A 57,671-nucleotide genomic window follows, 5' to 3' on the forward strand; every position below is an offset into this window, starting at 1 on the left:
ATCGTGGAAGCTGCCATCGCCTCGCTGAATGTAGCCGAGATTTTCGAATTGACCGCCACATCAGTGGTGTCTGCTGCCGGAAAAACATTGACTACCATGGGTTCGCTGGTGTCCTGGGCCGGATCAGCCGCCTTGAGTGAACCTGCCAGTTCGTTGTAGGTGGCACCGTTTACTTTGAGGTTTAGGTCGAAAATCAGGCGGTAATTGTACGATGAGCCGTTGGCGATCATGCCGTTGACCGTACTGAACAGTGTCCTGGCCATCGGAGCTGTCATGTTCAGATTTACTGTGTTGCCTGAGGCTGTAAAGATCCCTTTTTCCGAATTGTTGTAAGTGGCGGAAACTGTTGCGCCGTTTTTTCTGTAATTGACTGAAACCTTGGCTTCTTCAGGGATTGTGAAGGAGCTGTCATTCAGAACGTAGGAAAGGTCGGAAAGCTCGATTGTAGCGCTGCTGCCTGCATCGTAGAACACGACTCTCAGCGGAGTGGTGAAATTCTTGCTGAGGGCCGTAAAAGTGGCGCAGAATACCGGGGTGGCGACTGTTTCGCTCTGCGGGATCCTGAAAGTCGGAGATCCTGTCAGAGTTACCACTCCGTTGTTGTTGGCTCCCATTGTCACCACTGTATCGTTGATGGCGGAAATCGTGAATGTCGGATAGAGTTCTGAATCTGCAACAACGGAATTGTTGTTGGTCAGACTGGTAAAAGTGTCTTTGGTGGTATCAATCGTCGCATTGCCGGTGATAGTAGCTACATTGTAGGTTGTGGTAGGAACCGCGATCTTGGCCACTTCATCCATCAGGGTTTCATTTGTCAGGCTGTGGAGAGCGCAGATGTCTGCGAGACCCGTAGCAGTGTTGGCTGCTGTAGCGCTGTCAAGGTCGGAAGTGGTAAAGCCGAGGCGGTCTGCCACTGTGGCCTGGGCCTGGGAGACTGCGGGGATATTGATCGTGGCCTGGTTGAAGTTGGAGCCTTCCAGTTTGTCAGCGATAATGGAAACCATCCCGTGGATCGTGGTCGCCTTGGACAGGTCTGAGCCGGTAATGCCTGCACCTGTATTGAGCAGGGACATGCTTGCAATTGTAGTGGGCAGAGTAAAGGATACTATTTCGCCGTCCACTATCCTGCTCTTCACGTTCAGGAGCATTTTATCGACGGAATTCAGCCTGTACTCCAGAACATAGACGCGCGGCAGATCGTCGAAATCAGCGGAAGTCAGGAGGTGAGCCGTGAAGCGGCCTGAGCTGTCGTCCAGGAATACTGGCAGGCCATAGGCGATATTCTGCTTCTTGCCGTTCTTGTCCTGGATGTAGCAGCAAAATCCGGTGACATCGCTGGCCTTGAGAAATGTATTGTTGGCAATGCCTGTGATGATCTTGCTGGCCAGGCTGCCATTGCCTGTACCATGGGTTCCGAAGCAGCCTGTGGCTGCCAGAAAAACTGCAATAAAGCTGCCGATCAGGACTATGCTCAGCAATGTCCTTCTCATGTTTTTCCCGGATAGATTTTTCGGCATCTGAAGTTCTCCTTATTGTTAATTTGTTTTTTGAATCTGTGTTCAATAATTTACAAAAAAACCGGTGATGTTTCAATTTTTTAGGCTGATAAAGTTCATTTTAATTGGACACAATACCATTGGTTAAGCGAGATAAATCAGCAAAGTTCTCAAAATCAGCAAATTAAGAACCTGTCCGAAATACTCCCAGTCTGCTTAAAAATCCTACTGTTTCTGCCTGCCTGGGATTTTTCCGAGTTCGAGTAAATAGCTTAATATTATATTGCGTCATAATGCCATTCATCACATTGGCATCCCCTTTGCTTGTTTAATGCTGTCCGGTCAAAAACTTGCAGATGCAAGGCGCACGATTCCGAGGAGCGAGACGTACTTAACAGTACGTTGCAGCGACGAGGATGAGTGCAACGAAGCAGATGCATGTTTTTCACCGGACAGGAAAGAAGGTGAATATCATGCTGGGCATTAACAACTACTCCATGTACCTGATTGCCAGAGCCCTGCTTATCGGTTATCTGAAAAAGCTCCGTGTCACTTAAGCCAGTACACTACATTAGGGGCGGGAGATTTCCGCCCCTTCTTTCAACAGATCTAATCTAATATTTTTCCCACTGATTCCGAAAACAACTGTATGAGAAGGACTTTTTTCCTTTTTCTGTTGTTTTTTTTCGTTAATTCCGCCTGGGCAGCTTCCTCAATGTCCCTTATCACCACCAAGACTCAGGTCTCCCTCAACGAAGTTTTCTACATTGACATCAACCTCTCCAGTGTCGAAGCATTTCAGAAGCTTGCCTTTACCCTGGAATTCGACAAAACTCATTTCGAGGGCCAGGACAATTGCCCGGATATTCCCAACTCAGGCAGCGACGGTCAGATGGCACTGGGGACAGTCTTCGGCAATGAGTATAACCTGGTTGCCAATACGATCAAGAATACTGACGGAAAAATCACCTTCTCCATCGAAGACAGCGGAGTCGGCAAGATCAGCATGGGTGTGCAGATCGCCAGAGCCAAATTCAAGTGCATTTCCTCGGATGTGGGTCATTTTACTTTCACATTGAGCGGAATCACAGTAAATACAGGGACAACCATCGCGAATGTCACTAAAGACATCTGGATCGGCAGCCAGTCGATCACCAGCATAGGCTTGGCAGGCGGCACAGCTACAGGACCAGGCGGTCTCACTCTCACTTTCCCTGTCGGAGCTGTTCTCTCCAACACGTCAATCTCGATCGTGAAAGTAACTCCGGCGTCCATCCCGAATGCGCCTGCCTTCCCGAGCGACTCTAATTACGCCAGCACTGCCATGGCCTGGCAGATGACCCCGGAGATGTATTTCAAGAGACCTGTGACTCTAACCATCAACTACTCCACCAATGAACTGGGTACGGCAGACGAAAAGTATCTGAAACTCTACTGGCTTAATCCTGCCCTCAATTCCTGGGTGCGGATCGGTGGAGAATCGAATTCAACCACCAAAATCGTCAAATGGGAGATCATGCACTTCTCCTATTTTCTTCTGGTATCGGACAAGTTCAAGGCCGAACACATCAGGATTACTGATGACAAGGCAATTCCAAACCCGTTTTCACCAAACGGCAATTCCAAAAGCGACTGGAGCACGATTTCATTTCATATCTCCAAGGACGCCAAGGAATCCACAGTCAAAATATATGACATCAACGGCAGGTTGATCAGGCTGTTTTTCGAAAAAAAAGCCCTGCTGAAAGGTGAAATCCATGTCGAATGGGACGGGAAAAACGATTATACCGAGATCGTACCAACAGGAATCTATATTTATTACATTGGAGTCAGGGACTATGATGACAGACTGGACGAAAAAAAGAGAACCATAGTGGTTTCCAAAAAAATGGAATGAAATGAAATTACTGCTGCTTTTTTTGATATTGTTCGGATCCGCAGCCATGGCCGAATATGAGGACAAGGACATTTCAGCCAGGGTCGAAGCAATGGGCGGCGCTTACATCGCGCTGGCAGACGATCCGGCTGCAATGCACTATAACCCGGCAGGCGTGGCCTTGAATTTCAGGCGGGAAATGCTGACTTCTTATTCCAAACTTTACAACATCAGCGAACTGATCGACCGGTATATCGGAATCACCACGCCAGTATTGCCTTTCTGCAACATGGGATTCGCCAACGAGGAATTCGGTACAGGCAAATACAAGGAGCATAAGTATACTGTCTCAGTAGCCAGGGAAGTACTTAAGGGACATCGGATCGGCTTCAGTTTCAATCAGTTCATGACTGCAATTGAGAATACAGAGCACCATAAAGATACAGGCATCGATTTCGGCCTGATTTCAGACCTGACCAGCAAAGCCAAAATCGCCTTTTCAGGCAGGAACGCCAATCATCCAAATGTCGATGAGCAGCTCAGGGCATATTACAGGCTGGGGTTTCTGTTTTTACCCAACGAGAAAATAAAGCTGCTGGCTGATTTCGAGAAGCCGCAGACTGTGCTGCGTGAAGATAAAACTGCTGTTCACGTTGGAGAGGAGATGGAACTCGGGGATGGTGTTTTTTTCAGGGTCGGATACAGGACTCAACCTCAGAGACTCTCATTCGGAATGGGGTTTGAGCACAGAGACATCAACATCGATTATTCTTTCACATCTCATGTTGATTTGTCCTTAACTCACAGGGTATCGCTGGGGATCAAGTTCTGATGAGAATAGCGCTGACGCTTTTTATTCTGCTTTCCTTCCAGGTTCTGGAAGCCAGGATCGACGACCGCATCGATCTGAATCTGGCACAGCAGGAACAATTGATGACTCTATATGGGATCTCCGAGCAGGATGCGGATAACATCATGAAATACAGGCTGGATAAGGGGGAATTCAAGCGGATCGAGGAAGTGATCCCGATCATCGGGGATGATAAATTCGAACTGATTAAATATGATCTTAAAGTCACACCGCTGGAAACCAGATTCAGGGACGCGCTTTCCGGATATGTATTCATGGAGCAGTATAATCTGGTGGATGGACTGGCTTCAGCCCAGGACTTCGGCAAGATGAAGGTCAATGTCTACGATGCTGTTGAAGTAAACCTGAGTAAAAAGAAAACATTCAAGAACAACAACGAACTCTTCAACAAAGATAAGTGGGAATACTTCAGGAGCGTAACTCTCAACCACTATAAAAGGGTGGACATTACCAAGGCGCATGAAATCAAGAACGAGCCTGATCTGGAACTTTTCAAGACCGTGGATCTGAAAAAGGAGCGCGAGGAGAAAGCCGGTGACGCGATCACCTTCCTGGACGATTATTTCAATGGAAAACCCAAGATTCAGAAGAAGAAACAGGAAGTAGTCGGTGGCCAGTATCTGCTGTCAGATTATGATGAGAACAAGTATTTCACTACCGAAGATTCCAAAAGAGCATTGTACGAAACGAACAAGGCAAATATCCGTTATGTACGTCGGGATCAGGACGGCCCCACTCTTCCGCCTAAGGAGCTGCCTGCTGAACAGGAAGAAAAAATGAAAGACATTGACGGACCGCATTTCAGGAAAGAACTGAAAGACAAGCTGCTGATCGGAAATTTCTATCTCCCGCCTGTGCGATCTCCTCTGGTCGCCAAAAGCAGCAGCGAACACATCAGCGGACTGCGCCTCTATCACTTTGAAAACAACTGGGACAATTCCCTGTTTCTGGCCGACATGCCTCTAAGAGATGGAAGCGTCTTTGGCGGGGAATTCAATTTCAATGTAGGCAAAGACTCCAAGTTTTCCATGGTCGGGTATAATATGCACGAACACAGGTTTGGCAATAATTTTCCCTGCCTTTCATTGAACGGCAGCAAACAGCTGACCAATGACACTTCAGCATTCATAGAGTTCGACAGTGTGGCCAACAAAGCCTATTCTACATATGGCAAAATCTTCACCACCATGGGGAACTACTCGCTGACCTGTTCCTTGAACTCGGTCACGCCAACGTACCGCATTATAAGCCTCCTGCAGCCGTATTTCGAAGCAGGTGGCGGCAACTATACGTTCCAGGGCCTGCTGGAAGGATATTTCAAAATGAGCTACAAGTTCCTGGAAAGTTCAACTTTCTCATTAGATTTCACGAACACCAAGAAAAAGGGTAATTATTTCACGGAAAACGTAAGGGATCTGCATGACTACAGTATTTATCTGGATTACGAGCCTGCAGCCAAATGGAGTTTCAATGTGACGAATTCCTACAAGGATAATAATTATGACGAGACAAAGTATAAAAACAACATGGCGTTTTCCACGCAATATCAGGCCGACGAAACAACTACCTGGAAGCTCAATTTCAAGAACACTGCTTTCAAGGACTCCAATGCTGCTTATCACAAGCTGGAGTGCGTGAAAAAATACCATAAGTTAAGCATCGGCCCTGCTTTCAATGTTTACCGCAATGATCCGGATGATGGATCAGGCGATGAAGCAGTCTGCGAACTGAATTATGAATTCAATAAAAACACTTATCTGGCGACTAATTATGATGTCGGTTACTCAAAAAACAAAGCCGGCCATTTTGATGATGAGCGCACCTGGCATGTTTCGTTTAATTCGAAATTTTAGGAGAATATGCGAGCCTTTATCCAGCGGGTCAGCTATGCAAAAGTTACTGTTGATGGAAAAATCACAGGAGAGATCGGTGCAGGACTGCTTGTACTGCTTGGCCTGGGACACGCAGATAACGAATCCGAAGCTGCAGCGTTGGCTCGAAAACTTGTCAATCTACGGGTTTTCAACGATAACCTGGGCAAGATGAATCTCTCGCTCCTGGATGTCCTGGGTGAAATGCTCGCGATCTCGCAGTTCACCCTGCACGCTGATACAAGAAAGGGCAACCGTCCTTCATTTACTGAGGCGATGGAACCAGAACAAGCCAGCTCACTTTATGATTATTTCTGTACTGAAGTGGAAAAACTCGGATTAACAGTCAGACGCGGCATTTTTGGTGCTCACATGAAAGTGACTCTGGAAAATGACGGGCCTGTCAGCATCATGGTTTACAGTAAAAATGAGTATCAATCGAAGTGATCTGATTATTTTTCAGGACAGCGCCCGGCTCCTGGCAGGATTCACTAAAATCCCGCTCTCTCTAAATACACTGTTTTCCGAAGTAAGCATGCAGCAGAGATTTCTCGATCTACCGGTTGTACCGGTGCGCCTGAAGCAGATTCACAGTACTCTCATCTTCAAAGGTGATTCGGTTGCGCCACTGATTGATGGGGACGGGCTTTACACTTCTGAAAAAAATGTGCTGCTGATTACCTCACACGCAGATTGCGTTCCCCTGTATCTTTATTCCGACAATCTGATTCTTCTCTCCCATTGCGGCCGGGCGGGAACATTCAACGGGATGGTGGAAAAATCCCTGGAGATCATGCTGTCCGGGTCAGAACCGGGAGGGATCAAAGCTTTAATCGGTCCCGGGATCTGCGGAAAATGCTATGAAGTGGGAGAAGCTGTTTACCGGGAGTTTTCCACCAGATACCGTCCTGATTCCCCGGAATTCAGGGTGGATCTGCCCCGGGTGATCAAGACAATTCTGATCAATTCAGGAATCCCGGCAGATAATATCACATCAAGCGGTCTCTGCACCTGTCATGATCCAAGCTTTTTCTCCTTCCGCCGCGATGGCACGAAAATGAGAAACGCCGCATTTTTCATGCTGAAATCATGATCCGTTCTAATCTGTAAAATCAGTAGGTCATCACCACTGGAGTCGTACCAACGTGAGATTTGCCATATTCAATGTACATGAAACCCTTTACACCCCACTGGGCACCACCCGAATTCTTTAAAATCCAGCAGCCATTTCCCATCCGGTCAAACCATCCCACCAGAATCACGCCGTGGTTGACGGGTCCCTGGGCATCATGATTATATACTCCACCGCTGTATAATCCGAAATTGTTGTCAATTGTGACTGCGCAGGCCACTGGTCCGCTACTCATGATAGCCTGTTTGATCTCCTCCACTGAAGGCGTCTGGCCCAGAAAGCTCCAGCTGGTGATTTTATATGGCCTGGATAAGGCGTTGTTGCAGGCCGTGTCCTGCCCTACGTATGGGCAGTCCTTGCTCAGGGCTGCACCAATGTCCTGGAAATACTTGCCGGCATCCAGTTTGCCGCCCTGGCAGCTGTAACCATACTGGTTGCAGTTGACCAGGTCCTGTTCCGAGAGAATCACCTGGGTATGAGTCTTCATCATGATCACTGATTCGAATACTCCTGTCAGGGCAAAAGCCCAGCAGGTCATGCTGCCTCCCTGATTTTTCACCTGGCTCACCGCATTTTTATCACGCCAGTCGAACTTTTCCGGAAGATCCCGGGCAGAGTTTGACACATTGATTCTCCCAGCATCCGGAAGATTTTCCAAGGAGGACAACCCGCACCAGTCCTCATAATTCACACCTTCGGGCATCGCATCCAGCGAAAGAGTGTATGTCGCTCCTTCGGAAGCGGCTATTCTGCAAGCCTGGCTGAAGCGCAGCATACGATTTTCACTGATGCCTTCAAGGCTTGCTGCAAGCAAAAAATTGGAGTAAAAAATGATGGAAATTAAAACCAGGACCTTCTTCATACTTCCCTCCCGATACTCAGGTCTTATCATAATTATGACATGCAAAAACAATTTTGTAAACTCGAATTTGGACGCTGCCATTAAAATATCAACCGGTCGATACTTCTGTGTGGCTTCAAGTGATCAAATGGTGTTATAATATTCATGATTAGAACTGTTTGGAGAAGTTAGTTTCAATAAAACCCGGCAAAGAGGTCAGCCATGAAAATCAAAGAAGTTATCCATTCCGAGGGCCGTACTGAACCGTTCGACATCCATAAAACCGAGAAAGTCCTCTGGGAAGTGATCAAGCAGATCAGGGGTTTCAACCGGGAAAAATTCGTGGCTGATGTGATGCCCTTTATTCAGAAGAGATACGATGCATTCCCGTATTCCAATATCACTACCCGCCAGATCAATGAAACCATCATCGACGCCCTGGAAGAGGGCGCACACGATGCCACGCTTGAAGCATACCTTGTTTTCACAGCTCAGAAATCCCTGGTGAAGAGCAAGCGGCTCCCTGCCTGGATCAACCTGGGTGTGCCATATCAGGTGATTTTTGACACTGCGGTGATCAGCGGCCTCAACAAATGCCTGACCCTCAAGCAGCTTGTCAAAATCGGCCAGGACAAAAAAAAAGTCGTCAAACTGATGCAGACCTACGAAAAATATTACAAGATGCAACTTTCCATGGCAGCTCTCAAGGTCAAGGAAAAGATCAACGAGGGTGCACGGGTGATCATTGTGGCAGGTCCGTCTTCCTCCAATAAGACTTCAACCACACTCTGGATCACAAGGCTTTTAAAAGAAGAGCACAACCTGGACCTGAATCTGTATCCATTGCATGTGGACGATTACTTCAAGAACAAGAATGAATTTCCGATCGACAAATACGGCGACCCTGACTATGAATCACCGGAAGCCCTGAAAATATCCCTGATCGACCAGCACATCAGGCAGCTGATCGATGGCGAGGAGATCGATAAACCGATTTATGACTTTAAGACATCCACTCAGACCGGTTCGGAAAAAGTCAGCATCAGCAGCGATTCAATTGTACTGATCGACTGTCTGCATGGACTGACCCCGGAAATCACAGCTTCCACTCCTGAAGAGAAAAAAATCAAAGTCTATATCGAATGCATGCCAATCCTGCTCTATGACGACAAATACAAAAATCCACGGGAATTCCGCAATCTTTTCACCCGCTGGACTGACTGGCGCATCATGCGCCGCTCAGTGCGCGACGACCAATCCAGAGGCACAAACCCGTATCAGACTTTTGGTCACTGGCATTATGTCCGGAAATGGGAGCTGCGTTCACTGATCCCGTACCTGATCGATGTCGACATCACGATCAACAGTTATAATCCGGCTGAAATCTATTTTTTCAGGGCATACCTGTTCGACAAAATGGAATCCATCATCAGCGGGCTGAAAAAAGAAAATCGCATGGACGGTTACCAGCGCGCAGTTCGGGTGAGACGGATGCTTGAAGATATCCCACCCTGTGCCGACCGCTCTCTCATCCCGCTCGACAGTCCGATGCTGGAATTCATTGATCCAAATTCACAGAAAATCATTTAAACGGAGGCTATCCTGAAAAAGAAAAAGGTGCTGATAATCGGCGCCGGAGAAGCTGGACGGATGGTGGCCGATGAGATCTTGAAGCTCCTCCGCAGTTATGAAATTCTCGGTTTCATCGATGATGATGAGAAAAAGCTCGGCACATCCTATAAAAACGTCAAGGTACTCGGCACCCGTTTTCAGATATCAGAGCTCGCCAACCGGCTTGAAATAGACGAAATCCTGATCGCGATCCCGTCTGCCACAGCCACCACCATTCAAAGCCTGATCGATAAATGCGAAGCCTCCCGGGTCAGTTTCAAGATCGTGCCTGGTATCTCTGAAATCATTCAGGGAAAAGTCAGCCTCAAGCAGATCAGGGAGATACAGCCCGAAGACCTGCTGGGCCGGGAAAAAGTGTTGATCAAAGCCACTTCCTTACGCAAAAAATTCAAGGACAGCACCATCCTGATCACTGGAGCAGGCGGTTCGATCGGTTCTGAAATCACCAGGCAGCTTTCCCGCTGCAAGCCTGGAAATCTGGTACTGGTGGATCAGAGCGAATACAATCTTTACCACCTGGACCTGGACCTGAAAAGTCAGATTGCGGGAAAATATCAGCTGCATCTCACCAATATCCTTGATCTTCCCAAACTGCAGAAGATTTTTCGGAGCAGCAAACCTGATTTTGTGTTCCATGCCGCAGCTTACAAACATGTTCCTCTGCTTGAACAGCAGGTGGATGAAGCCGTAAAAACCAACATCTTCGGCACCAGGAACCTGGTCAATCTCTCCAGGGAACATGGTGCAAAAAGCTTTGTCTTCATTTCCACGGATAAAGCGGTACGGCCAAAAAGCGTGATGGGCATGACAAAGAAAGTGGCGGAAGCCCTGTGCCTTTCTGCCAGCGACGACCATACCTCCTTCAGAGCAGTGCGCTTCGGCAATGTGCTCCTGAGCCAGGGAAGCGTGGTGCCGCTCTTCAAAGAGCAGATCAGCCGGGGCGGTCCTGTGACTGTAACACATCCGGACATCATCCGTTATTTCATGACTACCAGCGAAGCAGCCCAGCTGGTGATCCAGGCTTCCTGCATTGGACAAGGCGGGGATCTGTTCATTCTGGACATGGGCGAACCGGTCAGAATCATGGATCTGGCAAGACAGATGATCATCATGTCAGGCTACATTCCGGACAAAGAGATAAAAATCAAGATCACAGGCCTCAGACCGGGTGAAAAGCTGATGGAAGAGCTTCTGACCAAGGAAGAGAATCTGACCACCACTAAAAACCAGAAAATTTTCATTTCAAATCCTAAAATATTTAAAAGTATTGAACTGACGTCCCTTCTCCAGAGCCTGGAAAAAGAAATCGACTGTCAGGACGGGCGGCTCAAGGATAAGCTGGAGGAATTCTGTGAAAAAGAAGGGACCTGTGAGCTGAAATGAACCGTCGCGAGATCCTGGTTTCCCTGCTTTTTGACATTCTGCTGACGCAGGTTGCCGTACTCTATAGTTTCTATCTTAGATTCGGCTACGAAATCCCGCCGCATGAATTTGCGAATTATCTGGATATTTTGCCATTCTTCATCCTGGTGACGCCTTTGATTTTTTACTTTTTCGGGATTTATCAGATAAATTACCGCTACGCAGGAATTTCAAATTTTCTGACCATCCCGCTCGCTAATTTCATTGCATTGCTGGTTCTGACTTCCGTAGTTTTTTTCAGCCGCTCGCTGGGTTTTTCAAGAATCATCCTGGTCTTTTTTTACCTGCTGGGTTCCTTTTTTTTCATGTGCTGGAGAATGATTCTTTTGACTCTCGCCATGATCAACTGGCAGAACAAGGTCCTGCTGAGAAGAGTGATGCTGATCTCCTATTCCGCTGAAAACAGAAATCTGATGGATTTTCTGCAGAAACACCCTGAATATGGATACCTGCCTGTTCTGAAATGGCCGGACTGCAACCATTCCGTCCGTCTGATCGGCGAGGAAGTGCTTACCCTGATCAACACTTATCAGATCGACGAAGTCTTTCTTGATACTGAGGGTTTGAGCGAAGATGAAATCCTCAAAAACACATCGAATCTGACGGAACTGGGAATCACTCTGAAACTGCTGCCCGGATTGTTCGATTTTTACAAAGCTAATTTCGAAATCACAGAAGTCGGCGGATACCTGCTCCTGACCACCAGGAAAAATCCCGGGACCTGGCATCTGGTATTCAAAGACTTGCTCGATTATCTGGTCGCCATCCTGGTACTGATTTTCTGCTCCCCGATCCTGGCTGTGATCGCTGCCTTGATCAAATTCAGTTCACCTGAAGGGAACATCCTGTACCTTCAGCGCAGAACCGGTAAAGGCGGCAAGATTTTCAGCATGTACAAGTTCCGCACCATGCGTCCTGAGGCAGACAAAACCGGACCACTGCTCACGGCTAAAAACGATTCCAGGATTTATCCATTCGGACGTTTTCTCAGAAAATGGTCCCTGGACGAGCTGCCCCAGCTGATCAATGTCATCAAGGGTGACATGAGCCTGGTCGGACCAAGGCCGGAAGTCCCTGAAATCACTGCAGATTATCTGCCCTGGCAGAAGCGGGTGTTCCAGACCAAGCCCGGGATCACAGGATTATCCCAGATCAGCGGCAGGGCGGACCTCTCAATTATCGAGAAATTGAAACTGGACCTCTTCTATATCGAGAATTATAACCTGATGCTGGACCTGAAAATCATTTTGAAAACCATCCTGGTAGTGCTGCGGCGCGAAGGTGCATATTAGTTGCTGTTAAAAACCCGAACCTACTTGGTGAGGATTTTGCTACAGCAACTTATCCAGCACAGCTGGATTAGAGCTGTTAATTCCGAACCACTTGGTGAGGGTTTTGCTACAGCAACTTATCCCCGAAGCAGCGACGAGCTTAGCGAGGAGATGCGGAGTGGGATTAGAAGTTTGTCTCCGTTTCTGTTTGACAAATCTGCTTTTCAGCATAACATTAAAGTAGGACTAGAGTATGGAATTTATTAGGAGGGCTTAAGATGCCTAAAATTTCCATGCTTTTTCTGCTTTGCGCCTTCTTGACCGCCACTTTTGCCAGAGACATTGATGTTTATTTCCATTTCAAGGCACCACAAGCCAAGACAATTTGCATAGCCATGGAATGCATGGACTGGGAACAGGACGCCAACCCTATGCAAAAAGGACCTGACGGAGTTTTCACGCTGAAAATGGAAATCAATCCTGGCGAATATCCCTACATGTATGTAGTGGATGGTAAATACTGGGTCCAGGACCCTGAAGCACAGTCAATCAGGATTGAAAATACCCCGGCCTCGCTTCTGATCGTCGGCACAGAAGCTGAACGTGCCGCTGAGCGCGCTGTCCAGGCCGGGAACGCGGACCAGGCTCTCCAGGCTGCCCAGGATCTTAGGGGTTATGATGAGCTTTCCCAATTCCAGGCTCCGGCCAATTTCTGCTTCGGTATACTGGGAGACTGCCGCGACGGGGAAGGTATTTACAAGGCGCTGCTTTCCAAAATCAAGGAATTCAAGGGTGTGATGGTAGCCAATAATGGAGACATGGTGAGTGGCCCGACAGTCTACAATGAATGGCTCACCTTCATCCAGGACACCAAGAATGCCGACATTCCCTTTGTGGCAGCGCTAGGCAATCACGACACCAAGAAAGCCGCAGACACAGTGTGGGATTCCAAGCTGTTCAAGATTCCTCAGAAGGATTTTTATTATTCCCTGAACTTTGGTAACTGCGCTTTTTTCTTTCTCAACACAGAATACACGAAAGGCTCTTTCCCGATCAGTGGAGCCCAGATGGACTGGCTGAAATCCGAACTTTCCAGCAGTACAGCCAAGAATAAATTCGTATTCGTGCACAGACCGCTGTATCCATTGAAAAGCCAGGGCCAGCATTACAACGACTCGCTCAACATCTATCCTGCTGACCGCGACGCACTGCTCCAGTTGTTCAAGGACAATGGAGTCAAATACATCTTCTGCGGACACGAGCATTTCTACAACAGGCAGACTGTCGAAGGCGTGGAGAACGTGATTGTCGGCGGAGCAGGCGCTCCGTTGTATACCTCTGCCGCTAAAGGCGGATATTATCACTTCGTGCTGGTGACTGTGAAAAACGGCACAGTGAAGTGTGAAGTCTATAAATATGACTCTACCGCCGGAACTTACCAGATCTCGGATACATTTTAAGATTAGGGCGACGCAGAAGATTTAAATCCTGCTACACTGGTCCAACCCGGATTCAGCATGAGTTTTTAAACAGAATTCCATAAGGCTGTTCAAAAGCGGTTGAATGCAAGAAGCGCGAAGCCTGAGGAACGGAGTGTACTTAGAGGTACATGAAGTGACGAAGGCTGAGTGCGACGCAGCAGACGCCGCTTTTCAACAGCCTTAGAATAATACTTCGAAGCCCATGAAGTGCTGGCTCACATCAGTATCATAATCACCCATGAATGCATATTCAAGGTTGAAATTCTCCGTGATTCTCATTCCCATGCCGAGGTTCAGGTTTCCGTTCTTGCTGCCAAACCGCAAAGTCAGATCCCTGTCCAGAAAAGTTTTTTCAACTCCGATCCTGAATTCCGTATTGTCCTGGCTGACATTGTCCAGAGATTTGGCATCGATCAGGTTGTACCCGTCAGCTGCGACAATGGTGGTGGGATCGACGTGGAAGGCGAATCCGAGGCTTGCGATCGTCGGTACATCGAATGAACTGTCGCGGAACAGGTTGTCCAGAGTCATGCCGATGGAGAGAAAATCGCTGTAGCAGTAAATGCCGCCAGCGCTGAGAGCGCCTTCATTGAAGGTACTGACCTGATTGTTTTGCATGTAATTATCGTAAGTTGACCAGCGGACCTTGATCCCGCCGGCAAGTTTGGAATTCTTGCGCCAGAAAACAGAGTCAAAAGCCTTGGCTGCAGCGAACACCAGGTTGGTATTTTTATAGGCATCCACTCCGTTTTCAGAAATAATGCCGAAACCATAGTTGTAATTGACCCTGCGATCACTCTTGGGTGGCTGCAGCCTGTTTTCCAGATAGTCGCCGATCGTGAAAGTGACATCCTCGTCATCTTCATAACTCTGTCCAGTGAACGCCATTGAGTCATAACTCAGTTCATTGCGCAGATTGGCCTTCAGCATCACTTCACCATAACGGCGGCCGCTGGGTATCTTGGCGAGGCCGGCAGGATTCCAGAACACCCCTGAAGCATCGTCGGAGACTGCAATGAAAGCCTCCCCCATGCCGATGGCGCGGCAGGAAGCCTCACCCAGGCCAGTGTACCGTACCTGCTGGTAGACCAGCGCCTGCGCGTTGGAGATCGTAAATAATATGAGCAACACCAACAGTCCGGATTTATTCATTTTTCCTCCTCATAGATGCCATGCGATTCGCCCCCTGGGTTGTAGCATTTAACTTTCAGCTTCTTAGTATCCTCGCCGAAAACATCATAGCGGCCGCCGGCAGGACACTTCGGAATGTCCTTGATGTACCCTCCCAGCAGCAGATCGTAGACTGTCACATTCGGGTCATCAGGGTTTTCCGCCCAGTATTTCTTCGCACTATCCAGCAGCTCTCGCATATTATTTCGGCAGATTTCTGAAAGTTGCTTAGTCCGGATTGGGGGTATGACCACAGTTTCTTTCTGCGCAGATGGGATTTTCTGCTCGACCGCTGTTGGCAGCAGGACTTCACTCTGCGCAGTCTGGTGATACATCATCGGGATCACTGCCAGCTTGTCGTCACTCTTGAAACCATTCGAGGTGAAGACGCGCAATTCTTTCTCCTGCTGTCCTTCCGAATTCTCTAATAAATCAATCACGTTCGTATCGCCGGAGAAATTGGAACCTCCGCCAAAATTATTGGTACCCCTGACAGCTTTGACTTCCATGTTCATGAAGGCATTGGGATCAGTGTTGTTTTTATCGAACCCCATTACCAGCACCTGATAGCCCCAGTTCGGGAGTGGTTCGCCAAGGTCTTTTTTCAGCACCTTGGCTACGATCACAGATTCAGACACAAAATAGAAATCAGGCACGATCAGCTCTTTTTTAATAAGCATGTCTTTAAGTTCCAGATGCTCGGTTTTTTCCTCGATATAGCTCTTCATTTCCCAGCCTTCCAATGGGGAAACCAGGATCACCTTTTCCCAGGCGGAATCAGGTTTGAAAGTCACGTTTCTGCCTGGTAGAGCCTCTTTATAACCCAGTCTTTCAAGGCGATTGGTGTCTATGTAGATGTCGATCAGCTGATGATTCCAGCCTGAAGCCTCTGTCGGCAGACCCTGCTTATTGAGCCTGCCGCGGAATTCCATCCTGAAATAGATCTCCATCCCGGCATCTATCACTTGAAATCTTATCAGATCAAAGGTACCGCGTTCGTATAGATTTTCATCTCTGGGATAGGTGTACGTGCCTGGTCCATGATCATCAAATGTCTTATCCTGCCATTCAAAGCAGGTCTTTTTCTCAGATCTGCCGACCAGCGGCGGCATTTTAGGCTGCTGACAGCCTGCAATCAGCATTGTTGCACACAACAGCAGCAGCAGCTTTCTCATCAATATATCCTCCTGAAAACAACTTCCCCGGTCTCAGTTGTAGCCCAGGCGTTGAAAGATCCGGAAACGACCATTGCCGGAATAACGGGATTGTCAGTCCAGTCAGTGGATTGAACTGTAATCTCTACTGTCAGACCGCCAATCGGTACTTCCTTGTATGAATTGTCGCTCTGGATCTTTTCGCAGGTCGGGTCCAGTCTCCAATCGTAACGTTTGGTATCACCGACAGCGAAATTCGGTTTGATGATGATCAGCTTGTACTGTCCGTCCAGAATACTGTTTGTATAAGGAAAAAATACCTTGGCATACCACATGGTTTCAGTTGGGGTAAGAGCATTATGATGAATGCATCCGCTGAACAGGAATGTCATAGTGAACATCAGTGCGATTAAAATTGTTCTTTTCATCATTCCGCCTTAGAACTGCGTGGTTGCAGTGAACAGCCAGATCTTCCGTTCCGCTTTGAGCGGTTCTTCCTTGTCGAACTTGTTGCCAGGAGAATATTCCAGCTTCAATTCAGTCGCACTGTTCGGTGTGTAGGAAAAGTTCAGATTGAAGTGATGGGTGCAGGTCTCATCATCCACCTGATTCCACCAGTAGCCGACCTTACCTTTGAGATTTTCAGTGAAATTATTTTTAAGCACCAGCTTGTAAAATTTGGTTGTGCTCATATTCCCGTTTTTCGGCCAGGTCCGCTTGATATAGTTCTTGGACGAAGCCGACATTATGGATGAGAGATCAACATTGGACTGGATTTCGAACTTGCTGTCGTCAGCTTCCTCGTTCACTCCAGTCTTGTTGATGAAATTGATGCTGTCCTGATTGTAATTCCAGAAATACTGCATCCAGATTTTATCGGTCTGATTGTAGCCGTACTGGGTCCAGACTCCATCCTTTCTCCGCCCTTTGTAAGCTGCGTCCAGATCGTCCGAGTCACTGAGCGCCCAGACCCCCAAGTCCCATTTAGTGTTCCGGTCAGGGTTGAGAATGCTGTTTAGTTTCACTTCTGTTTTGGTCTTTCCCTGCTCGTCACCCGGATCGAAATGCTGGAAAGCCAGGAATTCTCCGGACAGGTTGGCTGTATATTTAGGGAAAGCCTGGAATTTGTAAAGATGTCCCTCCTCTGTCAAGCCCTGGCCGAACTCCAGCTGGTCGTATGTGAATTCCGTAGCCACCTTCTGGGAATTTCCCAGATCGAAGTCGTAGGACCCCTTGACCCGGCTGTGCCGCTCTGCATAGCTGGTCGGCAGAATCACCCAGTCGTTGATGAAAATATCAGGGCTTTTTTCCCAGTCCACACGTCCGTTGTACCAGTAATCACTGTCGTCGTCTGTCGCTTCCCCGTAATGATAGCGCCACTTGATCCATTCATTGGTCTCAATCCAGAATCTGGGACCATAATCATAGAATTCATAATCAAGGCCGGCCGGACCGTTTTTGTAGCTCAGCGAAGTCCAGAAACCTGTATCCTGATCGATTTCCAGGGTATCAGGCTCCAGGTAAGAAATCGGGTACAGTTTGTTGTTGGCAGGATTCATCCAGAATGGGCTGATCTGATTGGGATACCGGCCGTGCTGATTCCAGAGATATTCCCCGGTCCAGGTTCCCTTGCGCTTCTGGTCATCGTAAGAATAAGTGAAATCCGTGCCTTCCAGCCTCGAATAATGGCCATAGGCATATTTCCCGTATTGGGAGGTTTGAGGCTGGTTGATCTCTTTCATGTATTCCAGGTAAGTCCAGCCCCAGATCAGCGAACTGTCAGGAATCATACCGTTGGGGAAGGTGTAGTTGAGCCTGGTGGTAATTATGTCGCGGTCAGAATCAAGCTGTTTGATCAGTGAACTGAATGAGGAGACATCCTTGGTCAGCTTCCCGTTGATTTCAAGCCCAGAGTAAGGCTTGGAATAGGCAGCCAGATCCGAGACCCAGCCCCAGTTCCAGTTGAAAATGCTCAAGGGGTCAGTAAGGGCGGTAAAACCTTCTCTGCCTGAATAAAATCTCAGGTTGCATCTCGCTGAGTCCACCTTGAAGTGGAATTTATCGAGGTGGAACAGATTCTTGTTGCCCTCAGCAATTTTAACTTCACTGGCATAGCGGTCGGTGTAGACGATTTCACCCGTACTCTGCTTGATTTCGCCTGTGCTGCCCACTACATTGAAGGCAGTCTGATCCATGTCAGGATTGGACCAGGCTATGATCGAGACTGTGTCACCGGGCTGATATCCTTTGATAAAGGCTGCAGGAGTATTTCCATTCATCACCTTGCGGGTGAGTTCGTCATAGACGATGGTTGCCTTGTCGCCGGACTCTGGCTTGTTGATCGAGCCTTCCAGCCTGGTATAGACCTCTGTGCTGTCTGCAGGCTTCCCTGTCAGAAACAGGCTGACATTATGCTGGGATTTATGGAATCCGCGGTTTTTATCTCCAGTGTCTGCAATATCCGAGCTGTAGTCAGCGTTATCCTTGCGGAAATATGCAATATTGCCGGAATATTCTCCTGAAATGCTGAATCTCTTGTCTTCCTTTTTCAGGTCATCCTGGCCCTTTTCCAAAGCATTCAGCCGTTCCTCCACCTTCTCCACCCTGACTCCGATCGCGGTGATCTCATCGCGGAACTCTGTGATCAGCTTGCGGATGGTGCCGGCGTCTTCCTGCGTGATGGTGCCCCCAGAACTCTCCACGTCTGTCACTTTGTTCAGGAGCTTATAGACCATTACAGCCATTTCATATCTGGTGATGGGTGTAGTCCCCTGGAACTTCCCGTCCGGAAATCCGTCCACATAGCCCTTTTTAGCCAGATTGTCGATTGCTTCATAGGCCCAGTGATTCTGAGGCACATCTTCGAACAACCCCGCGCAGAGAGGGAGAGCCAGACAACAGATCATGAAAACTATGGTAAATTTCACTGTCCGCCTTCGCCCTTGATGACGACTACGGAATTTTTCCCGCCGAAACCGTCATCCTTAGTGACGGCAGCATTGGCGTCAATCCGCCATTCCTTGCCGTCGATCACATAAAAATAGATATACTCACCTGGTGGAAGATAAAGAGTAGTCTCCCAGTCCCCGTTTCCGCTGTCTGATTTGAGATAGTTCCTGGTCGGGTTCCATTGGTTAAAACTTCCCACTACAGCCACACTTTTCGCAGAATTGCTTTTATAGGTGAATCGGGCATTGCCGGCCCGGCCTGGTTCGGCAGAATCAACTTCCCCGGTGCCGACTTCCCCAGTACCGGCTTCTGGAGTTCCCCCGGAAATTCCTGCTTTCTTTTCCGGTCTTTTGACAGTTACAATGCTGTTCTGCCCCCCGAATCCGTCATCAGCAAATTTTTTCGCGAACGGATCCTTGATCCATTTATTCCCGTCCAGCACGAATTTGTAAGCATATTCCCCTTCGTCCAGGCTAAGCTTGATCAGGAAGCAATTCTGCTTTTCGTCAAATTTCATCAGATCCTTGTCTTTACTCCACTCATTGAAATCACCGGCAATCGAGACTGTTTTTACTCCAGGGTCCCGATAGCGGAAGATCACGCCATCTTCCACGTTTTCAGGTCCGTCTTCGGCAGAAAGCAATGCCTGGGCCAGCAGAAAAAAAAGGCAGATATCCCATTTTTTAATCAAGTACATAGGTTTTGCCGTCGCTGCCGACGACTCCTTCCAGTTTCGAGAGAAAATTGCTCGTCACCTGCTTAACATCCGCCTGCGGGAGTGGTTCGTTGATCTGCTGGGAATATTTCAACTGCGCATATGCTTCGGAATAACGATTGGCATAATAGTAGAGCAGGCCGAGCAGAGCATGAACATTCATGTCAGAGAGGTCCTTGTTGTATTCGGGCACATATTTCCTGTTAATGTTCTGAACCCCCAGTGATTCCAGAAGCTCAATCCCTTTATGGAAAGAGCTTTTATCGCAGAGATCCAGATAGTATCCTGCCAGACCGACCCTGGCATCCTTGTTCAATTCCTGGGCTTTCTCAAAGTAAGGGAGGCCGTCCACAAGCCCGTTTTCCTTAGCCAAGGCGAAACCCATCCCGGCATAAGCATCCGCAAGCTGCTTGGGGGACGGATTCATATGGATGGCGCTGTCGAATTCCGATTTGGCGCTCTTGTAACTTCCCTTGTTGAAAACCAGCCAGCCATTGCTTAATACATCTCCGACAGGATCCGCATATGTGGCAAGCCCGGTTTCTCCAATAGTGGAGCCGCCGCACCCCAGATGCAGGGTCAGCAGAGTAGCGAGAAATGCACCAAGCAGTATTTTCCTCATTTCCCCTCCCCGTCAAGCACGCTGATTTTTCCGGCTTGCTCTGTACGATAGTTTCCCCCAAAATCAGACTGCAATTTGTAAAAATAAACTCCGGATGCAATTTTTCTGCCCCTCTTTTCCAGCCTGATGCTGCAGCTGCCGGTCTGCAGAGGAGTGATTTCCTGAGAGAGCACCCTGATCCCGGCAGAGTCGAACAGCCTGAAGAACAATCTGCTCGGAACTTGATTGTAAGAATAATCCAGATTCACTTCGCCTAGTGCCGGTTGAGGATAGAGTCGGAAATAATTCAAGCCGGCTACAGCCGGGGCTTTAAGCGATAAATACCTCTTTGCATTATTCCCGAGGAGGTCAGACACGTCGACCGTGAGGCTGTAATTTCGCCCGGATGCATACTCAAGGTCGAATTCCACGCGGTTCTCCTCGACCCTGGGTTCAAGTCTGGTCACAACGCTACCGTTGCAATCGATCCGGACACTGGTCCAATCCACGCCGCTCAGATCGTCGGAAAGCTTCACACTGGCTCGATACTTGTCGTTGCGCCAGGCACCTTCCTGCAGTTCTGCCACAGGCGAATTGCTGTCTGTGATGAAAGCCAGCGGTCCCAGAAATCGCGTTTCCGCCACATAAGCCCCGTTCCTGTAATCCGCTTTCCCGACGAAATCAAGCGTGTTCCCGCGATATGTGAAAAGCCCGACACAACCGGGTTGCTGATCGCACTTGAGGGTAATTGTCGCCTTTTTTCCAAGATCCATCTGAGGATAGACTGCAATCAGCCGGTCTCCTACGAATGAACTGCCGGGAGGGATTTCGAAATCAGGTTTCTGGTTAAAAGCCATGAAAAAGTGACTCTGGGACACTGCGTCACCCGGGAAACTGATCTCGCAGGTATCATCAGGTGTGGTCAGAACTCCGCCTCCTGATCCGATTTCACTCACCATCAACCTGCCAAAGGCTTTTATGATCTGATCATTCTTGGTTTGCGGCCAATGCCCTGTGTTTCCGTGCAGATCTATCCCGGAAACCTGTACTGCGTTCGGGCCGAGCACTTCACGGACAATGTGAAGGGAACCGATGTAGGTAAGTGCTGTCAGGCTTCTCATGTCTACAGTCTGCCCGCCTACAGTGACTTGAGGTGGACCTACGAGTGCCTCAGAAGCGCCTACTGAAACGATGTAATCAAAATTACTGATCGGATTGGGAAAAATCTTGGGAGTGCTGAAAGTGGGCGCGATATCCAGATAATAAATCGCACTTTTGGCTTCCTTGAGCGTGTTTCCAGCCAGGTCCTGCGCGCCTTGTGCCACCACCCAGATTTTCCCCTGATCCGAATAATTGTCGATCACAACGTCTGAATCAATGCCTCCAACCCAGAATCTGTTGGAGACCCATTCGCCGATTTCAACAGTCTGTTTGCGCCCGCTGTTGAACATTATTTTCACCTGTCCCTTGGTCAGGTCGATTCCCGTTTTCATGTCTTCGCTGAATTCGATTGCCACTCCCAGCTGTCCTTCCTTGAAAATGTCGGGATAAATCATGCCGTGATTACTCCCGGGAGTGGTGTCTGTAATAGAGATACTGACTACTTTGGGAGGATCCAGATCAAGATTGGCCTGCAGTACTACAGCCGCTGCGCAGGGATACGCGGCCCACATGAACAGAATAAAGATTATGAAAAACAGGCTTTTTAACATGTAAACCCCTTCGGAAATTCTTTTTTCTTAGAGTTTTTCGGAATAAGCAGTGATAAATTGAGGGAAAAACAGACCGGCCTACCTATTTTTTCCGGATCGCAGCTATGATCCTGACTGCCAGATTTCTGGAGATTCCAGGGATTCCGGCCAGTTCTTCGGGTGAGGCTTCCATGAGAACAGCGATATTGGGAAAATAATCCAGGACAAGTTCTTTGCGCTTTTTTCCAAGTCCGGGAATGTCGTCCAGGACGCTTTTAAACTTTTCCTGCCTGCGCTTACGTTGAAAACCGACAGCGAAACGATGGGCTTCGTCCCTGACCCTGACCAGCAGCCTCAATACCGGGTGGTGGCGCGGAAGTCTTAAAGGATACGAGAGATGCCCGGTATAAATTTCTTCCTCGCGTTTAGCCAGGGAAATCGCTTCCAGAGAAAACCCGCTGTCTGCGATCGACTCACAGGCAGCATTCAGCTGCCCTCTGCCGCCATCGATCAGGATCAGGTCAGGCAGTGGCCATTCAGGATGTTTCAATCTGCGACTGAGCACTTCCCGCATCATTCCGAAATCATCAATCCCCTGAAGATTCATCTTGAATTTGCGGTATGACTGCTTGTCAGGCCTGCCGTTCAAAAAGACCACCATCGAGGCTACGGATAATTCGCCGCCCAGGGTAGAAATATCGTACCCCTCGATGCGTTCCGGGATTTTACTAAGGCTGAGAATTTCTGCAGTATTTGTTAAGCTTGCCCTGGTTTTATCTTCCATCCTGTGAGACTCATCGATCCTGAATCTGAGATTGCGCAGTAAAAGATCCCCGCTTTTTTTATGTTCTTCCCCGGCTTTTTTCACTATCCCGACTTTCAGTTCGAATTGCTTCTGAAACAGATTTTCCAGCAGCTCCGGTTCTATCGGTGTCTTCTGGGGAAAATAAATCAACCCGGGAAAATCAGGTGCTTTCTCATAGAACTCGATCAGGGCAAGAGGTAGAATCTCTTCGTCTGATTCCCACTCCTGGACTTTAATTCTGCGGAAGGAATAACGGATGACCTTGCCTTTGCGTTTGGCCTGCACCAGAATGAAAAAATCATCGCCTTCCCGCTGCCAGCCAAAATAATCCACATCAGACAAATTCAGGGACTCCACTTCGCTCTTACCCCATAGCATCCTTAACACTTGGATCAGATCCCTGTATCTGGCCGCTTCCTCAAAGTTCAGCCCGCCTTTGGCCAGTTCCATCCGTTCCTGATAATCCCTTAGAGCCTCTGAGGACTGGTTATGCAGAAAGGAAAGCAGTTTATCAACTCTGATTCTGTATTCAGTAGATGAGATTTTTTTTTCACAGATTCCAGGACATTTTTTCAGATGATGGTAAAGACAGACTTTCTTTCCGATTTTCAGGCAGGGCCGCAGCCCGAAACAGGAAAGCAGGATCTCCCGGGCCTTGTCCAGATATCTGGCATGCGGAAACGGTCCAAAATAAGCGGAATTGTCCCGCAATATTTTTCTGACTTTCAGAAGGGCTGGAAATTCCTCTCCAATGGTAACTTTGAGGTAAGGATATGTCTTATCATCCTTCAGCATCACATTGTATTGAGGTTTGTATTGTTTGATCAGGTTGTTTTCCAGGATCAAGGCTTCCAGTTCGTTCCTGGCCAGTACAAATTCGAGATCCGCGATGGTACGGGCCAGCATAGCCTGTTTGGATGAGGCGTTCTCCCCGAAATACTGCTTCACACGGTTTCTGAGATTCTTGGCTTTCCCGATATAAATGATCGAACCCTCGGAGTTTTTCATCAGGTAAACTCCCGGGTCATTGGGAAGGTTCAGGAGAATCTGCTCGATTCTGTTCATCAACAAAATATTTCAGTTTGGAGAATTTTCGTAATAAGTTCCCAGAAATTCTGCCCAGGCTGTTTTCTGTGTGAATTCCAGTGCCAGGTATCCGGGTTTGGCCTGGAACTCGCTTTTTGTAGTCGGGAACCAGATTGAAAGTCCATTTGCACGTTCCATTTTCCCGTTTTTCACCACTGCCTCAGTCTGGGCTTTTTCGACAGCAGTTATCTTGGCAGCCACCACTTCGTCACTGATCTTTTCCTTGAACAGTTTCATAAGATCCATCAAGTCCACATAGGAGTCAATTTCAAAAGCCTTGACCTTATTCCTTGATTCATTGATCACTGCCGCATTCACTTTCATCTTGTCCTTCAAGGTGACAGCGAAATCATCGATCGCTTTTTCCAGGGTGTCCAGTTTTGAGAGATCCACTGCTGATTTGGTGACATTCTTGTCATAAGAGGCCAGGTATTTATCCACAATGATGACTGCGAAAGCTTTGGCATCAGTCGAACCCTTGAGTTCAGCCAGAATCGTGTCATAGGGGTCCCCGTCACCAGGTTCTGTCTTTTCGGAAAAAGCAGCAAATTCGCAGTAGTCCCTGATCTGGGAGGAGACCTCGGCCATTGCCATCAGGCAGGCATCAAATTCGAGCACTGCAAGCTTTTTACCCATTTTTTTTACGCAATCAGCAAGCGCTCCTTTCAGTTCTTCCATGGTCAGACCATCGCCAGCGGATGAATCGTCGTAGCAGATACCCTTCTCGATCTCAGCGGGTCTGTCGCGCCAGCCGTCACCATGATTCCAGAGTACGAGGCAATATTTATCCGCAGGATATTTATCCACGCATTTAGTCACAAAACTGACGAGAGTTTTAGGATCTCCCATATTCTGCTCAGGCATGTCTTCGATCAGTTCAGACTCGATCTTCTTGTCGTCAATCCCTTTTTTCACGTAGTAAAGCCTGGTATTGTCCCACAAGGCTTCAGATGTATCGTTAGTCTCACCGGAATCGGTCATGAAATCATCGCTATCCTTATTATTGCGGTCAAGCAGCACCACCATGTTGACATCTTCCGACGAACCGACTTTTTCCATCTCATTTAAGTCCTTCATGCCGAAAGGCTGAAGATTGTTGTCAGCATCCAGATAAACCATGAATGTCCACTTTTCACCAGCTGTAGAGGATGTACAGGAAAAAAATACGATTGAAATGATCAGGATGAATTTAGCGATGATTCTCATACTTCCCCCTCATACTTAGAAACTGTAAAATCTGAACGAAGTGAAGATTTTCTACAGTTTCTTAGCCCCGCTGCAATCTGAAGCCGGAGGTTTCGGTGGCAGTGGGGCCATACTTTATACTCTTATTTAAGTATATACGCAAAACAGAGTTAAACAAGGAAATTCAGTCGCTGTCGACTTTTTTCATCTCAGTTGCCAGCCTCTTGCCCTCACTGATCTGGTCAGGAGTCAATTTTTTCTCTACTGCAGCCAGGTTTTCCTTAGCTGAATCCATTCCGTCATCCAAAGCCAGAGAGAACCACATATAAGCCTTGACCAGATTTTTGTCCACACCCATTCCTTCCAGGTAGAACTGGGCCAGCTGAAATTCGGCGTCTGAATAGCCCTGTTCCGCTGCTTTCTGGTACCACCCTGCCGCCTGAATGTAATCCTGCTTCACGCCCTCTCCCTTCTCATACATCCGGGCTACAGCCAGTTGCGAATCGCCATCGCCCTGCTCCGCGGCCTTGAGAAACCATTTGTGGGCTTCAACCTTATCCGGCTTAACGCCGCTCCCGCCGTCGTACAGCATTCCGAGGCTGTATTGGGCACCGGCATGTCCCTGTTCGGCAGCCTTGCGATACCAGTTGGCTGCTTCAGCATAATCCTGTTTCAGACCCTGGGCATTTTCATAAAGACCGGCCAGACCGTATTGGGCTTCGGCATATCCCTCAACTGCCGCCTGCCGGAACCATTTTGCGGCTTCCGTGTAATTTTCGTCTTCAAAGGCTTTGTATGCCATCTCGCACCATGCCTCAACCGTTTCCTGGTCTGCGGCCAGGCAGGGGGAGGGAGAAATCGAAAAAAATACAGCCAGCATTAAACCGGACAGAATGATTTTCAACATTGACGCACCTCTAGCGAACATTTGATGGAATTGTAAATCAACCAAAGCTGTATGTAAATACCATAACATTCGAATTTCCGAAGGGTCTCAATCTCTTTTCTTCTGGAATTCCGCCACCTGCAGCAAAGCTTCGCTGATCTGAATCTGAGACATTTTTTGTTCAAGTGCTCGCAGGCACGGTAAAGCCCTCGCCACTCCATGTCCAGCTGCCAGCTGAAACCATTTATAGGCCTCGCAAAGTTTGTTTTCTCCGCTTCCACCACTCCCATACCCTTGAGCATAAAGTTTTCCCAGTTGATACATGGCTTCAGCACAGCCCTGCCCGGCTGACTGCCTGAACCAGAATTCAGCCCCGATTCTGTCTTTTTTTACAGCCACCCCGGATGCAAGCACCAGCCCGACTGCCAGCTGAGCTTCTGCATTGCCCTGTCCGGCAGCCATGAAATACCATTTGTAACCTTCTGCTTTATCCAGTCTGACTCCAGTCCCTGTCTCATACATCCATGCCAGCGCACACTGAGCATCTGCATGTCCCAGATTCGCAGCCTTGCGGTACCAGATCGCTGCTTCCTGAAAATCACCTTGTGCTCTGAAGCCGGATGCCTTCATCCAAAAGATTTCCGAAGTGGTTTTTGGGGATGCAAGGCCTTCCCCTGACAGTAAAATTATCAACCAAAAAAGAAGCTGGATTCTGTTCATGCTGAATTGTAGATTTTACCGCAAACCGGCGAACAAGTAAAAAAAATGGGAGATGTAATAAAATCGGGTCAGTTTACTATGTTAAACAACAGCGAATAAAGATCATCTGACTTTTGGACTGACTCCAGATTTGACTTGGCTACATCCAGCAGGTCTTTGGCTTTCGGGTGTTTGAAACGCTCCAGAGCATAAATAGCGCTTGCGATCTGATTGACTTTCCCGGAACAAACCATTTTTTCAAGTGTCTTCAGAGCTTTTTCCAGCCCGCTTTCCGAAAGTGCCCTCGCTGCATTCGACTTGACCCTGGCATCATTGTCCTGCAGAAGGCGAACAATCTCATTAAAATGCTCTTCTGTCTTGATCGCTCCAAGAGCGTCGACAGCATTGGCCCTGACACGGTAATCGCTGTGCCTGAGAAAAGGGATCAGAACTTTTCCGTCTTCCTGATCGCCTGTTTTTCCAATTAAACTGATCAGACTTGCAATCACAAAAACGTCTTTTTCCTTTTGCAATCGCAAGTGCAGGGTTTCTTTAGAGATCCTGGTTTTGCCTTCCATAGCCGCGGATAAATACTCAATTTTCTCTTCAGGGCTGCTTTTTTCCAGAATTTCACAAGATGGTTCAGTGTTTTCCTTTAGGATCTTTTCATGTGTTTTATTAATTGAGGCGGGTCTATGTTCCACTTTTGTGTCTGAAATACCAGGTTGTCCGACAAAAATATCGTAATACTTTCTGGCTACAGCTCTGATTTCAGGGTCACTGTCTTTTGTGAATCTATCTTTCAGAAGCTGCAGCCAGACATTGTCAGATACCATCTTGAACTGAATCAAGGTCCGCAAAGCGGATTTGCGGATGTGTAGAATATCGCTTTGAAGATCATTGATCATTTTTTTTATCATAAGCCAAGCTCTGACTAAAATTGTAATTGTCAAATTTTAACTGATCTGATTTCAGATTACCAGAAAAGATGAATTCCAGTTAAAGTGTCAGTCTGCCCACTCATGAGACATTCTCGGGCTTTCAGGGCAATGCTGCTGCACAATTCCGGCATTTGCTGACTTAAGATTACAGTGTACGCATTTGTATTGCGCTCTGGCGGCAATCATTTTATGATTACCCTTGTTATTTTTCGGGCATTGTACATGTTCGTAATTTTGTTCGGTAGTTTGGGTTCCACAATACTTACAGACATAATTCGCCACGCTTCCTCCATTTTTATCTTATTAAAGGCCGGTCGTTACTGAGATTATTTGTTATTAAATATAATAACAAATTATAATTAATTTATCAACTCGAACTCAGTTCGTGGCTAACTTAAAGCAGATATGCATTCCAATGACCCGGTTGTGGAAAACTTCTTGCGGAACTTTTCAAGCGAAGGTGGTGGAGGCGGCGGGAGTTGAACCCGCGTCCAACGATATCAAGCTACGACCTTCTACATGCTTGTCTGGGATTTTTCTCTCCTCTTACCTCGGGCTTTCTGCTCCCAGCAGAGTCCGCCTCCGGCGCATCCGGTTTTTCTCGGCATTCATACCCGGATCTCTGATGCCGCAGTCTGATTTGTTACACCCTGTCCAAAGCTACAGACGGAAGCCCTGGGAGGATGTCGCGGATATTAGGCCGCGAGTGCGTAGTTGTCGTTTGTTGCTGTTAGCTTTAAGTGGACTCATTTACGGTGCTGTCCATCACCGGCATGCTTATCGTAACCAAATGATCGCTGTCGAAACCGGTACGCCCCCCCTTTTTTGCATGATGTAAAAAGCCAAACCCAACTTAATCAATGGTAACGCATAGGTATCTAACGAATCAAGCTTGATATAGTATAAAAGATTTTATAAAAATTCTGTTTACTCCGATTTTTATAATCATTTTCAATGTATCTACCCATGTGAGGGGTCGAGAGGGTAGCTCCAAACTTTGGGAAAAGACAGCTCAAAATAGCTGCTTCATAATTAACTACTGTCTACTTCCCGGCACTCTGTAAGCAGCAACCACTTCCTGCCCGTAACTGCCTAGAATCGGCCGCTTCACCACTTTTTTAAGCGTGGGTGAATTATCAACTGTCCACCATTCTCCGAAAAGGTCCTTTCCTACCACTATGCCTGCATGGCTGAACTCTCTCCCAACCCCGCGGAAGAACACGTCCCCAGGCTCATACTCCGGCAGCCCTACTCTGTTCCAGCCCTGCCTTGACTCCAGATAATCCCGCAGAGCCCCGCAGTCAGTAATGACTTCCTGGGAATGCCCGGATTTTTTCAGGATCACGGATACGACCGCAGCGCTGGCAGCTTTTCCGAAACCAGTTATCCCGGTATGAACAAGGACTCCATATACATGGGAATTATCCCCGACTGCTCCCAGGGCATTTCCAATGATCGCATCCACGCTCCTGTAATCAGCTGAATTGTTCTGTTTCCAGGCATTTTCAAGCAGAATCCCGTCAATCATCTGGTCAGATAAGGTATACAGGCGCAACAGGTAACGCGGCTGGTCACGCTGCACCTGCCTGACTGCCCCTAGAACTCTGCCCAGGCATCGATAGAAACGCTCCCGGACCGGATTCAAGGCAGCCGTTTTTTTGGTATTCATCAGGATCAGGTAATCTACAAGCGCCCGCAACTCGAACAACTCATCAACTGAACGATCCTGATTCAAGCTTTCAGGAGCGGACAGGCAGCTTTTCAGTTCCAAAAGGCGGCTGCTGATCTGCGCGCCTGTGATTGGTATTTCCTTTGATAAAACCGCTCCGGAAAAAAGGATTACTAATAACACAGTGATGAACTTTTTCATGCCTCCCCCAGAATCTCTGATTTCGCTCATTCCTGAATATACGTCAGTTCCCATTTTTCATATCTGACCCTGTTTTCAGTCCAGGTTTTGAATAAAGCCTCTGCTTTAAGAGTCAGAGCCTTCTCGCCCAGCACACCCCTGGATATGATCAGCACCTGATTTGCGCCGCTGTCATTGAATTCCACAGCATACCGGCCTGTGGAGAACGCTTCGCCCAGCGCGCTCCCGCCGGCCGGCAGATAGAAACGTTTTGCATATGAGTGTTCCTTGAGCAGATGAAAGGCATGCTCCACACCGGCTTCTGCAATATAAAAAAGCTGCAGATGCTGGGTGTAATTATAACGCTCCATCCGGCGGGATCTCGATGAAAAAAGCAATGTCGATCCAAGCATGAAAATCGCCATCAGGAAAAAAAGAGCCAGCAGCATGGCAGTCCCTTTCTTCATTTCACCATCCTCAAAAAAACTCCGCTTTTCGCGAAAATATCCTTCTCAGGGCCTGATTCCAGACAGAATTCCAGTAGATTTTTCCCCTGATATGAAAAAAGCTTCAGATGCATGGACTGGATGTTTTTTCCCAGTACTTCCTCCCTGCCTGCACGGGATTTGATCAGCTCGTGCTTTGAATTGACGAAATAGTGGACAGCACCCAGGGCCGGGAGATCAACAATCATGCCTGATTCGCCGATTTCCCCAATCCCGTATACAGTTTTCAGGTCTTCATTCAACCTGGACATGGCTTTTCTGAGTTCATATATCTGCAGATCTTCGCCTGTGGATTTCCTGCCTGTGCTCTGAGAAAATGAATACCAGCTCATGCTGGTCACCATCACTCCCAGCAAGGTGACGACAAGCATCATCTCTACGAGTGTGTAACCGGAAATAAATTTCCTGCTAAAAATCGATTGCATCGAAGATAGTTCTTTTTCCATTCTCATAAAAGGTTTTCAGAGTTTCGCGGCTGGAAAACATCGCTTCCAGTGCCAGGCTGTGGTCCCTGCCGCCCTCCCTGAAGCTTACAGAAACGATTATTCTGGAGCGATCCTTTTCGATCGGCTGTTCGTCGATCCTGCAGTAAAAATCAATCAGGTCCGGATCTGAATACATTGTCAGATAATTGAATTTCGGGTCCAGAGCCTGATGATATTTCAGTTTTTCCATTACTTCCTGGGCCAGGAACATGGCTTTCAGGTATCTGCGCTCCACCAGCAGGTTCCGCCTGCTGGTCGTGAAAAGGGGCAGGAAAGAGCCCACAGATAAAGCTATGATTACTAATGTGACCATTATTTCGACCAGAGTGAATCCCTTCATTCAGTCATTATAAATCAAAACCTGATTTGGTGAAAACGTCAATCAGAGGTATAATTATATTGGAGAGGGGAGAACGCATGGAGAAAGGAGTAATTAATTCATGTTCAAATTATTTTCATTTTTTCTGATAATCCTCACTACCTTGATTTCCGCGGAAGTGCCGCAGCTCACAAAAATGCAGAAATCAATGGATTTCAACAACCTTGTCACTCTGATCAACACCAACTACGGCATGCTTGCTTTCAAGAAGGCCAATATCATCCAGACTGATTACAAGGAGTGGGTGAAATCATATTATTTCAAAGTGAACGCTACCAAGAGTGATGCGGAATACTACAATACAGTCAGGGAATTCATCTCTTATTACAAGGACGCTCATTTTTCAATCGATTCGCTTTTCAATAAAACCGTTTATTTTCTGCAGCCTGACTTCCAATACATCCAGGGGAAAGTGCTGCTGAGCAAGAAAAACAACAGCCCTGCGACTTTCACCGCTGCCATTGGAGACGAATTACTGGAGTTTGACGGAATTCCAATCAATGATTACCTGACCAGCCTCAGCCATCAGAGTTCCTGCGGCGGAACAGCTGTTGCGATCAAGGGAGCAGTGGCACCGTATCTCACTTTTAGACTCCAGGGTGCCCTTCCACCACAAACAGAGACTTCCAAACTCAAAATCAAGAGTTTTTCAGACGGAACTGAAAAAACCTATGAATTGAAATGGGAAGCTACTATCTGGGATAACATCTACCGCAGACTTCCTGAACAGGCTGTCTGCTCCCTTGCAGACTGGCTGGAGTGGCGGCCTGACAGATTAATGGTCCCTGCAGCACTTTACCAGCACCTGAAGGAAGAAATCACCGGCGACCTCGCCAGCGCGCGTGCTCCAGCTCTGACCTATGAAATCATCACAGTACCGCTTGGCATTAAGAATTACAAGATCGGCCACATCTGGATCAGGCAATATGGAGGGTGGACATCAAGCCAGTTCTCAACCATGGTCCAGTCTCTCGCAGAATGCGACGGCCTGCTCATAGACCAGCGCAACAATCCCGGCGGTTCGGGCGGACTGATGTTTTCAGTTGTGATGAATTTGGCTGACAAGGATTTCCAGAACTCAGTCTTCTCAGTGCGCCTGAACAGAAAGTGGTTGAGTTCAATTCAGGACCAGTACGAAGGTTACCTTAACGATTCAACTGCTACCACAGAAGAAATCGCCACCATCAAAGGTTACTATGATACGATGTTCAAGAATGTCGCGGACGGCAAAGCGTTCAGCGATTTCATGCCCCTGTTCTGGGTCCCGACGCTCCCAGCTGCCGGCCAGAGCTTCAAAAAACCGATACTTTTCATGATAAACTCACAGTGTTACAGCTGCGGTGATATCACCCCCGCCATACTCCAGGACAACTGCAAAGGCCAGAGAATTAAAATCTATGGTGAAACTACAGCCGGGGCCGGAGGAAATGTCAACAGTTACGGCCCGCTCATGCTCAGCGAACTTAACATTTCCCTGACCGAATCCATAATACGCAGGGCAGACGGAACTTTCATCGAAAATTCAGGGATCTCTCCTGACGTGAAGGATGAATATACCAGAGCCGACCTGGTCAGTTCTTCCCAAGGAACTGATTCCTATTCCACCAGGGCTCTCACCCAACTCATGCGAATGATCGTAGGCGGCAAAGAAAGCGAGTAAAATCCTTTACAGAAGAGCGAACCTTGCTTTCAATGCCATCATATTCTGCCAATCAGGATTGGAATAATAGATTTCCATCAGCTTCTTGCAGATTCTGGAGTAAACATCCGGCGAAAGTTCATTTTTCATGCTTCTGAACTGATCCAATTCCTGGAAGGAATTATTGTCGATCCCCAGGGAGATCATTGTGACAGCTTCCTTAATCGATGTCCCGATGCTTCTGCCGGTATTTTTCCGGGCAGCTGCAAGTCTCTTCATCAGGCTGCGGAAATCCTCGCTCAGCCAGCATGCCAGGTTGCGCAGGAATCCGGTTGAGCTGATTTCCCAGAAATTACGGACAGGAGGTGAAAAAGACAGGAGCAGCATCCGCCTCCTGTACTGGTCCCTGGCTACCCCGATCGTCAGGAGATTTCCTTCACCAGGGTTATTCGCCTGCTGGGTAGACTGCACTTTGAAAATTGGCTCCTCGCTGTTGAATCCTGAGTATTTCATCGTATCCAGATTGCGGAAAGTGTCGATTGTGAAATTCTCCCTCATTCCCCAGGTAAGAGGATGACCCCAGGGAACAGTGACAGCCAGGCGCAGCAAATTGTTGCTCATATATTCGACATCAAAATGGCGGCGGAAAAAAAATCCCTGGTCTATGAATCCTGAATCCCTCATCAGGTTGTCCCCTTCGAGGAAAAGTGAACGCTGTTTCTGTGGATCTTCAGAGAGAAATTTATCCAGCAGGTTTTTTTCATTAGCATCAAGAGTCCTGAAGCTGTCTGCGCAGATCCACATGATGCCGTCAAAGGTCTTCAGATATCCAAGGTCTGGAAGCTTCCGGCCGTTCACAGTGTCAAACACCTCGCAACTGATGGCTGCTGCGGCCAGGCCTCCCTTATAATAATCGACATACATCTGACTGGAGCCATCTTTTACAATCAGGAGCTTGGCAGCTGCGACTGGACTGAAGGCCACCAAAATCAACAGAATGAAAATGAGATTTTTCACATTTCCCCCGCTTTTTGTTAAGTTAATTTGATTTTACCCGGAAATAATGATGAGTCAAATGATTTTATCCTGGATTCTTGTCCCGGATTTTTTCCCATAAATAAAGTTGAAGTTTTCCGAACTCGCAGCAGAGGTCGAAAACCTTTTTCCAGACTTCTGCCAAATCAGCATTTTCAAAGCTTTCCACAGAATTCACTCTGATGTTTTCAAGTCTTTTGCTGATGGCTTCTGAAGCAGATTCCGGGTTATCTCCCATTCTGGCCAGCAATTCGCAGGTATACAGGTAAATCGGAACGCACCAGAGGGACAGGCTTAAATCCAGGTCGTCTCGTGTCCCTGAAAAAAGCAGGACCTGCACGCCGAAACAATCGGCCTGGAAATCGTCGGCCTGTGAATTCACTGCGATTTCGGTATCCACTCCTGAAATTTCCTGTTTGCTGAATTTGCGCTTTTTCTGAAGCGCACGGCCATATTCCCGCGCCAGCATGAAGCTGGCCAAGGATTCTGAAAGCGATGCAGCCAGAGGTCGCTGGGCAGCAGTCAGTTCTATTTTTTCAGGATTGAATTTTTCCGTACCCCGGATTGTCGAATTCAGGGCATGCAGAAAAGCTTCCTGATGGCTGTTTTCAGTGTAGATCTTCTTGAACGAACTGTCTGGAGCCATCACAAACTCGATTCCATCAGTAGCCGCCTCATTCTGAGTCATGAGTCTGGAAAAGATCTTTGAGAGGAGAAATTCAAACATCAGCATCTTTTCGTCGATCGCAATGATGAATTCACTTTCATTCGCTCTGATCAGTGCTGAACCATTTCCACCGACAGGCAAACCTCCTGATACGCATTTAGGAACTTCAATTCCCATTTCGCTCAATGTCTTCCGAAGATCACGGCCTGTTTTTTCGATCAGGAAAAATGGCAGCAAGTTTCCGAACTTCGGGGGTGATTCCTGGACAATCTTCTCCAGGTTGAAATAAAAATCATTGGCAGACAGGGGCAGTTCGGATTCTGCAATGTTATCGAAAATATTCTGAAAATAGGCCAGATAATATCTTCTGGTCGCTTTATCCCTGTCTCTGCTCTGCAATGAATCCAGAAAAAGTTCCGGGTCTTTCCTGATATATCCTCCTGCAGTAATTCTATTCTATCTGAAATGAAGATAAACTTACAAGATTGATAGTGAAGATGAGATGGGGACATGTCGTCCCACAATTCATACCCAAGCCACGACGTGTCCCCATCGATAAGTAATCAACTACAATACCATAATCTATGAGTTTTACTGTATTATGCTCTTCAAGTCCAAATGTCCGATTATAAGAAACCAAACCAGCAGTAGCATAAGCTGGCTCACACAGTTTAACGTAAATTTCTTGCCGTTGCGACATATTTGATGTAGAATTTTATCAAACATGCTGAAAGTTTCTTGTTTTTCAAGGGGATCATAAATATGACTGATAAGATTCTGGCAGGGCAGATGAAAGCTTATCTCAGGCACGAGATATCGTGCTCTGATCTGGCGGCCTGGGTTGATCAAGCCTTGAAAGAAAATGACATGGAACAGAGGTTTAGCAGACTGTTGAGTGAGTTGGCTGTCAGCATGCTCGAAACAAAAAAGCTGTCTTTCGAAGACTGCGAAAAGCTCTTGCGAAAAATCGGCTATGAGATCCGACTTGATGTCCGGCTTGGGGCAAAGGAGTGGAAGGAATACTCTCTCAGGGTCGCTGAGAAATGCTGCGACTTTCTGCGCGAAAAGTACTGCGTGAAAAGAGTCATCCTGTTCGGCTCCCTGGCCAATGGAAATTTCCGGCCGGATTCGGACATCGACCTGCTCGTCGAAGGCCTGCCGCCGCATCTTTTCATTAAAGCTTCTGCCGAAGTATCGGACCTTGTCGATGACGTTGAAATAAACCTCGTTCCTTATGAGCGTGCATACGAATCCTTGAAAACTCTGGCACTTGCCGAAGGAAAGACTCTCTATGGATAATTCAGCCTTTCGAGAATTAATCTATGCCGAGCTTTCCAACCTTACAAGGCTCAGTGAGGAGAGCAAAGGAATTCTGTCGGGAATTTCGGACTCCCCCGACGTAGCGACTACCCGTGCAGCCGGGAGCATTCTTCACGATTTCTACAATGGAGTGGAGAACATTTTCAAGAGGATAGCGCAGACAATCGACTGTGAAGTCCCATCAGAGAATCATTGGCACAAAGAACTTCTTGCTCTGATGACCAAACCTACAGACCGAAGAAAGAATGCGATTTCAAGCGAACTTTCCTTGAAACTGAAAGATTATCTGAAATTCAGGCACTTGTATCGCAATACTTATGGATTCGACCTGAGCTGGAATGAACTGACCTCTCTTATCCAAGATCTCGGTAACATCACAGCACAATTCAAGCAGGAGATTGAGGAATTCCTAGGAAATTTGCAGCATTAATAAATACCCTGAAAAATGATTGATTAGGAACTGGATCCCTGCTTTCGCAGGAATGACGGAGAATACTTGTATCACGAAATCACAGACTTTCGCCTGCTGGACAAATTTAAACTGGAATTAACCTTTGACAATGGCAAAACCGGAATCGTTGATTTAAGCGGATATGCAAAAAAAGGTGGAGTTTTCAAAAGCTTTGAAGAGATTGAATATTTCCAGAAAGTCGATCTTAACCGGGAACTGGGCGTGCTCAGTTGGCCAGGTGGAGTGGATATTTCTCCTGAAACTCTTTATCACTTGGCAACCGGAGAACCTCTGCCCGCCTGGATGGAGAGTTGATTCCGCAATAGCCTACTAACAGGATCAAGTCGTAATTGGGTACGAAATTGGATCCCCTCCACTTTGTTTCAGGGATTAAGAAGCTGTAATCCTTCGCTGCGCTCAGGATAACATCTTCTAAAAAAACAACCATAACCTGTCATCTCTTTTTTTTCTCCGTTTTAATACTTCTTAGCCGCTCCCGGATCTGGTGGGGTTGAGAGGGCCGCTCCAAACCGTGGGTAAAGACGCGGGATCTTTCTTAGTCGGAAAACCAATTCTGTTGTTGAACATGTGGTAAGAACGTACTGTGATCGAAGCAAAATACTTTTTACACCCCGCAGGGGTGTTCAGAGGGGCAGAGTCCCTCTGATTGGAGGGATCGCTAAGGGAGGAAAAAATCCTCCCTTAGCCTATATTGCACGCATACCAACGGGGTCAGGTTGCCAGAAACGAAGTCCCCTACGCTGCGCTCGGGGATTAATTTTCCGTAGTAAAATTTTCACTACGTTCAAATTTTAACGGAAAATAAAAAGGAAATGTTCCTGGCAACTACCTACTCTCCCACACAGTTGCCCATGCAGTACCATCGGCTCAAGCGGGCTTAACTTCTGTGTTCGGAACGGGAACAGGTGTGACCCCGCCGACTTGCCACCAAGAACATTTCCTTCTTATCAATGGTTGGTCTTTGAAAACTCTTTCATTCAAGGTACAATTGGATAAATCCTCGAGCTATTAGTACCGGTTACCTAAAAGCATTGCTGCTCTTACAGCCCCGGCCTATCAACCTCCTGGTCTAGAAGGGCTCTTACTCCACGAAGGATGGGAAATCTTATCTTGAGGTGGGTTTCACACTTAGATGCTTTCAGCGTTTATCCCATGGATACATAGCTACGCAGCGTACCATTGGCACAATAGCTGCACACCAGAGGTATCCCCATCCCGGTCCTCTCGTACTAGGGACAGATCCTCTCAAATTTCCTACGCCCGCGATAGATAGGGACCGAACTGTCTCACGACGTTCTGAACCCAGATCACGTACCGCTTTAACTGGCGAACAGCCAGACCCTTGGGACCTTCTCCGGCCCCAGGATGCGATGATCCGACATCGAGGTGCCAAACCTCCCCGTCGATGTGAACTCTTGGGGGAGATAAGCCTGTTATCCCCGGAGTAGCTTTTATCCGATGAGCGATGGCCCTTCCACATGGAACCACCGGATCACTATGACCTGCTTTCGCATCTGCTCGACTTGTATGTCTCGCAGTCAAGCTCCCTTATGCCATTACACTCGACATACGATTTCCAACCGTATTGAGGGAACCTTGGTACACCTCCGTTACTCTTTAGGAGGCGACCGCCCCAGTCAAACTGCCCACCAGACACTGTCCTCGACCCCGATTCAGGGGCCCAAGTTAGAACCTCAATATATTAAGGGTGGTATCCCAAGGTTGGCTCCGCGCAAGCTGACGCCCACGTTTCGCAGCCTCCCACCTATCCTGTACATAAGATATCGAAGCACAATGTCAAGCTACAGTAAAGCTTCACGGGGTCTTTCCGTCTAGTCGCGGGTAGACCGCATCTTCACGGCCATTACAATTTCGCCGGATCCCTAGTTGAGACAGTCATCGGATCGTTACACCATTCGTGCGCGTCGGAACTCACCCGACAAGGAATTTCGCTACCTTAGGACCGTTATAGTTACGGCCGCCGTTTACTGGGGCTTCGATTCAGGGCTTCTGCAGGTTGCCCCGCATGACTCCTCCTCTTAACCTTCCAGCACTGGGCAGGCATCAGACCCTATACTTCCTCTTACGAGTTTGCAGAGTCCTGTGTTTTTGATAAACAGTCGCCCGATGCTTGTCACTGCGGCCCCCTCGTGCTCATTATGTTGTTTGACCAAATAAATCACACTAGCGGGGCGCCCCTTCTCCCGAAGTTACGGGGCCAATTTGCCGAGTTCCTTAACTAGGGTTCTTCCGAGCGTCTTAGGACATTTATCCTCACCTACCTGTGTCGGTTTACGGTACGGTCACCTTATAAACTCACGGCCCGAGGTTTTTCTTGTCAGTATGGTATCAGCCGGATCGCCGCCGTAGCAGCTTCCCATCACACCTTGACGTTGATAGGAGTCCGTTTTTTTCCTAAACTCCCCGTCTACATGCTTGGCTCTACATCCAATCGCAGAGCCGGCCTAACCTCCTGAGTCACCCCACCGTTCAAACGCATATAAGGTGGTACAGGAATATGAACCTGTTTCGCATCGCCTACGCCTTTCGGCCTCGGCTTAGCCACCGACTAACCCTGAGCGGATTAACCTTCCTCAGGAACCCTTAGGTTTTTGACGAGCAGGTTTCTCGCCTGCTTTAGCGCTACTCATCCCTACATCTTCACTTGTGTGCAGTCCACAGGGGGTCACCCCTTCTGCTTCAATCCACACACAACGCTCCCCTACCAATCCATCCAGGCGAACCTGAATGTATTCTATGGTTTCGGCGCGACGCTTAGCCCCGGACATTTTCGGCGCAAAGACGCTTGACTAGTGAGCTGTTACGCACTCTTTAAAGGAATGGCTGCTTCTAAGCCAACCTCCTAGCTGTCTGAGCATCTTCACATCCTTTGCCACTCAGCGTCGACTTCGGGACCTTAACCGATAGTTAGGGTTGTTACCCTCTTGACAACGGGCGTTATCACTCGCTGTCTGACTCCCGTTCACCATTTTACGACATTTGTAGTTTAATTGAGTTCGGTATCCTTTTAGGGACCCTAGCTCAATCAGCGCCCTACCGCCGTAAAACTAAAACGAGGCTAGCCCTAAAGCTATTTCGGGGAGAGCCAGCTATCACCCAGTTCGATTAGCTTTTCACTCCTAGACACAGTTCATCCAGTAGGTTTTCAACCCTAATTAGTTCGGACCTCCACGCGTTTTTACACGCGCTTCATCCTGACCATGTCTAGATCACCAGGCTTCGGGTCTACGTCCTGCAACTTATCGCCCATTTCAGACTCGCTTTCGCTCCGGCTCCGTACCATAGGTACTTAACCTTGCTGCAAAACGTAACTCGCAGGGTCATTCTACAAAAGGCACGCCATCAAGGACTGCGCATACCGAAGTATACGTATCCTCTCTGACACTTTGTAAGTGCACGGTTTCAGGGTCTTTTCACTTCCCTCCCGGGATACTTTTCACCTTTCCCTCACGGTACTGGTTCACTATCGGTCACCAAGTAGTATTTAGCCTTAGGAGATGGTTCTCCCAGATTCATGCAGGATTCCACGTGCCCCGCATTACTTGGGAATAATTTCCAGGAAGGTTTCATGTTTTCGCCTACAAGGCTATCACTTTGTATTGCGGCGCTTTCCAGCGCACTTCGACTAACATGAAACTTTGTAACTTCCCGAATACTCGGCAGAGTACTCCGAAACTACCCCGCGACACCCGATCAACAACGCCTGCCGGCTTGACATTAATCGGGTTTAGGCTGTTCCCCGTTCGCTCGCCGCTACTAGGAGAATCGTTATTACTTTCTATTCCTGGGGCTACTGAGATGGTTCACTTCACCCCGTTCACTCTACCCATCCTATTTTATTCAGATGGGAGTACCAGGACAGCATCCTGGTAAGTTTCCTAATTCGGACATCCCCGGATCATAGCTCATTTGCAGCTCCCCGAGGCTTTTCGCAGCTTATTGCGTCCTTCCTCGTCTCTTGGTGCCAAGGCATCCACCGTGCACTCTTAGTAATTTAACCAATTGCTCGGAAGAAATAATGAGATTCTCGTTATTTCTTACCGCCTTGAACTCTAGAATTTTCAAAGACCGTAATATCTGAGGAAATTGGAAGTGTCATACTAAGTGGGACAACCTGGAGTCATGATCCCTATGACGGTTAAGTATAGAGATCAATTATACTCCTTAGAAAGGAGGTGATCCAGCCGCACCTTCCGGTACGGCTACCTTGTTACGACTTCACCCCCCTTATCAGGCACACATTAGGCACCTCCCCCCCTTGCGGGTTAGGCCAGTGATTTCGTGTGCACCTCACTCGGGTGGTGTGACGGGCGGTGTGTACAAGGCCCGAGAACGTATTCACCGCAACATAGCTGATTCGCGATTACTAGCGATTCCAGCTTCATGCAGGCGGGTTGCAGCCTGCAATCCGAACTGGGAGTGTATTTAAGGGATTCGCTCCACCTCGCGGTATTGCTACCCGTTGTTTCACCCATTGTAGCACGTGTGTAGCCCAGGACATAAAGGCCATGATGACTTGACGTCATCCCCACCTTCCTCCGGTTTAACACCGGCGGTCTCGTCAGAGTTCCCGGCTTAACCCGCTGGTAACTGACGACAAGGGTTGCGCTCGTTGCGGGACTTAACCCAACACCTCACGGCACGAGCTGACGACAGCCATGCAGCACCTGTGCAATCGTCCCCGAAGGGAAGAACGAGTTTCTTCGTCTGTCGAAAGCATGTCAAGCCCTGGTAAGGTTCTTCGGTTTGCATCGAATTAAACCACATGCTCCACCGCTTGTGCGGGCCCCCGTCAATTCCTTTGAGTTTCAATCTTGCGATCGTACTTCCCAGGCGTGGAACTTAATGCGTTAGCTGCGGCACAGAAGGGGTTGACGCCTCCTACACCTAGTTCCAACCGTTTACAGTCAGGACTACCAGGGTATCTAATCCTGTTTGCTCCCCTGACTTTCGCGTTTCAGCGTCAGTTGCTGTCCAGAAGACCGCCTTCGCCACGGGTGTTCTCCCTAATATCTAAGCATTTCACCGCTACACTAGGGATTCCGTCTTCCTCTCCAGCACTCTAGTGATGTAGTTTCGATTGCCAGCCCAGAGTTGAGCCCTGGTTTTTCACAATCGACACACACCACCGCCTACACGCCCTTTACGCCCAATAATTCCGGATAACGCTTGCCCCTTACGTATTACCGCGGCTGCTGGCACGTAATTAGCCGGGGCTTCTTCTTGAGGTACCGTCAAATATCTACGATTTTCACCGTAAATACCTTCTTCCCTCCCGAAAGAGCTTTACGACCCAAAGGCCTTCATCACTCACGCGGCGTCGCTGGGTCAGGCTTTCGCCCATTGCCCAAAATTCCCTACTGCTGCCTCCCGTAGGAGTCTGGACCGTGTCTCAGTTCCAGTGTGGCCGGTCACCCTCTCAAGCCGGCTATCCATCGTAGACTTGGTGGGCCGTTACCCCGCCAACTATCTAATGGACCGCGGAATCCTCAAAAAGTGGTAGCTTGTAAACAGAGGCGTCCTTTTCTCGCTATGGCATGCGCCATTACGAGCTTATCCGGTATTAGCGTTCCTTTCGAAACGTTATCCCAGTCTTTTTGGTGGATTTTCCACGTGTTACTCACCCGTTCGCCACTCTTTTCAAATCACCCTTGCGGGCGACTTGAAAATCGTTCGACTTGCATGTATTAAGCACGCCGCCAGCGTTCATCCTGAGCCAGGATCAAACTCTCCATAGCATATGGAATGAGCTTGTGACTCATTTTATCCGTTTGCATTTTTACTGAATAAATTCAGTAAAAATACATGTTCGCTGATCGAAAGATCATGTCTTTGACATGACCCACACTTAGCATGACACTTACCAATTTTCAAACACCGTGATCCGTTTGGTTACCCTGCTGAAAAGTCTTTCATTTTCAGTCAGTACGGATTATTTTAATCTTGCGATTAAAAACCTGTCAATTACTTTTCTGCTTTTTTTGCGACTTTGACCGTCTGAAGTGTTTTTCAACTTTGACGTGGTGTTTATTTTCTCTTATCGCATTCAAGCTGTCAATTCTTTATATTTTTTTCTTTGACCCGTGACCTTCAAAAATGTCTTTCAACTCATGAAGGTGCATTTTATTATCGCAGTCTGCGATTTCAGTGTCAAATACTTTTTTTTTATTATTTATCCGACCCGTGACCTTGACTGAGGAAAACAGATCGCCTGGCTTTCTTGGAAGCCGTTGAGCCGAGCATTGCAGGGCTTTACGGATTCTTAGTCCCGCAGAAAGCGGGGAACGGGGTTTGCGAACCCTCTGTATGTTTCCAGTATCTTACTATCCAAGGCCTGTGTCAATAATATTTGCGACCTGTGACCTGAGGTGGTGAATGGTGAATGGATGTAATGGCGCTGCTCCACTGCACACTTTCTTTTGATATCATATCTATATTGATAACCTCAATCTTCAATTTAAAGGAACTCAGCATGCAGCAATGGAATCAGATTTTCAAGAAAGACGGGAAGGTTTTCACCAAAATCCAGGAGGACATGCCGAGTCTGGCCAGGCTGTTTAAAAAAAGCGGCTTGAAGCGAATCCTGGACCTGGGCAGCGGGTCAGGCAGGCATGTGGTTTATCTTGCGTCCAAAGGTTTTGAACTGCACGGCCTGGATATCGCTGATTCCGGGCATGCCATCAGCAGGGAATGGCTGAAGCGGAAAAATCTTCAGGCTGAGCTTGCAATCGGCTCCATTTATGAGAAATTCCCCTATTGCGACGGATTTTTCGATGCAGTCATCTCCACTCAAGTCATCCATCATCAGAAAATCGAGAACATCAGGAAAGCAATCAACGAGATAGAGCGCGTGCTCAGGCCTGGAGGCTTTGTATTCATCACAGTCATGAAGCGCAACTGGTTCAAACTCTGGCCCAGGATGCAGATGATCAAACGCAGAGACAGGAAACTCACTGATTTCAAGGTGATTGCTGAGCGTACCTTTGTATTCACTGAGGGCGGCGAAAAAGGACTTCCTCATTATATTTTCAATAAAGATATATTGAAGAGAGAGTTCAAATCATTCGACATCCAGTGGATCAAAGTCGACTCTGAGCGGCGGAACTACTGCCTGCTGGCCAGGAAAAAGTGCCTGTAAGGGTTTTCCACATCGTGATAATTTTTTTGAACAAAGCGCAGATTTCCGCGTTTATATATCAGGGAGCAGAAAATGGATGACAAGACGATAAAACAGACTGCCCTGAAAAACCGCGACGAGGCTTTTAAAATGCTGTTCGACCTCTATTTTGACAGGATCACGCGCTACTGCCTGCATCTTACCGGTGAGCCGGACGAGAGCTTTGACATCGCCCAGGAAGTCCTGATCAAGGCCAGCCTGGAAGAAGCGCTGTATTCGGACGGTTTTCAGATCAGGGCCTGGCTCTACCGCGTGGCCAGGAACGCCTGTCTCAGCTATTTCCGGGAACTGAAGAAGAAATTCCGGTTCCTGAATATGTACAGGGTCGAAGAGTCTAATTCTGAAACAATTGAGCGGAACCTGGAATACGAACGGATCAACAGGCTGCTCTCGAAAATCCCGCCCAAATTCCGCAACGTGCTGTACCTGAGGTTTTATGAGGATATGAGCTATGAGGAAATCGCAGAAGTCGAGAAAATCCCGGTCGGTTCAGTGAAATCAAGGCTTTCCTTCGCCAAGGAATATCTTGCAGAGGTGCTGAAAAATGAGCAGTGAAAAAACTTATACTGCGCTGCGTAAGAATCAGCCGGCAGTCAGGAAAGGCCCGGAACTTGCCTGCCGGCTGCTGGCTCAAGCCGGAAGGATCAGCAGATACCGCAGAATGTTCTGGCTGCTGATCGCCCTGATTTCGGCAGCGGCGCTTGCCGCCGCATACAATGGAAGTGTTTTTACGCTTGAAGTCCCCTCGAACGTCTCCCTTGGGCCCGAAACGGCCTTCTCAGCCGACCCGTCGCTTGCCCTGTACGCACCTGTCAGAGTCAACTATTTCTGGCAGGTGGCCCGGGCGGCTTTTTACCAGGCGCTTTTCGTCCTGATGCTGGTAATTATTTTCACAGAGTTCAAGAACCGGTTTGCGATAAAAATGCACTTCGCCTAGGCCTGGCGGGGTAAAAGCTGGAGGATGCCATGAAACTCAAGACCATCGCCCGCGTATTCGTTCTCTCCTTCCTGATTTTGCTGCTGGCAGGGTTCTGCTTTCATAAACTGATGCTGGAGAAGCTCCTGCAGGGGCTCGAAAAAGGTACGATCGATCCTGGAAAAGAGAGCAGACTGCAGGTGGCTGATTTCATGTACAACTCAGAACAGAAGGATTTCGCAGCCAGGCTTTACGAAGCAGGACAGATTCTCATCAGGGCAGTGCCCAGCCCTGACCGGGCTTTTAACGATTACATGGAAGACAGTGCGAAAGGGCTGGCTCATTTTGAAAGCGCGGAGATCAGGGATACACTGAGCAGCCTTGCGGAACTGATCAGTTCTGACGGCAAGTACATTGCGCGCGTCCTGAGAGGCGGAACCGACGTATTCCCTCCCGGGCCGCATTTGTTTACCGCCACCCGGCTGAGTGCCAAGGCTTTCTCGGTCTATGCCGCCTGGCTGTTCTCGCAGGGCCGGCCGGCAGAAGCGGTGGGCATGTTGCAAAGAGCGCTGTTCACAGGGCTGGCGGTTTCAAGAGGGCAGGGTGGAGAAAACAGCCTGATCAGCGGGATGATTGGACAGGCGATAGTTTCGATTGTCTACAGGCCTCTATCCGATTATCTCTGTGATGGAAAAAATTCCCTTTCCGACGACCTGCGGCAGTCAATGATTGAACTCCTGACCATGCAGGAAAACTACCAGCTTTCCTTTGAGGAATATCTCAGGGCAGAACAGGAAATCGGGGTTAAGTACTTTGAAGGTTTGTACAGGCAGTACCCTGTCACCATGTATATTTACGAGAAAATCTACCGTTACGGCGAATGTTCGGAAGATACTTTCGTGTCAGTGACGAAGCGGGGTATGAGAGCAGAACAGAATGGTGATCTGATAAAAAAACCGGACGAGTTTGGAAAAGCCCTTGATAATTTCGTGAACGGCAATCTCTTCATCACCCCGTGGCTGATCAATTTTCCCAAAGCAAGCATCAAGTTCAAAACCAACAAGGCACTCGGAAGAGCCATCCGCTCGGCTCTGACCGGAGTCATCGAAGAAGATCCCTTTTCCCCGGGCCAGAAACTCAAAGTGCTGCGCAGCGGTGGAACAGTCGAGATTTACTCGGTGGGCCCGGACTTGAAGGATGACGGAGGCGATGTTGTCAAGCGTTCAGAATGGAACACGAATTTTCAGGCCAAAGATATCGGATATCAGTTCCCGGAAAAGAACTGTAAGCTGCATGATTGATTGGAGCAGATCGAAAAGGCCGCCACGACCGGACGGCCTTTTCTGTTATGTTTCGCCGTGCGCTTTTCAGTGAAGCAGCTGTCATACTGGGGATTCTTCTGCTCCAGAAGATCATCTTCGAACTTGATTTCAGGTGTTTTCACTGGAAATTAACCATCAGAAGTTTGGCATCAGATTTTTCCAGCGCTCGATGATGAAGGGGATGCATTTCGCGAACGAGATGCCCATCGCAATTCCTACTAAGATCAGGACTATGAAGAATTCCACGAATTTCCGGTTGGCGACCGGCAGAGCGTGCAGCACTGGCAGCAGCCCTGTCCTGAAGTCCTCGGCCAGATTTTCCCGGAAATCCGCAATGTTCCGACTCTGCAGCAGAATAAAGACAAGCAGGAAAAGCAGCAGCACGACCGAGACATACGCAGGATACTTCACTGCTTCAGGCGCGAACAGGAAACAGCCGAAAGTGACTGCCAGCATGAACAGCAGTGCGCAGAAACTGCAGATTCCGGAATAGAAATAAAACTTCATCAGTCCGGTTTTCAGGCCTTCCACAGTCATCGCATCCGCGGACTTCACTGGTCCGGCAGTGGAAATTGAACTCGCTGACAGCAGTGATACCAAGGATTTGAAGTCAGAATAGGAGTATTTTCCGGAAAAGGTTTTCCAACGAATCTCAAGCATTCCGTCTGAACAGGCTTTGAGTTCCCCTTTATTCTTCAGATCAGAGCAGAGAGTCAGGGAACTTTTGACCATGTTCTTCACTATCCGCTCCAGAGTTGAGCGTTCCAGCTTCTTCTCAGCGTCTGAGATAAGTTTCAGGAATTCTGCGAATTCCAAGGAAGTCAGCGTGATGTGCTGAGGGATTCCGCTCACCTTCCATGAAAAGATGAAAACATTGTCCCTGCGGTTCAGTTCGAAAGGAATTTTACCAGTTTCCGTGCTCACAGATTCTAAATATATATGAAAGTGACGGCTCTGTATAGGCTGCGGTGAATCCACAGCCGGGCTGGGCTTTTAATTATCGAAGATTCCCGTTATCCTTATCAATTAATCTGATTTATTATTTTCTACTTGCCGGGGGAGAGCATGAACAAACTGATAGAATGCGTTCCTAATTTCAGCGAAGGCCGCGACAGCCGCAAGATCAAGCTGATCACTGACGCCATCGAGGCAGTATCTGGAGTCAAGCTGATGGACGTGGATATGGGAGCAGCCACAAACAGGACGGTCGTGACAATTGCCGGACCACCGGAAGCTGTGCTGGAAGCTTCTTTCCAGGGCATCAAAAAGGCTTCTGAAGTAATTGACATGAGAGGTCACCAGGGAGCCCATGCCAGACAGGGAGCCACTGACGTCTGCCCGTTCATTCCAATTTCAGGGCTGGATTTTACTGAATGCATCGAGCTTTCCAGGAAGCTTGCCGAAAGAGTAGGCCGGGAACTGGAAATCCCTGTGTATCTTTACGGAATGTCCGCCACCAGGCCGGAACGGGAAAAACTTCCGGATATCAGAAAAGGCGAATATGAAGCCCTGGAAGAGAAGCTCACAAAACCTGAATGGAAACCTGATTATGGCCCAGCAAAATTCAATGCCAGAGCTGGAGCCACTGTAATCGGAGTGCGGAAATTCCTGATCGCCTATAACGTGAATCTGAATACCACCAGAAAACAGATCGCCAGCGAGATCGGCAGCATCATCAGGGAATCCGGCAAGGCGGCCAAGGATGACGCAGGAGGCAAGATCAAGGATGCTGAAGGGAAAGCAGTCAAAAAGCCCGGACTGCTGAAAAACGTGCAGGCCACAGGCTGGTATATCGACGAGTATAAAAGAGCCCAGGTGACGATCAACATCATGGATCACGTTGAAACCCCACTGCACATCGTCTATGAAACTGTAAAGGAACAGGCCGAGAAACTCGGTGCCAGGGTGACTGGCAGCGAACTGGTGGGGCTGATTCCCAAAGACGCCATGCTGGCTGCAGGCCGCTTCTACCTGGACAAGATGGGCCTGACCAGGGCTCTGCCCGAGAAAGAGGTCATCCGCACTGCTGTTTTATCCATGGGACTGGCCGAGCTGCAGCCTTTCGACATCGACAAAAAAATTATTGAATACCATTTCAGCGCGAAAGGGCTTAAGGATCTGAAACTTACCGAATTTGCGGATGAACTGGCCGGAGAGTCCCCGGCCCCTGGCGGAGGTTCTGTAGCCGCACTGCTGGGTAGTCTCTCCGCAGCGCTCACTTCCATGGTTACAAATCTCACCTATTATAAGAAAGATTATCAGGAATTCCAGAAGCTGATGGGAGATGTCGGTGAGAAAGCCCAGCAGTTGAAACAGGAACTTCTCGAAGCAGTGGATGAGGACACTCGCGCCTTTAACCAGATGGCTGCGGCAGGGAAGCTGCCCAAAAATACCGACGAGGAGAAAGCAGCAAGGGCTGAGGCCCTGGAAGAAGCCAATAAATACGGCATGACTGTTCCTTGCCAGACCATGGTCAAGTCGCTGGATGCGCTGAGGCTGGTGAGGGAAGTTGCGTTCCATGGGAACAAGAACACCATCTCTGATGCCGGAGTGGCTAATCTGTGCGCAATGGCCGGAATCACCGGCGCCTGGTATAACGTCAGGATAAACTCCCCATCAGTAAAGGACAGTGAATTCGTCTCTGAGATGCTGATAAAATGCGCTAAAATTGTCTCTGAAGCCGAGAAACTGAGCTCTGAAATCCGGACGCAGGTGGAAATGGAGCTACCGGGAAGAGTGACACCAGCCTCATCCTGCCCTGGATGCCCTTAAGGTTTGCATAGCGCCTGCAAAGCTTCCCCGGCAGAGTTGTCAGAAATCTTTTCACTGCTTTTTCCGAACTGACCTGCTCAGTCATCAGTATCTCACCGGCTGAACTGTGCCCCTGCACACGGGATGCAATGTTTACTGTCCTGCCGAAATAGTCCAGATTCCGGTTGGACGTCACTGCAATGGTCGGGCCTCTGTGCAGGCCTATTTTAACACGGATATCAGCCCCGGATGTTTCGAACACCTCCTGGATCGCGACCGCTGCCCTGACCGCGTTCAGATTGACGGGAAAAGCAGCCATCACTGCGTCCCCAATGGTTTTGACGATCCCGCCTTCCAGAGCTTTGATGATCCCGGTCATCCGGGAGAAATGTTCCTTGACCAGCGTAAATGCCCGGCTATCGCCTTTAGCCTCGTACATTCCTGTGGAACCCTTGATGTCAGTAAAAAGGAAGGTCAGGCTCCTGATGGCGAAAGAAGTGTCAGGGGAGAGAAATTCACCGGCAAAGAGATCTCTGAAATCCTGCTGTGCTGAAACATAAGCAGCGCTCACCCAGTTATCCCATTGCCTGTCTTTAATTAAAATGAATCCGTCCAGGGCAGGCAACCTGTTCTCGATCAAGATTTTCGCTTTTCCACTGTAAAATTCATCGCCTTCCAGACTGATCGTGCTGTCCTCCCTGACAGTGACCAGAAGTTTCTGGTCAGCACGACGCTGTCCGGAAACTCTGATGGTCTTCTTTCCTTCCATTTTTCCAGGAATGTAAATAAAGTACGAACCTGATGTAAGTTCTATTTCGCGCTCATACGATTTGTCTGGATAGATGCAGATCCCGATCTCAGATGCTCTGTTTTCCCTGGTTTCCATCTCGCTCATTAATTTCAGTTTTTCCCACATGTCCCGCTCATGCCATTCAGGGTAGCTTACCTTGCGGACGTCAGGGTTCACTGTGAAGGTGACCTCCACCTGGGATTCGAAATCGAGTTCCCAGTCGATCTCGCAGAGATCGCAGTGCGCGGTGCGGGTCAGACCCATCAGATGCTTGTGATATACGGGGACTCCTGTGCAGGAGGGGCAGTGGATGTCCCAGTTCAGATCAAAGATCCCGAGTCTGGTGGCAAAAAGCAGCGCCCTGAGCATCTGTACCCGTTCGATGCCGTTCTGGTCAGCCATTCTAAACGGATTGACCTTGTAGCAATCCATGTCTGATCCGGTTGTAACCAGATTTCTTACGGCGGCAAGCGCGGCAGTACTGCAGTCCGAAGTGGATAGTGTGTTTAGTTTCTCTTTTGATTCCCTGGAAAGAATGATTTTCATAAATCCATACTACTGAAAATCTCCATTAAACACCAGCTCCTTTTGTAGCCAACACATCTCAGTTCATTCCTTGAAAACAGCAGCTTTTTTGGATAGGATAAAAAGGAAGGCACTGCTGAGAGCCAGACAATAAATAAATTCCCCGGTTGATGCATTGTCAGGAGGAGGCATATGAGCGGATGGATGGAAATGGATGCAGACAGGATTTACGAACTAGCCAGGGAAAGGGTGAGGGCTCTCAACCTCAAAATCAAGGGGCTGATGCCACCTGCTGACGCCGATCTTTCCAAGCCTCCAGCCGTTAACATCCTCAGGGATGAGATGCATGGCAGAATTGTCAGGCGGGCGGTGATCACGCTCACTTCAAGGGGCTGCGAATGGGCGCACAGCGAAAAGGGCTCCGGCGGCTGCACCATGTGCGGGCATTATCTGGGAACTACGCGCGGCAGGAAACCGGACCCTTACGAACATGCCGAACAGTTCCGCAAGCAATTCGAATCACTTGATCATAATGAAATTGAGTGGCTGTGTCTGTATAACTCTGGTAACTTCCTCAACCCGGAGGAAGTGGACCCTCTCACCAGGGGAAAGATTTACGACCTGATCGCAGACTATCCCAACATCAGGCGCCTGACTATCGAAACCAGACCTGAATTTGTAAATGAGCTCGTGCTGCGCGAACTCAACCAGTATCTTGGCCAGATCGAAGTGGAAATCGGGATCGGGATCGAAACAACCAGCGACCTGGTTCGCGATCTTTGCATCAACAAAGGCTATGGGTACAAGGAATTCAGCGCAGCTGTCGACCTCATCAACTCATATCATCTCAAACCTCTGGCATATGCGCTGATGAAGCCGGCCTTCATGACCGAATACGAAGCCATCTTGAATACGCTCAGTGCCGTGGCGCACGCCTTTGAATCCGGCGTCAAGGTGGTTTCAATCGAAGCCGGTTCCATCCAGGATTACACTCTGCTGGATTATCTTTACAAAGGCGGCCAGTATGAACCGCCCATGATCTGGTCTGTGATCGAGGTTGTCAGGATGATCAACAGCATTGTAACAATGGGAGATTCGGCACTTCAACACCCAAATACACCGGAACTGAGGATCGGGGGTTATGTGTTTTTCCCAGTCCCCCTTAAATTTTCCCAGAACTGCGGGAAATGCAACCAGCGGGCCATGGACCTGATCGAACAGTTCAACCTCACGAATGACATCAAAGTTTTTGAAAGCTACAGCTGCGACTGCCGCGAAGTCTGGATCACCAGGCTCAGGGACCGCAAGCCCCCTTATCCGGTGCGCATAAACAGCACCCTTGACGAACTGGAACACAGAAACCTGCTCGCTGAATTCATGGGGAAGTAAAACTTTTCAGAGAATGCAACTCTTCCCAACATTTTGATGCTTTCTGATGCGATTTTAAACTATCACGTCTTCCTTTGCGGATCTATCATTCCATTGCAGTATCTTGAATGAAGAGCACAAGGAGGAGAAGTGAGTAAGTTGAAATTGTCCGTGTTACTGTTCCTTGCAGTGAGTCTTTCGGTCTATGCGTTCCAGTCAGATGGCACCGGGATTCTGCTGAGAAATCTGCAGGAAAAAGATACTCTTACCCTGCAGAGTTTCCAGAAAGATTTTGCGGTATTCGGAAAAGCAGACCCTGGCTTTGAAGTCACCTGGAATGAAACCCGGGCTGTACCGTCTTCTGTCACCGGAAAATTTCTCAACTGCGACAGCGGTGACCTGATGAAACTATACAGCGCAGCCCTGCCGGATAACCTGATTCTGACCCGGGCAAGGAGCGGGAGCGGACATGAAGTGTTCGAATATGTTTTCAACGGGATCCGGGTTTTCCCGGGTGTATTGACATATACGACAGGAGCCGGCGGATTCATGCTGGCTGGATCTTTCATCCACAATGTGGAGGTCAGGAACAGCTTCAGATACGATAAAGTATCCTGTGAGAAGATCGCCATGGAATATCTGAATCTACAGTCCAAAAGGATGGACACGCAATCAGAGAAGGTCTATTTTGACACAAACAATGGATTGAAATCAGCTTATCTTTTTACGATAGGCGCAGCCCAGCCGCTTGGCGATTTCCAGATCGTGGTGGAAGATGAACAAGGAGAAGTCGTCTACTGCGACAATCTGATGCAGTTTTTTGAGGGCAGGGGTTCCATCTACATGACCAATCCGATCAAATGCGGCGTGACTGTAGAAAAATTCATAGACATCAAAGACAGCGGCTTTCTGAGGGGCAGCTGGGTGAAGATCGAGAACGGCAACAGCTCGGCATCAGCCGCTAACTCCCCTTCCAACGAATTCGTCTATGACACGACTGAGACTCATTTTGACGAAGCAATGGTCTATTTCCACCTGAACCGCATCCACAACTATTACAGGGACACTTTCAATTACCACGGCATGGACAGACAGGTCAGAGCCATAGTGCATTACGGCACTAATTACGACAATGCCTTCTTTTCACCCCTGGGCGGTTACTTCGGCTTCGGCGACGGGAACAAACTAAACGACCTGTCCAGGGAATCAGCCATCGCCTATCATGAATATACGCATTCAGTCACCTCCGACATTACAGGGATGGGCAATTCAGGTGAAGCAGGCGGAATGAACGAGGGATTCTCCGATTATTTCGGTGACACCCTCGACAATGACCCTGACGTCGGCGAGTGGGCCTGCGCGAAGATGGGCAAACCTTATTTGAGATCCTGCAAGAACAATACCCACTACCCTGAGGACATTCAGAATGAATGCCACAAAGACTCTCTGATGTGGTCAGCTCCTCTGTGGGAAATGAGGGAAGCCTTCGGAGCATCGGTCGCAGACGCTCTGATCCATTACAGCCGATTCCACCTCAACAGTCAGTCCAATTTCGCGGACGGTCTGAAAGCCATTCTCATGACCGATGACGAGAAATTCGGCGGATTGCATAAAAACCAGATTCTGAAGATCTTCGCTGCCCGCGGCATCATGCAGAACTCCAAAACCTTCAGTGACAGGCTGAGGGAAAAAGAAATGGTCAGGAGAATATACGGCGGAACCGCAATGACCGGCGAAGCAGATACAAGCCAATCCTAACTCAGGTCAATCTCCAGATGCTTCAATAAAGACACAGCTTCTGGAAGGGAGAATCTGGCTTTTGTGATCCTGCTTTTTGTGGGATCAATGGCATAACCTGCAGCCTGCCTGAAATCGGAGAATGAGAGATCTGCCGAATCCATGATGCAGTCTCTGAATTCAGAATTCCTGAAACTGGCATGCCTGAGATTTGATTTGAAAAAATCTGTTTCCAAGATGCTGCATGATTCGAACTTGGCATTTTCGAGATCCAGGTCCGAGAATCCGCAATTGGAGATCGAACATTTCTCGAAGGAAACGGACAGGAAAAGCTGCTGGCAGTTCCGGAAATCAATGCCCTGCACCCTGCAATCCGTGAATTTCACCCCCTGCAGTCGCGTTGAATGGAGTTTGGTCACCGTGAAATCGCAGTTTTGGAAGGTGCAGGTTATGAAAATGGCATCAGACAGGTCAGCATTCATGAAGCCCGAATTCCGGAAATCGCAGTTTTCAAAGGTTTTTCCGGCAAAATTCTCTTTCACACCGGCTAATTCCTCAAATTGTGCGGACTGGTAATCGGTTTTTGTCAGCTTCATCTCTCTCCAAACTCCTGTTCCTGGTTTATTTAAAACCACAGGTTCTGATAGAATCATACCATAGACAGCTTCTGCAAATGGAGTATTTTAAATGAATTTATTGCCTTCTTGTCTGCTCATACTTATTATATCCTGCTTCCGGGTTTATGCCGCTGCACCAGTCGAAGCTGTGCTTTCACCCTTAACTGAACTTTCGCAGACTTCTGAATCGGCAGCTGATAAAACTCGTGTTTTTTCAGTTCTTTCCGCAGCAATCCTGGAAAAAGACGACAAACGGTTCTGCTCTCTTTTTCAAGCGGAACTGATCCCTGACTTGCCCTTACCGCTGATTGCAAAACTTGCCGCAGAAGCCGCTGATACCGGCACAGTCACGGTTCTTGGACTTCTGCTCGATGCAGCCTCAGATACACTGGAAGTGGACAAAGCAGCCTACCGCGCAGGTGCAGCGGCAAAACGCACTGAGATACTGAAATACCTTCTGAACAGGCCGAACTTTCCGGCAATGGATTTTGACCGGGAGAAGGATCAGAAACTATACTGGCTGCTCCGCGAATCAGGGGACGAGGAACTGCTCAGGCTGATGCTGGGAAAAGGGAATGTGCAGTTGCATATCGACCTGGTGCCTGCAGTAAAAAGCGCAGCACTCGCAAGGGAAATCAAACTGGAAACCCTTGACAGGAGCAAGTATTCCCCAAGCCCGCTCGGCTTCACCAGAAGTCCTGCTGTCGCGCAATACCTGATCGACCAGGGGCATTCCCCGAATCATGGGGAAAGATTCGCGGACACCCCGCTGGCCATGACCTGCAGTGCGGACGTAGCCGAAACATTGCTCGTCAACGGAGCAAAATACAAATCCTCCCCAGAGCACAGCTTGTGGATTTCTCTTCTTCTGCCGCATGTGCGGTGCAAGGAAGTCGCAGAACTGCTGATCAGCAGAGGCTGCATATACGACCAGCCGGATATGGATGGTGCGTATGCGATCGACTATGCTACCCCTGCGGTCCTGACTGTTCTCCTGGAAAAAGGAGTATCGCCTAACATTACTGCGAAATCCGGAAACACTCCGCTTTTCTATCTTTCATATTCCGTAGATAAAGCCCGCATCCTGCTGGACCATGGTGCCGATCCCTTCGCGAGAACCGCAGTTTTTTCGAATGGCCTGCCTGTCGACAAGAGCAAGGGACAGTTCGGACTGACTCTGCTGCATTGCGCAAACAGCGGCGAATTCGTAAAGTTGATGATCGAATCCGGACTTGATCCCAATGTCCGTGGCGGAGAACATAACGGAACTCCACTTCACTCAGCCGAGAGGCTGGACGTGATCATGGCCCTGGTCGAAGCAGGCGCAGACGTCAATGCCAGGGACGACCTCGGGCGTACACCTCTCTTTAACAGTTCGCTGTCTTCAGCTGGAATCAGTTACCTGCTGGAACATGGTGCAGACATCACAGCACTCGACAGTAAAGGACACGGGATCCTGGAATTTCACCAGAACCCTGAAATGCAGGCACAGCTCAGAACAGCCGGAGCTGCCGGCAAAACCACCTCTCTGGAGAGGAACGGCAAGGTTGCGGAAGATCCTCTGCTGTTCAAAAAAATCCTGGATGAAGGCGGAGATATCCTGGCTCCTTTTGATTTCAGCAGTGAACAGGACGCATACCTGAAGACTTTCGACGGGCAGCTCCCGCTGCTGGCTCTGCTGGAGCGGGGACACCCAGGCGCTTCAGCGGAAACGGACGAACTGTACATCGGTCTGATCAGGGAATTCTTAGCCAAAGGCGGGGACCCGAAAATCAAAGACAGTTCAGGCCGCTCGATCCTGATGCTCTACCCCTGCCTTGAGGTCGCCCGGATGCTGGAAAAAAAGGGTTTTGATCCGAACCGGGAAATTGATGCATTGCTCTACAATGCCTTGATCGGGCCAGGCAATGCGGAATTCATCCGATATCTGCTCGACAAGGCAGGTCCGGATGCAAAAAACACCACTTATGCGATCGATATGTCTGATGTCAAGAATGCCACTCCGCTGATGATCTGTCTGCCAGAATACGTGGATCTGCTTGTCAAGGCAGGGATCCCGGTCAATGCAATCGACAACCGCGGCTGTTCGGCCCTGCATGATGCGGCAGCAAATTCCCGGAACTCCAAGGGTACAGGCCTGGTCAAGGCTGTGAAACTGCTTTCAGCCGGTGCAGACCCCAGGCTGGCTGATAATGAGGGAAACACACCTCTGCATAAAGCTGCCGCAGCTTTCCTGCTCACCTGGGAAGAAAGTAATGATCTTGATTTGGAGAAGCCATGGTACAGCAAATATCTGGAATTTCTGGAGCTGCTCAGAAAAGCCGGCTGCCAGACCGGAGCGAAAAACAAGGCTGGTGATACGGCGCTCGACATTTTCAACAGGCATTGCAGGGAAAAAGGCCTGGCCGGGGAAAAGATCGATGAGATTGCCAGGCTGCTGCAATAAAAAGATACTTAAAAGGGCAATGACTTTTTGAAAGTCAGTCTACTATGAACAGCTTTACTCCAGTTTCCGTGTATGAGCGGTGCGGCTCTGCGTTGTCTGCGACCTGGTAGCTCATACCCGGTTTGAGAGTGAACCTGCGCCCGTCCTGCAGTTCGGTGTGCAGTTCGCCTTCGAGGCAGAAAAGTATGTGCCCTTTGGAGCACCAGTGGTCCGCTTGATAGCCGGCAGTATACTCCACCATCCTGACGCGGATGTCCCCGAAGTTGCAGGAACGCCAATAGGCCATGCCCCGCTCTCCTTTGTGTTCAGTTCGCTCGATCTTTGACCAGTCCGTGACGCCAAACGGAATCTCCGACATCTTCACAGGTGCCTCCTCTCAAAGGAAACCATGATTATTTTACATCACTTGATCGGAATATAGAAAAATTAATTATTTGAGATTGTGCAAACCGTTGCTTCACGATTAGAATTACGTCATGGAGGACAGTATGAAATATTTCCCCGAAGTAATCAGTCAATTGGCTCAGGCAGATGTCCCTCTTAAAGGCGTGTCCGCCCGTCTTTCCCAAGGAAATGGGCATCAGATCCTTTTCATGGAGTTCAGTGAGGATGCAGATCTGCCGGAGCACACTCATGAAAGCCAGTGGGGCGTCATCCTTGAAGGAAAATCAGACCTGGTCATCGACGGGGTGAAACATACCTTCTGCAAAGGAGACCGTTACTTCATCCCCTGCGGTGTGAAGCATTCCGGTAAGATCTATGCCGGGTATGCTGATGTCACTTTTTTCAACCAGGCTGATCGGTATCTGGTAAAAAAATCACTCAATAGCAGGTGAAGATGAGTAAAGACAAGAAAAAATTTGTAGTCTTCCTGGGTAATACTCACCAAGATGTCGAATCAATAGTGCGAAGCGATCCCTTTATCGTGAACAGGTATTACCAGTCATACGAGATACACGAACTGATTGAGGGCAATGAAAACAACAACTGGCTTTTGGAATGATCATCAGGCAGAGAACATCTTTTGGTCAGCCTGGAAGTTTTCGCGGATCAATACGCATTGGAGCTGAATCAGTATGCTGAACAAAATCCCTGAACTTCGTTTTGAAAGTCCGGTTGCGGTTCGTTCAACTTTCAGTATCGAGCTTAATGGAGAAAACTTGGAGATTGCGGCCCTGCATCGCAAGTCCGGAGAAAACCTCGTGTTTTTCCTCCACGGCCTGGGAGCTGTGAAAGAGTGTTTTGAAGAGGCATTCAGTTCCGGGTATCTTAGCGGATACTCGCTATTGTCATGTGACCTGCCCGGATTCGGAGAATCAACTAAAAGCGGTACATTCAGTTACAGCATGGAGGATTTTGCTGAAGTTTCCAGGCTGCTGCTCAACAGGCAGGACTATGATTCCCTTCACATCGTCGGTCACAGCATGGGCGGCGCAATAGGAATCATTCTCGCAGGCTTGCTCGATGGCAGGATGCGCTCTTTCGTTAATGCCGAAGGAAATCTCATTGGCGACGACTGCGGTTTGCTGAGCAGAGAGGCTACCAGATACACTCTTCCTGAGTTCGAGTCCCATGGATTCAGGAAAGTCCTGGCCGGTTGCTCAGGCATTGAAAATCAGGGTATGAAAAAATGGCTGGAGTGGAATCAGAATGCATATGTTCCCGGATTTTTCCACAGCGCCCGCTCCCTTATCGCATGGTCCAAAGGTGACATCCTGCTTGAGAGGTTCAAAGCAATGAAATTCCGCAAGCTGTTTGCCTATGGAAGTCACAACAGCGACCTGAAAGTGCTCGGTCTGCTTGACGGTATTGAAACAGCACCTGTCCCTGGAAGCTCTCATGCCATGATGATCGACAATCCGGAAGGTTTTTAC

At 48.5% G+C, this 57,671-nt stretch carries 48 protein-coding genes, 3 rRNA genes and 1 other RNA gene (1 of these 52 running past the window's edge); 24 read left to right on the plus strand and 28 right to left on the minus strand.

Going from position 1 to position 57,671, the window contains the following annotated elements; genetic code table 11:
* The coding region (locus PHW04_06640) for an Ig-like domain-containing protein (GenBank protein MDD2715556.1) at positions 1–1,517 on the minus strand (1,517 nt) is incomplete at its 3' end.
* 628 nt (positions 1,518–2,145) lie between these two features.
* Here PHW04_06640 and PHW04_06645 point away from each other — a divergent pair.
* Genes PHW04_06645 through PHW04_06665 form a run of 5 tightly spaced genes read left to right on the plus strand, consistent with a single transcriptional unit; the run spans position 2,146 to position 7,207 of the window.
* The gene (locus PHW04_06645; GenBank protein MDD2715557.1) at positions 2,146–3,393 is read left to right on the plus strand and encodes a gliding motility-associated C-terminal domain-containing protein; all 1,248 of its coding nucleotides are present in this window, start codon (positions 2,146–2,148) and stop codon (positions 3,391–3,393) included.
* A 1-nt stretch (position 3,394) separates the two neighbouring features.
* The gene (locus PHW04_06650) at positions 3,395–4,204 is read left to right on the plus strand and encodes a hypothetical protein (GenBank protein MDD2715558.1); all 810 of its coding nucleotides are present in this window, start codon (positions 3,395–3,397) and stop codon (positions 4,202–4,204) included.
* The gene (locus tag PHW04_06655) at positions 4,204–6,096 is read left to right on the plus strand and encodes a helix-hairpin-helix domain-containing protein (protein MDD2715559.1); all 1,893 of its coding nucleotides are present in this window, start codon (positions 4,204–4,206) and stop codon (positions 6,094–6,096) included. Before PHW04_06650 ends, PHW04_06655 begins: the two co-directional genes overlap by 1 nt.
* Before the next feature lie 6 nt (positions 6,097–6,102).
* A complete protein-coding gene (gene dtd / locus PHW04_06660) occupies positions 6,103–6,561 on the plus strand; it encodes a D-aminoacyl-tRNA deacylase (protein ID MDD2715560.1) in 459 nt (152 codons plus the stop codon).
* Positions 6,542–7,207: a polyphenol oxidase family protein gene (locus PHW04_06665; protein ID MDD2715561.1), complete on the plus strand. Its 666-nt coding sequence runs from the start codon at positions 6,542–6,544 to the stop codon at positions 7,205–7,207. The genes dtd and PHW04_06665 overlap by 20 nt, the downstream gene beginning before the upstream one ends.
* Positions 7,208–7,226: 19 nt before the next feature.
* Here PHW04_06665 and PHW04_06670 read toward each other — a convergent pair whose 3' ends face one another.
* Complete coding sequence (locus PHW04_06670; GenBank protein ID MDD2715562.1) at positions 7,227–8,108, minus strand: C1 family peptidase; 882 nt, start codon at positions 8,106–8,108, stop codon at positions 7,227–7,229.
* Positions 8,109–8,309: 201 nt separating this feature from the next.
* Between PHW04_06670 and PHW04_06675 the strand changes: the two genes are divergently transcribed.
* The 4 genes from PHW04_06675 (at position 8,310) to PHW04_06690 (ending at position 13,872) form a co-directional block, all read left to right on the plus strand.
* Positions 8,310–9,677: a hypothetical protein gene (locus PHW04_06675; GenBank protein MDD2715563.1), complete on the plus strand. Its 1,368-nt coding sequence runs from the start codon at positions 8,310–8,312 to the stop codon at positions 9,675–9,677.
* A 27-nt stretch (positions 9,678–9,704) separates the two neighbouring features.
* Positions 9,705–11,102: a nucleoside-diphosphate sugar epimerase/dehydratase gene (locus PHW04_06680; protein MDD2715564.1), complete on the plus strand. Its 1,398-nt coding sequence runs from the start codon at positions 9,705–9,707 to the stop codon at positions 11,100–11,102.
* Complete coding sequence (locus tag PHW04_06685; protein MDD2715565.1) at positions 11,099–12,433, plus strand: sugar transferase; 1,335 nt, start codon at positions 11,099–11,101, stop codon at positions 12,431–12,433. Before PHW04_06680 ends, PHW04_06685 begins: the two co-directional genes overlap by 4 nt.
* 257 nt (positions 12,434–12,690) lie before the next feature.
* Positions 12,691–13,872: a metallophosphoesterase gene (locus PHW04_06690; GenBank protein MDD2715566.1), complete on the plus strand. Its 1,182-nt coding sequence runs from the start codon at positions 12,691–12,693 to the stop codon at positions 13,870–13,872.
* Positions 13,873–14,073: 201 nt separating this feature from the next.
* Here PHW04_06690 and PHW04_06695 read toward each other — a convergent pair whose 3' ends face one another.
* The 17 genes from PHW04_06695 to PHW04_06775 form a co-directional block, all read right to left on the minus strand.
* Positions 14,074–15,045 carry a hypothetical protein gene (locus tag PHW04_06695; GenBank protein MDD2715567.1) on the minus strand — a complete coding sequence of 324 codons (972 nt, stop codon included), beginning with the start codon at positions 15,043–15,045 and terminating at the stop codon, positions 14,074–14,076.
* Positions 15,042–16,238, minus strand: a complete 1,197-nt coding sequence (locus PHW04_06700; protein MDD2715568.1) for a glucodextranase DOMON-like domain-containing protein — start codon at positions 16,236–16,238, stop codon at positions 15,042–15,044. The genes PHW04_06695 and PHW04_06700 overlap by 4 nt, the downstream gene beginning before the upstream one ends.
* Positions 16,238–16,645 (minus strand): hypothetical protein, encoded by a 408-nt coding sequence (locus PHW04_06705; protein ID MDD2715569.1) that lies wholly within the window; start codon positions 16,643–16,645, stop codon positions 16,238–16,240. The genes PHW04_06700 and PHW04_06705 overlap by 1 nt, the downstream gene beginning before the upstream one ends.
* 9 nt (positions 16,646–16,654) lie before the next feature.
* Complete coding sequence (locus tag PHW04_06710; GenBank protein MDD2715570.1) at positions 16,655–19,123, minus strand: S-layer homology domain-containing protein; 2,469 nt, start codon at positions 19,121–19,123, stop codon at positions 16,655–16,657.
* A gap of 17 nt (positions 19,124–19,140) precedes the next feature.
* On the minus strand, positions 19,141–19,863 hold the full coding sequence (locus PHW04_06715; GenBank protein MDD2715571.1) for an isoamylase early set domain-containing protein: 723 nt from the start codon (positions 19,861–19,863) through the stop codon (positions 19,141–19,143).
* A complete protein-coding gene (locus PHW04_06720; protein MDD2715572.1) occupies positions 19,850–20,503 on the minus strand; it encodes a hypothetical protein in 654 nt (217 codons plus the stop codon). The genes PHW04_06715 and PHW04_06720 overlap by 14 nt, the downstream gene beginning before the upstream one ends.
* Positions 20,500–22,194, minus strand: coding sequence for a hypothetical protein (locus tag PHW04_06725; protein ID MDD2715573.1), 1,695 nt, complete (start codon positions 22,192–22,194; stop codon positions 20,500–20,502). The genes PHW04_06720 and PHW04_06725 overlap by 4 nt, the downstream gene beginning before the upstream one ends.
* 82 nt (positions 22,195–22,276) lie before the next feature.
* Entirely contained in the window at positions 22,277–24,043 is a 1,767-nt protein-coding gene (uvrC, locus tag PHW04_06730; protein ID MDD2715574.1) for an excinuclease ABC subunit UvrC, read from the minus strand.
* 12 nt (positions 24,044–24,055) lie between these two features.
* The gene (locus PHW04_06735; GenBank protein ID MDD2715575.1) at positions 24,056–25,270 is read right to left on the minus strand and encodes a clostripain-related cysteine peptidase; all 1,215 of its coding nucleotides are present in this window, start codon (positions 25,268–25,270) and stop codon (positions 24,056–24,058) included.
* Positions 25,271–25,433: 163 nt separating this feature from the next.
* A complete protein-coding gene (locus PHW04_06740; GenBank protein MDD2715576.1) occupies positions 25,434–26,156 on the minus strand; it encodes a tetratricopeptide repeat protein in 723 nt (240 codons plus the stop codon).
* Between the two features lie 87 nt (positions 26,157–26,243).
* Positions 26,244–26,765, minus strand: a complete 522-nt coding sequence (locus PHW04_06745) for a tetratricopeptide repeat protein (GenBank protein MDD2715577.1) — start codon at positions 26,763–26,765, stop codon at positions 26,244–26,246.
* A 158-nt stretch (positions 26,766–26,923) separates the two neighbouring features.
* Positions 26,924–27,742 (minus strand): HEAT repeat domain-containing protein, encoded by an 819-nt coding sequence (locus tag PHW04_06750; protein ID MDD2715578.1) that lies wholly within the window; start codon positions 27,740–27,742, stop codon positions 26,924–26,926.
* A 494-nt stretch (positions 27,743–28,236) separates the two neighbouring features.
* Positions 28,237–28,594, minus strand: a transfer-messenger RNA (tmRNA) gene (gene ssrA / locus PHW04_06755).
* Between the two features lie 217 nt (positions 28,595–28,811).
* Entirely contained in the window at positions 28,812–29,645 is an 834-nt protein-coding gene (locus PHW04_06760; GenBank protein ID MDD2715579.1) for a hypothetical protein, read from the minus strand.
* Between the two features lie 26 nt (positions 29,646–29,671).
* Positions 29,672–30,091: a hypothetical protein gene (locus PHW04_06765; GenBank protein MDD2715580.1), complete on the minus strand. Its 420-nt coding sequence runs from the start codon at positions 30,089–30,091 to the stop codon at positions 29,672–29,674.
* On the minus strand, positions 30,088–30,555 hold the full coding sequence (locus tag PHW04_06770; protein MDD2715581.1) for a prepilin-type N-terminal cleavage/methylation domain-containing protein: 468 nt from the start codon (positions 30,553–30,555) through the stop codon (positions 30,088–30,090). The genes PHW04_06765 and PHW04_06770 overlap by 4 nt, the downstream gene beginning before the upstream one ends.
* Positions 30,539–30,955, minus strand: a complete 417-nt coding sequence (locus PHW04_06775) for a type II secretion system protein (GenBank protein ID MDD2715582.1) — start codon at positions 30,953–30,955, stop codon at positions 30,539–30,541. Before PHW04_06775 ends, PHW04_06770 begins: the two co-directional genes overlap by 17 nt.
* Before the next feature lie 100 nt (positions 30,956–31,055).
* Between PHW04_06775 and PHW04_06780 the strand changes: the two genes are divergently transcribed.
* Positions 31,056–32,654, plus strand: coding sequence for a S41 family peptidase (locus PHW04_06780; GenBank protein MDD2715583.1), 1,599 nt, complete (start codon positions 31,056–31,058; stop codon positions 32,652–32,654).
* Between the two features lie 6 nt (positions 32,655–32,660).
* Here the strand turns inward: PHW04_06780 and PHW04_06785 are convergent, their stop codons facing one another.
* Positions 32,661–33,650, minus strand: coding sequence for a hypothetical protein (locus PHW04_06785; GenBank protein ID MDD2715584.1), 990 nt, complete (start codon positions 33,648–33,650; stop codon positions 32,661–32,663).
* A 64-nt stretch (positions 33,651–33,714) separates the two neighbouring features.
* On the minus strand, positions 33,715–34,734 hold the full coding sequence (locus tag PHW04_06790; GenBank protein MDD2715585.1) for a hypothetical protein: 1,020 nt from the start codon (positions 34,732–34,734) through the stop codon (positions 33,715–33,717).
* A gap of 363 nt (positions 34,735–35,097) precedes the next feature.
* On the opposite strand from PHW04_06790, the gene PHW04_06795 reads away from it, so the two are divergent.
* The 3 genes from PHW04_06795 (at position 35,098) to PHW04_06805 (ending at position 36,421) form a co-directional block, all read left to right on the plus strand.
* The gene (locus tag PHW04_06795) at positions 35,098–35,634 is read left to right on the plus strand and encodes a nucleotidyltransferase domain-containing protein (protein MDD2715586.1); all 537 of its coding nucleotides are present in this window, start codon (positions 35,098–35,100) and stop codon (positions 35,632–35,634) included.
* Entirely contained in the window at positions 35,627–36,085 is a 459-nt protein-coding gene (locus tag PHW04_06800) for a hypothetical protein (GenBank protein MDD2715587.1), read from the plus strand. Before PHW04_06795 ends, PHW04_06800 begins: the two co-directional genes overlap by 8 nt.
* 66 nt (positions 36,086–36,151) lie before the next feature.
* A complete protein-coding gene (locus PHW04_06805) occupies positions 36,152–36,421 on the plus strand; it encodes a DUF2442 domain-containing protein (protein ID MDD2715588.1) in 270 nt (89 codons plus the stop codon).
* Positions 36,422–36,943: 522 nt separating this feature from the next.
* Here PHW04_06805 and rrf read toward each other — a convergent pair.
* From rrf to PHW04_06820, 3 genes are all read right to left on the minus strand, one after another.
* A 5S ribosomal RNA gene (gene rrf / locus PHW04_06810) occupies positions 36,944–37,059 on the minus strand.
* Between the two features lie 56 nt (positions 37,060–37,115).
* Positions 37,116–40,148 (minus strand): 23S ribosomal RNA (locus PHW04_06815).
* Between the two features lie 168 nt (positions 40,149–40,316).
* Positions 40,317–41,886: ribosomal RNA gene (locus tag PHW04_06820) — 16S ribosomal RNA — on the minus strand.
* The 16S, 23S and 5S rRNA genes sit together here, the layout of an rRNA operon.
* Before the next feature lie 698 nt (positions 41,887–42,584).
* Between PHW04_06820 and PHW04_06825 the strand changes: the two genes are divergently transcribed.
* The 4 genes from PHW04_06825 to PHW04_06840 all read left to right on the plus strand — a co-directional run bounded on the left by PHW04_06825 (position 42,585) and on the right by PHW04_06840 (position 45,542).
* The gene (locus PHW04_06825; protein ID MDD2715589.1) at positions 42,585–43,286 is read left to right on the plus strand and encodes a class I SAM-dependent methyltransferase; all 702 of its coding nucleotides are present in this window, start codon (positions 42,585–42,587) and stop codon (positions 43,284–43,286) included.
* Positions 43,287–43,358: 72 nt separating this feature from the next.
* Entirely contained in the window at positions 43,359–43,880 is a 522-nt protein-coding gene (locus PHW04_06830) for an RNA polymerase sigma factor (GenBank protein MDD2715590.1), read from the plus strand.
* Positions 43,870–44,262, plus strand: coding sequence for a hypothetical protein (locus tag PHW04_06835; GenBank protein MDD2715591.1), 393 nt, complete (start codon positions 43,870–43,872; stop codon positions 44,260–44,262). The genes PHW04_06830 and PHW04_06835 overlap by 11 nt, the downstream gene beginning before the upstream one ends.
* Before the next feature lie 29 nt (positions 44,263–44,291).
* Positions 44,292–45,542, plus strand: coding sequence for a hypothetical protein (locus PHW04_06840; protein ID MDD2715592.1), 1,251 nt, complete (start codon positions 44,292–44,294; stop codon positions 45,540–45,542).
* A 156-nt stretch (positions 45,543–45,698) separates the two neighbouring features.
* On the opposite strand, the gene PHW04_06845 is transcribed toward PHW04_06840, so the two are convergent.
* Entirely contained in the window at positions 45,699–46,487 is a 789-nt protein-coding gene (locus PHW04_06845) for a hypothetical protein (GenBank protein MDD2715593.1), read from the minus strand.
* Between the two features lie 141 nt (positions 46,488–46,628).
* Between PHW04_06845 and ftcD the strand changes: the two genes are divergently transcribed.
* On the plus strand, positions 46,629–48,335 hold the full coding sequence (ftcD, locus tag PHW04_06850) for a glutamate formimidoyltransferase (GenBank protein ID MDD2715594.1): 1,707 nt from the start codon (positions 46,629–46,631) through the stop codon (positions 48,333–48,335).
* On the opposite strand, the gene PHW04_06855 is transcribed toward ftcD, so the two are convergent.
* Entirely contained in the window at positions 48,226–49,650 is a 1,425-nt protein-coding gene (locus PHW04_06855) for a DUF5939 domain-containing protein (GenBank protein ID MDD2715595.1), read from the minus strand. The genes ftcD and PHW04_06855 overlap by 110 nt on opposite strands.
* Positions 49,651–49,821: 171 nt before the next feature.
* Here PHW04_06855 and PHW04_06860 point away from each other — a divergent pair, with 171 nt between their 5' ends.
* Complete coding sequence (locus PHW04_06860; GenBank protein MDD2715596.1) at positions 49,822–51,018, plus strand: archaeosine biosynthesis radical SAM protein RaSEA; 1,197 nt, start codon at positions 49,822–49,824, stop codon at positions 51,016–51,018.
* Between the two features lie 129 nt (positions 51,019–51,147).
* On the plus strand, positions 51,148–52,755 hold the full coding sequence (locus PHW04_06865; GenBank protein ID MDD2715597.1) for a M36 family metallopeptidase: 1,608 nt from the start codon (positions 51,148–51,150) through the stop codon (positions 52,753–52,755).
* Here the strand turns inward: PHW04_06865 and PHW04_06870 are convergent.
* On the minus strand, positions 52,752–53,330 hold the full coding sequence (locus PHW04_06870; GenBank protein MDD2715598.1) for a pentapeptide repeat-containing protein: 579 nt from the start codon (positions 53,328–53,330) through the stop codon (positions 52,752–52,754). The two genes, PHW04_06865 and PHW04_06870, sit on opposite strands and share 4 nt — an antisense overlap.
* Positions 53,331–53,421: 91 nt before the next feature.
* Between PHW04_06870 and PHW04_06875 the strand changes: the two genes are divergently transcribed.
* Positions 53,422–55,797, plus strand: coding sequence for an ankyrin repeat domain-containing protein (locus tag PHW04_06875; protein MDD2715599.1), 2,376 nt, complete (start codon positions 53,422–53,424; stop codon positions 55,795–55,797).
* A 34-nt stretch (positions 55,798–55,831) separates the two neighbouring features.
* On the opposite strand, the gene PHW04_06880 is transcribed toward PHW04_06875, so the two are convergent.
* Positions 55,832–56,161: a DHCW motif cupin fold protein gene (locus tag PHW04_06880; GenBank protein ID MDD2715600.1), complete on the minus strand. Its 330-nt coding sequence runs from the start codon at positions 56,159–56,161 to the stop codon at positions 55,832–55,834.
* Between the two features lie 124 nt (positions 56,162–56,285).
* On the opposite strand from PHW04_06880, the gene PHW04_06885 reads away from it, so the two are divergent.
* From PHW04_06885 to PHW04_06895, 3 genes are all read left to right on the plus strand, one after another.
* Complete coding sequence (locus PHW04_06885; protein MDD2715601.1) at positions 56,286–56,633, plus strand: cupin domain-containing protein; 348 nt, start codon at positions 56,286–56,288, stop codon at positions 56,631–56,633.
* Between the two features lie 2 nt (positions 56,634–56,635).
* Positions 56,636–56,800, plus strand: coding sequence for a hypothetical protein (locus PHW04_06890; GenBank protein MDD2715602.1), 165 nt, complete (start codon positions 56,636–56,638; stop codon positions 56,798–56,800).
* Between the two features lie 73 nt (positions 56,801–56,873).
* Positions 56,874–57,671: the 5' portion of an alpha/beta hydrolase gene (locus PHW04_06895; protein ID MDD2715603.1), read on the plus strand. 33 nt of this gene lie beyond the right edge of the window; only the first 798 of its 831 coding nucleotides appear in the window; its start codon is at positions 56,874–56,876; the stop codon falls past the right edge of the window.

Source organism: Candidatus Wallbacteria bacterium (assembly GCA_028687545.1).
Classification (GTDB): domain Bacteria; phylum Muiribacteriota; class JAQTZZ01; order JAQTZZ01; family JAQTZZ01; genus JAQTZZ01.

Coding starts and splice junctions, on each gene's coding strand:
- PHW04_06715 (MDD2715571.1), bottom strand. CDS start 19,863: ATGTACTTGATTAAAAAATGGGATATCTGCCTTTTTTTTCTGCTGGCC.
- PHW04_06760 (MDD2715579.1), bottom strand. CDS start 29,645: ATGAAAAAGTTCATCACTGTGTTATTAGTAATCCTTTTTTCCGGAGCG.
- PHW04_06855 (MDD2715595.1), bottom strand. CDS start 49,650: ATGAAAATCATTCTTTCCAGGGAATCAAAAGAGAAACTAAACACACTA.
- PHW04_06745 (MDD2715577.1), bottom strand. CDS start 26,765: ATGAAGGCATCCGGCTTCAGAGCACAAGGTGATTTTCAGGAAGCAGCG.
- PHW04_06830 (MDD2715590.1), top strand. CDS start 43,359: ATGGATGACAAGACGATAAAACAGACTGCCCTGAAAAACCGCGACGAG.
- PHW04_06710 (MDD2715570.1), bottom strand. CDS start 19,123: ATGATCTGTTGTCTGGCTCTCCCTCTCTGCGCGGGGTTGTTCGAAGAT.
- PHW04_06840 (MDD2715592.1), top strand. CDS start 44,292: ATGAAACTCAAGACCATCGCCCGCGTATTCGTTCTCTCCTTCCTGATT.
- PHW04_06690 (MDD2715566.1), top strand. CDS start 12,691: ATGCCTAAAATTTCCATGCTTTTTCTGCTTTGCGCCTTCTTGACCGCC.
- PHW04_06750 (MDD2715578.1), bottom strand. CDS start 27,742: ATGATCAATGATCTTCAAAGCGATATTCTACACATCCGCAAATCCGCT.
- PHW04_06725 (MDD2715573.1), bottom strand. CDS start 22,194: ATGTTAAAAAGCCTGTTTTTCATAATCTTTATTCTGTTCATGTGGGCC.
- PHW04_06770 (MDD2715581.1), bottom strand. CDS start 30,555: ATGCAATCGATTTTTAGCAGGAAATTTATTTCCGGTTACACACTCGTA.
- PHW04_06890 (MDD2715602.1), top strand. CDS start 56,636: ATGAGTAAAGACAAGAAAAAATTTGTAGTCTTCCTGGGTAATACTCAC.
- PHW04_06885 (MDD2715601.1), top strand. CDS start 56,286: ATGAAATATTTCCCCGAAGTAATCAGTCAATTGGCTCAGGCAGATGTC.
- PHW04_06800 (MDD2715587.1), top strand. CDS start 35,627: ATGGATAATTCAGCCTTTCGAGAATTAATCTATGCCGAGCTTTCCAAC.
- PHW04_06705 (MDD2715569.1), bottom strand. CDS start 16,645: ATGAAAAGAACAATTTTAATCGCACTGATGTTCACTATGACATTCCTG.
- PHW04_06670 (MDD2715562.1), bottom strand. CDS start 8,108: ATGAAGAAGGTCCTGGTTTTAATTTCCATCATTTTTTACTCCAATTTT.
- PHW04_06780 (MDD2715583.1), top strand. CDS start 31,056: ATGTTCAAATTATTTTCATTTTTTCTGATAATCCTCACTACCTTGATT.
- PHW04_06685 (MDD2715565.1), top strand. CDS start 11,099: ATGAACCGTCGCGAGATCCTGGTTTCCCTGCTTTTTGACATTCTGCTG.
- PHW04_06875 (MDD2715599.1), top strand. CDS start 53,422: ATGAATTTATTGCCTTCTTGTCTGCTCATACTTATTATATCCTGCTTC.
- PHW04_06870 (MDD2715598.1), bottom strand. CDS start 53,330: ATGAAGCTGACAAAAACCGATTACCAGTCCGCACAATTTGAGGAATTA.
- PHW04_06665 (MDD2715561.1), top strand. CDS start 6,542: ATGAGTATCAATCGAAGTGATCTGATTATTTTTCAGGACAGCGCCCGG.
- PHW04_06735 (MDD2715575.1), bottom strand. CDS start 25,270: ATGAGAATCATCGCTAAATTCATCCTGATCATTTCAATCGTATTTTTT.
- PHW04_06655 (MDD2715559.1), top strand. CDS start 4,204: ATGAGAATAGCGCTGACGCTTTTTATTCTGCTTTCCTTCCAGGTTCTG.
- PHW04_06775 (MDD2715582.1), bottom strand. CDS start 30,955: ATGAAGGGATTCACTCTGGTCGAAATAATGGTCACATTAGTAATCATA.
- ftcD (MDD2715594.1), top strand. CDS start 46,629: ATGAACAAACTGATAGAATGCGTTCCTAATTTCAGCGAAGGCCGCGAC.
- PHW04_06645 (MDD2715557.1), top strand. CDS start 2,146: ATGAGAAGGACTTTTTTCCTTTTTCTGTTGTTTTTTTTCGTTAATTCC.
- PHW04_06700 (MDD2715568.1), bottom strand. CDS start 16,238: ATGAGAAAGCTGCTGCTGCTGTTGTGTGCAACAATGCTGATTGCAGGC.
- dtd (MDD2715560.1), top strand. CDS start 6,103: ATGCGAGCCTTTATCCAGCGGGTCAGCTATGCAAAAGTTACTGTTGAT.
- PHW04_06675 (MDD2715563.1), top strand. CDS start 8,310: ATGAAAATCAAAGAAGTTATCCATTCCGAGGGCCGTACTGAACCGTTC.
- PHW04_06795 (MDD2715586.1), top strand. CDS start 35,098: ATGACTGATAAGATTCTGGCAGGGCAGATGAAAGCTTATCTCAGGCAC.
- PHW04_06720 (MDD2715572.1), bottom strand. CDS start 20,503: ATGAGGAAAATACTGCTTGGTGCATTTCTCGCTACTCTGCTGACCCTG.
- PHW04_06835 (MDD2715591.1), top strand. CDS start 43,870: ATGAGCAGTGAAAAAACTTATACTGCGCTGCGTAAGAATCAGCCGGCA.
- PHW04_06740 (MDD2715576.1), bottom strand. CDS start 26,156: ATGTTGAAAATCATTCTGTCCGGTTTAATGCTGGCTGTATTTTTTTCG.
- PHW04_06765 (MDD2715580.1), bottom strand. CDS start 30,091: ATGAAGAAAGGGACTGCCATGCTGCTGGCTCTTTTTTTCCTGATGGCG.
- PHW04_06695 (MDD2715567.1), bottom strand. CDS start 15,045: ATGAATAAATCCGGACTGTTGGTGTTGCTCATATTATTTACGATCTCC.
- uvrC (MDD2715574.1), bottom strand. CDS start 24,043: ATGAACAGAATCGAGCAGATTCTCCTGAACCTTCCCAATGACCCGGGA.
- PHW04_06860 (MDD2715596.1), top strand. CDS start 49,822: ATGAGCGGATGGATGGAAATGGATGCAGACAGGATTTACGAACTAGCC.
- PHW04_06650 (MDD2715558.1), top strand. CDS start 3,395: ATGAAATTACTGCTGCTTTTTTTGATATTGTTCGGATCCGCAGCCATG.